Annotated in this window: 46 protein-coding genes; 18 read left to right on the forward strand and 28 right to left on the reverse strand. The window is 60.9% G+C overall.

Annotated elements, in window-relative coordinates:
• Positions 1 to 78 precede the first annotated feature (78 nt).
• A complete protein-coding gene (locus A7K61_RS15360) occupies positions 79 to 480 on the reverse strand; it encodes a nuclear transport factor 2 family protein (protein ID WP_069557870.1) in 402 nt (133 codons plus the stop codon).
• A complete protein-coding gene (locus A7K61_RS15365; protein WP_044270493.1) occupies positions 473 to 1,660 on the reverse strand; it encodes an MFS transporter in 1,188 nt (395 codons plus the stop codon). The genes A7K61_RS15360 and A7K61_RS15365 overlap by 8 nt, the downstream gene beginning before the upstream one ends.
• A 111-nt stretch (positions 1,661 to 1,771) precedes the next feature.
• Between A7K61_RS15365 and A7K61_RS15370 the strand changes: the two genes are divergently transcribed.
• Positions 1,772 to 2,629 (forward strand): LysR family transcriptional regulator, encoded by an 858-nt coding sequence (locus A7K61_RS15370; protein ID WP_069557871.1) that lies wholly within the window; start codon positions 1,772 to 1,774, stop codon positions 2,627 to 2,629.
• On the opposite strand, the gene A7K61_RS15375 is transcribed toward A7K61_RS15370, so the two are convergent.
• The 15 genes from A7K61_RS15375 to yaaA all read right to left on the reverse strand — a co-directional run bounded on the left by A7K61_RS15375 (position 2,626) and on the right by yaaA (position 22,739).
• Positions 2,626 to 3,438: an SDR family oxidoreductase gene (locus A7K61_RS15375; RefSeq protein WP_069557872.1), complete on the reverse strand. Its 813-nt coding sequence runs from the start codon at positions 3,436 to 3,438 to the stop codon at positions 2,626 to 2,628. The genes A7K61_RS15370 and A7K61_RS15375 overlap by 4 nt on opposite strands.
• A gap of 14 nt (positions 3,439 to 3,452) precedes the next feature.
• Complete coding sequence (locus A7K61_RS15380; protein WP_044270487.1) at positions 3,453 to 3,917, reverse strand: hypothetical protein; 465 nt, start codon at positions 3,915 to 3,917, stop codon at positions 3,453 to 3,455.
• A 711-nt stretch (positions 3,918 to 4,628) separates the two neighbouring features.
• Positions 4,629 to 6,080 (reverse strand): mannose-1-phosphate guanylyltransferase/mannose-6-phosphate isomerase, encoded by a 1,452-nt coding sequence (locus A7K61_RS15385; RefSeq protein ID WP_032893494.1) that lies wholly within the window; start codon positions 6,078 to 6,080, stop codon positions 4,629 to 4,631.
• A 152-nt stretch (positions 6,081 to 6,232) separates the two neighbouring features.
• Positions 6,233 to 6,889, reverse strand: coding sequence for an alginate O-acetyltransferase AlgF (locus tag A7K61_RS15390; protein WP_034134560.1), 657 nt, complete (start codon positions 6,887 to 6,889; stop codon positions 6,233 to 6,235).
• Between the two features lie 16 nt (positions 6,890 to 6,905).
• Entirely contained in the window at positions 6,906 to 8,078 is a 1,173-nt protein-coding gene (locus tag A7K61_RS15395) for an alginate O-acetyltransferase (protein ID WP_069557873.1), read from the reverse strand.
• 11 nt (positions 8,079 to 8,089) lie between these two features.
• Positions 8,090 to 9,622: an MBOAT family protein gene (locus A7K61_RS15400; RefSeq protein ID WP_032893491.1), complete on the reverse strand. Its 1,533-nt coding sequence runs from the start codon at positions 9,620 to 9,622 to the stop codon at positions 8,090 to 8,092.
• Positions 9,623 to 9,848: 226 nt separating this feature from the next.
• Entirely contained in the window at positions 9,849 to 10,958 is a 1,110-nt protein-coding gene (locus A7K61_RS15405) for a mannuronate-specific alginate lyase (protein WP_014717003.1), read from the reverse strand.
• Between the two features lie 8 nt (positions 10,959 to 10,966).
• Positions 10,967 to 12,415: an alginate O-acetyltransferase gene (locus A7K61_RS15410; RefSeq protein WP_044272117.1), complete on the reverse strand. Its 1,449-nt coding sequence runs from the start codon at positions 12,413 to 12,415 to the stop codon at positions 10,967 to 10,969.
• Between the two features lie 11 nt (positions 12,416 to 12,426).
• The gene (gene algG / locus A7K61_RS15415) at positions 12,427 to 13,995 is read right to left on the reverse strand and encodes a mannuronan 5-epimerase AlgG (protein ID WP_032893489.1); all 1,569 of its coding nucleotides are present in this window, start codon (positions 13,993 to 13,995) and stop codon (positions 12,427 to 12,429) included.
• Positions 13,995 to 15,485 (reverse strand): alginate export family protein, encoded by a 1,491-nt coding sequence (locus A7K61_RS15420; RefSeq protein WP_032893487.1) that lies wholly within the window; start codon positions 15,483 to 15,485, stop codon positions 13,995 to 13,997. Before A7K61_RS15420 ends, algG begins: the two co-directional genes overlap by 1 nt.
• Complete coding sequence (algK, locus tag A7K61_RS15425) at positions 15,482 to 16,906, reverse strand: alginate biosynthesis TPR repeat lipoprotein AlgK (protein WP_044271965.1); 1,425 nt, start codon at positions 16,904 to 16,906, stop codon at positions 15,482 to 15,484. The genes A7K61_RS15420 and algK overlap by 4 nt, the downstream gene beginning before the upstream one ends.
• 89 nt (positions 16,907 to 16,995) lie before the next feature.
• Positions 16,996 to 18,162, reverse strand: a complete 1,167-nt coding sequence (locus A7K61_RS15430; protein WP_003188739.1) for an alginate biosynthesis protein Alg44 — start codon at positions 18,160 to 18,162, stop codon at positions 16,996 to 16,998.
• A 37-nt stretch (positions 18,163 to 18,199) separates the two neighbouring features.
• Positions 18,200 to 19,681, reverse strand: a complete 1,482-nt coding sequence (alg8, locus tag A7K61_RS15435) for a mannuronan synthase (RefSeq protein ID WP_161794312.1) — start codon at positions 19,679 to 19,681, stop codon at positions 18,200 to 18,202.
• A gap of 83 nt (positions 19,682 to 19,764) precedes the next feature.
• Entirely contained in the window at positions 19,765 to 21,081 is a 1,317-nt protein-coding gene (locus A7K61_RS15440; protein WP_032893483.1) for a nucleotide sugar dehydrogenase, read from the reverse strand.
• Positions 21,082 to 21,959: 878 nt separating this feature from the next.
• Positions 21,960 to 22,739: a peroxide stress protein YaaA gene (yaaA, locus tag A7K61_RS15445; RefSeq protein WP_069557874.1), complete on the reverse strand. Its 780-nt coding sequence runs from the start codon at positions 22,737 to 22,739 to the stop codon at positions 21,960 to 21,962.
• A gap of 243 nt (positions 22,740 to 22,982) precedes the next feature.
• Between yaaA and A7K61_RS15450 the strand changes: the two genes are divergently transcribed.
• The 6 genes from A7K61_RS15450 (at position 22,983) to moaE (ending at position 31,213) form a co-directional block, all read left to right on the forward strand.
• Positions 22,983 to 24,107: a polysaccharide deacetylase family protein gene (locus A7K61_RS15450; protein WP_069557875.1), complete on the forward strand. Its 1,125-nt coding sequence runs from the start codon at positions 22,983 to 22,985 to the stop codon at positions 24,105 to 24,107.
• A gap of 340 nt (positions 24,108 to 24,447) precedes the next feature.
• A complete protein-coding gene (locus A7K61_RS15455) occupies positions 24,448 to 25,842 on the forward strand; it encodes a PhoH family protein (protein ID WP_003188745.1) in 1,395 nt (464 codons plus the stop codon).
• A 296-nt stretch (positions 25,843 to 26,138) separates the two neighbouring features.
• Positions 26,139 to 29,867 (forward strand): autotransporter domain-containing protein, encoded by a 3,729-nt coding sequence (locus A7K61_RS15460; RefSeq protein ID WP_069557876.1) that lies wholly within the window; start codon positions 26,139 to 26,141, stop codon positions 29,865 to 29,867.
• Between the two features lie 181 nt (positions 29,868 to 30,048).
• The gene (moaC, locus tag A7K61_RS15465) at positions 30,049 to 30,522 is read left to right on the forward strand and encodes a cyclic pyranopterin monophosphate synthase MoaC (RefSeq protein WP_032893473.1); all 474 of its coding nucleotides are present in this window, start codon (positions 30,049 to 30,051) and stop codon (positions 30,520 to 30,522) included.
• Positions 30,519 to 30,761, forward strand: a complete 243-nt coding sequence (gene moaD / locus A7K61_RS15470) for a molybdopterin converting factor subunit 1 (RefSeq protein ID WP_047712638.1) — start codon at positions 30,519 to 30,521, stop codon at positions 30,759 to 30,761. The genes moaC and moaD overlap by 4 nt, the downstream gene beginning before the upstream one ends.
• Before the next feature lie 2 nt (positions 30,762 to 30,763).
• A complete protein-coding gene (moaE, locus tag A7K61_RS15475) occupies positions 30,764 to 31,213 on the forward strand; it encodes a molybdopterin synthase catalytic subunit MoaE (RefSeq protein WP_069557877.1) in 450 nt (149 codons plus the stop codon).
• Between the two features lie 132 nt (positions 31,214 to 31,345).
• On the opposite strand, the gene rhlB is transcribed toward moaE, so the two are convergent.
• Together rhlB and A7K61_RS15485 are read right to left on the reverse strand one after the other, a co-directional pair.
• Entirely contained in the window at positions 31,346 to 32,812 is a 1,467-nt protein-coding gene (gene rhlB, locus A7K61_RS15480; RefSeq protein ID WP_047712640.1) for an ATP-dependent RNA helicase RhlB, read from the reverse strand.
• 95 nt (positions 32,813 to 32,907) lie between these two features.
• Positions 32,908 to 33,564 (reverse strand): alpha/beta hydrolase, encoded by a 657-nt coding sequence (locus A7K61_RS15485; RefSeq protein ID WP_069557878.1) that lies wholly within the window; start codon positions 33,562 to 33,564, stop codon positions 32,908 to 32,910.
• A 346-nt stretch (positions 33,565 to 33,910) separates the two neighbouring features.
• Between A7K61_RS15485 and A7K61_RS15490 the strand changes: the two genes are divergently transcribed.
• The 6 genes from A7K61_RS15490 (at position 33,911) to A7K61_RS15515 (ending at position 40,359) form a co-directional block, all read left to right on the forward strand.
• Positions 33,911 to 34,942: an amino acid ABC transporter substrate-binding protein gene (locus A7K61_RS15490; RefSeq protein WP_044271982.1), complete on the forward strand. Its 1,032-nt coding sequence runs from the start codon at positions 33,911 to 33,913 to the stop codon at positions 34,940 to 34,942.
• A 72-nt stretch (positions 34,943 to 35,014) separates the two neighbouring features.
• Positions 35,015 to 36,196: an amino acid ABC transporter permease gene (locus A7K61_RS15495; protein WP_047712642.1), complete on the forward strand. Its 1,182-nt coding sequence runs from the start codon at positions 35,015 to 35,017 to the stop codon at positions 36,194 to 36,196.
• 10 nt (positions 36,197 to 36,206) lie between these two features.
• Positions 36,207 to 37,304 (forward strand): amino acid ABC transporter permease, encoded by a 1,098-nt coding sequence (locus A7K61_RS15500; RefSeq protein ID WP_047712643.1) that lies wholly within the window; start codon positions 36,207 to 36,209, stop codon positions 37,302 to 37,304.
• A 10-nt stretch (positions 37,305 to 37,314) separates the two neighbouring features.
• On the forward strand, positions 37,315 to 38,079 hold the full coding sequence (locus A7K61_RS15505; protein ID WP_003188759.1) for an amino acid ABC transporter ATP-binding protein: 765 nt from the start codon (positions 37,315 to 37,317) through the stop codon (positions 38,077 to 38,079).
• Positions 38,080 to 38,444: 365 nt separating this feature from the next.
• The gene (locus tag A7K61_RS15510; protein WP_069557879.1) at positions 38,445 to 39,104 is read left to right on the forward strand and encodes a FadR/GntR family transcriptional regulator; all 660 of its coding nucleotides are present in this window, start codon (positions 38,445 to 38,447) and stop codon (positions 39,102 to 39,104) included.
• The gene (locus tag A7K61_RS15515; protein WP_069557880.1) at positions 39,094 to 40,359 is read left to right on the forward strand and encodes a CynX/NimT family MFS transporter; all 1,266 of its coding nucleotides are present in this window, start codon (positions 39,094 to 39,096) and stop codon (positions 40,357 to 40,359) included. The genes A7K61_RS15510 and A7K61_RS15515 overlap by 11 nt, the downstream gene beginning before the upstream one ends.
• Here the strand turns inward: A7K61_RS15515 and A7K61_RS15520 are convergent.
• The 9 genes from A7K61_RS15520 to A7K61_RS15560 form a co-directional block, all read right to left on the reverse strand.
• Positions 40,356 to 41,000, reverse strand: coding sequence for a DUF1120 domain-containing protein (locus tag A7K61_RS15520; RefSeq protein ID WP_069557881.1), 645 nt, complete (start codon positions 40,998 to 41,000; stop codon positions 40,356 to 40,358). The two genes, A7K61_RS15515 and A7K61_RS15520, sit on opposite strands and share 4 nt — an antisense overlap.
• Before the next feature lie 23 nt (positions 41,001 to 41,023).
• A complete protein-coding gene (locus A7K61_RS15525) occupies positions 41,024 to 42,163 on the reverse strand; it encodes a DUF1120 domain-containing protein (protein WP_069557882.1) in 1,140 nt (379 codons plus the stop codon).
• A gap of 11 nt (positions 42,164 to 42,174) precedes the next feature.
• Positions 42,175 to 44,610 carry a fimbria/pilus outer membrane usher protein gene (locus A7K61_RS15530; protein ID WP_171905478.1) on the reverse strand — a complete coding sequence of 812 codons (2,436 nt, stop codon included), beginning with the start codon at positions 44,608 to 44,610 and terminating at the stop codon, positions 42,175 to 42,177.
• Between the two features lie 120 nt (positions 44,611 to 44,730).
• Complete coding sequence (locus A7K61_RS15535; RefSeq protein ID WP_044271993.1) at positions 44,731 to 45,435, reverse strand: fimbria/pilus chaperone family protein; 705 nt, start codon at positions 45,433 to 45,435, stop codon at positions 44,731 to 44,733.
• Positions 45,436 to 45,468: 33 nt separating this feature from the next.
• Positions 45,469 to 46,152: a DUF1120 domain-containing protein gene (locus tag A7K61_RS15540; protein ID WP_069557884.1), complete on the reverse strand. Its 684-nt coding sequence runs from the start codon at positions 46,150 to 46,152 to the stop codon at positions 45,469 to 45,471.
• A 3-nt stretch (positions 46,153 to 46,155) separates the two neighbouring features.
• Entirely contained in the window at positions 46,156 to 46,776 is a 621-nt protein-coding gene (locus A7K61_RS15545) for a DUF1120 domain-containing protein (RefSeq protein ID WP_047712648.1), read from the reverse strand.
• A gap of 11 nt (positions 46,777 to 46,787) precedes the next feature.
• Positions 46,788 to 47,408, reverse strand: a complete 621-nt coding sequence (locus A7K61_RS15550) for a DUF1120 domain-containing protein (RefSeq protein ID WP_044271998.1) — start codon at positions 47,406 to 47,408, stop codon at positions 46,788 to 46,790.
• A 28-nt stretch (positions 47,409 to 47,436) separates the two neighbouring features.
• Entirely contained in the window at positions 47,437 to 48,066 is a 630-nt protein-coding gene (locus tag A7K61_RS15555; protein ID WP_069557885.1) for a DUF1120 domain-containing protein, read from the reverse strand.
• A 15-nt stretch (positions 48,067 to 48,081) separates the two neighbouring features.
• Positions 48,082 to 48,705: a DUF1120 domain-containing protein gene (locus tag A7K61_RS15560; RefSeq protein ID WP_032893448.1), complete on the reverse strand. Its 624-nt coding sequence runs from the start codon at positions 48,703 to 48,705 to the stop codon at positions 48,082 to 48,084.
• A gap of 384 nt (positions 48,706 to 49,089) precedes the next feature.
• On the opposite strand from A7K61_RS15560, the gene A7K61_RS15565 reads away from it, so the two are divergent.
• The 5 genes from A7K61_RS15565 (at position 49,090) to A7K61_RS15585 (ending at position 52,630) form a co-directional block, all read left to right on the forward strand.
• A complete protein-coding gene (locus A7K61_RS15565) occupies positions 49,090 to 49,908 on the forward strand; it encodes a response regulator (protein ID WP_044272002.1) in 819 nt (272 codons plus the stop codon).
• 198 nt (positions 49,909 to 50,106) lie between these two features.
• Complete coding sequence (locus A7K61_RS15570) at positions 50,107 to 50,742, forward strand: response regulator transcription factor (RefSeq protein ID WP_032893444.1); 636 nt, start codon at positions 50,107 to 50,109, stop codon at positions 50,740 to 50,742.
• Positions 50,743 to 50,832: 90 nt separating this feature from the next.
• Complete coding sequence (locus A7K61_RS15575) at positions 50,833 to 51,303, forward strand: nuclear transport factor 2 family protein (protein WP_003188784.1); 471 nt, start codon at positions 50,833 to 50,835, stop codon at positions 51,301 to 51,303.
• Between the two features lie 37 nt (positions 51,304 to 51,340).
• A complete protein-coding gene (locus A7K61_RS15580; RefSeq protein WP_032897605.1) occupies positions 51,341 to 51,613 on the forward strand; it encodes a GIY-YIG nuclease family protein in 273 nt (90 codons plus the stop codon).
• 75 nt (positions 51,614 to 51,688) lie between these two features.
• A complete protein-coding gene (locus A7K61_RS15585; RefSeq protein WP_032893443.1) occupies positions 51,689 to 52,630 on the forward strand; it encodes a glutathione S-transferase family protein in 942 nt (313 codons plus the stop codon).
• Positions 52,631 to 52,726: the final 96 nt, after the last annotated feature.

The following is a 52,726-nucleotide window of genomic DNA, read 5'->3' on the forward strand; positions in this document are numbered from 1 at the left end:
ACCGTCTGCTGCTACCTCACGAAGTTGTGTAGAAATCTATGCCCATCGCATGCAAGCCAGCTCCCACATTTGAACGCGTCAGGCTTTGATAAAGGTCTCGTGCAAGTGCCGCCACAACAGCGCGCCACTGGCCTGTTTCTCAAACACCACCGTGGCGCGGCGGTCGGTCTGGGTGCCACTGTCATCCACCTGATGCTCGCGATACGTCACCGTGGCGCCCCGTGCATGACGATCAATCCCGGTCATTTCACTCAAGGTGATTTTCAACCCCGGACGCATCCCGCCCAGGCGCGTAAACAACGCATTGACCCCGGCCCTGTTGACCCGCGTTCCGGTGGCGGGCGCGACCATGCTGAACTCGGGTGAGAAGCGCGCCAGCAGATTTTCCAGCGTGCCCTGAGGCGCAACCCCGGCAAACCATTGCTCGATCTCGACGTGGGTCTGGATCACTTCTTCAAAAAAATCGCTGTAGTCAATCATGCTTGGGCTCGCTGCAAGGGTGAAGCAGCATGCGTACTCTGGAAGCATCCAGGCGCAACACTGCGAAAAGCGGCAACAGGGTCAGAGCTGCCGCCATCGTGAAGGTTATGGCGAAGGAATCCAAGGCCGACAGGATTGCACTGAGCACGGCGGCGCCGACGCAGAAGCTTACTTGACGGTTCATGTTCCACAACGCACTGGCGTGGCCCATGCGCTCGGCCGCAATATCCAGAAAGGCCAGGGTTTGCGCGGTGCTGCTGCACAGGCTGCCGCCCAGGCCCATCAACATATAGGCGGCAATGATCAGGGCCGGCTCGTTGAGCAACAGGATGCCGCCACATTGCAGCGCCATGCCCGCCAGTAGCAAGGGTTTGGGGCCGCAGCGATTGAAGAGTTTCTTGCTCAGGTAGATTGCCACTGCCGAGGCCAGTGCCCAGGGCAGCATCAGCGCGCCGGTTTGGGTGGCGTCATAGCCCAGGCTGCGCACATAAAGGATGGCGATCAGGCTGGTGCCGATAAACACCCCGGGGATACACAGGTAGACCAGCATCGCCACGCGCAGCATCGGACTGGCAACCTGTTTGAAAATACTGCTCAGGTCCAAAGGCGGGCGCACTCGGGTGGGCGCGTCGGGTTTTATCCACAGCAAGGCCAGCAGCAGGGTGATCAGGGCCAGGGGCAGGTTGGCGTAGAAAATCCAGCGCCAGGACACACTGTCGACAATCACCCCACCCAACGCTGGCGATAACGCCGGCACCAGCAACGCCACCGACATCACCCGCGCCGTCAGCTGGCTGCGCTCGGCGGCGGGAAAGTGCCGGTACGCCATGGCCTGGCCCACGGGAATGAGCAAGCCGCCGCCGAGCCCTTGCACCGCGCGCCAGCCTATCAACGCCTCGATGGAACCGGCCTGGCCCACCATCACCGAGGCGCCGGCGAACAGCAGCAGGCTGGTGGCGATCAGCGTGCGTTCGCCCATGATCGCTGCCAGCCAGACACTCAAGGGAATGATCAGGGTCAGCCCGAGCATGTAAGCGTTGCTGATCCACGCCAGTTGCGTGACCGAGGCGTGCAGCTCGCGGGCAATGTCCGGGTAGGCGACGGTGGCGACAAACATGTTCACCAGGTCCAGGGCAAAACCTAATAAAAAGATCCAGGCGACTTTCGAGCGGTAGGTCATGAACGCGTTCCTGCGAGTGAAGCCGGCAGGGTAGGCCGCACGCAGGGTTTGGGATACGTCGGTTTGCCTGCTAGTTTGTCAAAAATATTTTGACAAAGGAGGGCGTCCGCCATGGTCAGCCTGGACCGATTTGACACCTTCAAGGCTGTGGTCGAGGCCGGTTCGCTCACTGCTGCCGCGGATCTGCTCGGCCAGACCCGCGCCGTGGTCAGCTTCAACCTCAAGCGCCTGGAAGCGGAACTCGGCGTCACCCTGCTGACGCGCAACACCCGCCAGTTGGCGCTCACCGATGCCGGCGAACGCTTCTACCTGCGCTGCACGCGCATGCTTGAAGAGGCGCGCCTGGCGGTAGAAGAAGCCCGCAGTGAGCATGCCCAACTCAAAGGCACCCTGCGCATCACCACCACTGTCGAATATGCCCTGGCCGTGGTCGCCCGGGCGGTAGAAGCGTTTCGCCGTTTGCACCCGGACCTGAACATCCACTTATCCACATCCTCCACCCACGCGGATCTGATCTCCGAGCGTTTTGACGTGGCGATACGGCTGGGGCGCTTGCTGGACTCCAATCATCGGGCGGTGCAGTTATCGACGTTCGAGGTGTTTGCCGTCGCGGCGCCGCAGTTTGCCGGGTTGCAGACCCTGGATGAGTTGGAACAGGTGCCCAGGCTGGGCCATGGCCGCTTGAGCGAATTGAGCGTGACCGACCCGGCGGGTCTTGAACACTCTTATCGAGCCGGCCCGTCAGCCTTGGTGGCCGACAGCGCGTCGGTCCTCCAGGCGTTTGCCGTGCGTGGCCACGGTGTGGCGGTTTTACCGCAATGGTTGGTGCAGGAGGATCTGGACGCGGGACGCTTGGTGCGCCTGTTGGCGGACCACCGTTTTGCCCCGCAAGGGGTTTACGCGATGTATCCGGACACGCGGCATTTGCCGCTGAAGGTGCGGGCGTTTATTGATTTCATGAAGCCTTAGAGTGTACCGCCCAAGCCAAAGCGCTTCTTCAACACCTTCTCCAACAACCCCTTGGGCAACAGCGCCGCCATCCACGGCAGCGCCCGGCTGCCGTTGCCCGAGCGCAGCAGGCGCGGTGGTTGTCCTTGCTGCACTGCCTTGAGCACGTCTGCGGCAAATTCACTGGCTGGAGTGGGTTTATCCTGGGACGCTTGGCTGCGTGCACGAATGCCCTCGCGCAATGGCCACCATGGCGACTGTTCGTGGATCAGCAATTCGGCCTGGGCGCCGGCATTCTTTGCAAAGCGGGTATTGATTGCCCCCGGCTGGACTTCCATCACGCGCACGCCAAACGGTGCCAGCTCCATGCGCAGGGCGTCGCTCAACGCATGCACAGCGGCTTTGGACGCGCAGTAGGCGCCGGCGAACGGCGTCACCAATACGCCGGAAACACTGCCGATATTCACCACCAGGCCCTTGCTGCGACGCAGGGCGGGGAACAGCGCCTGGGTTACGCCGACGATGGAAAACACATTGGTCTCGAATTGGCGCTGCATCGCCTCGGTGCCGCCGTCGAGCAATGGGCCCATGGCGCCATAGCCAGCGTTGTTGATCAGTACATCCAGCTCGCTCCATTGCTCCGACAAGCGTTGCAGGGCGGTGCTGTCGTTGACGTCCAGTTGTAGGGCATTAAAGCCTGCGGCAGTAAGCGCGGCGACGTCATCGGGTTTGCGGGCGCTGGCCCATACCTCGAAGCCTGCGGCTTTGAAGGCTTCGGCGAGGGCACGGCCGATGCCGCTGGAGCAACCGGTGATCAGTACGTTGGGCATGGGTCCATCCTTTGTCAGTCCGAGAAACTGCCTTGCAGGTGCTCGGCGCGAAATTCCAGGGTTTGTGGGCGATAGCCAGGGCGCAGCGGCGGGGTGGGCAGGCAATCCTCCCAGGTTGCACCCGCCTGCAACTCGCCGGGGCCGCGATAGCGCGGAGCGGCGTAGACATTGTCGGCCAGGTTGACCGTATCGCCCGGCGCATAGGCGGCCACGCGCCAGCGCAGTTCGGTGAGCGGTACGTCGTTGCCGTTGTTGAGGGTCAGTTTGAGCGGTCGGTCGGCGGGGCAGTCTTGCGGCGCGTAGGTGATGCGCAGCTCAAGGCGCGCCAGTTGCGACGCTTCGCGGTTGTCCAGCCATACCACCCACACTGCGACAAACCCCAGGCCGACGGCAGCGGCCAACGATACCGGCAGCGCCTTGGCGGGGTAGCGCAGCAGCAGGACCAGCCAGGTGATGATCAGGAGAACGCCGAAGAACATGGAGACCACCTCGAATAGGGAACCAGCATCCTAACTTAAGCTTAGGTGGGATTGGTTACCTTGAGCATTGTGTTGGCCGGGCGGACGCCATCGCCGGCAAGCCAGCTCCCACAGTCGACCGCATTCTAAAGTGGGGGCGCGGTCAACTGTGGGAGCTGGCTTGCCTGCGATGAGCATAGGTATCTACACAATTTTGTAGGTTGTAGCAGCCAACGGTAACCACGATGCGAAGCGAGCCGCTCTTGATCTTGATCTGCTTGTGATCTTGATCTCAAGCGCCCCGTTAAATCACACTGGCGAATTACGGGTACACCGAGCCTAAGCGAGGCGCCGAGTGGTGGGGCAAGAGCGTTTTGCTTACTTTTGCGCTGTTCAAAAGTGAGCCGCCGTCAGGGCGGAACCCAAAGTGGCCGTTACCGCAGGAATGGATATACACACAATCCAACGGTGTTGACTGCCAGGCCGCCTTCGCGAGCAAGCCCGCTCCCACAGTTTGATCGCGGGGCGTCAGGTAGATAAGCATCGGCTGTCCGGTCGCCACGGGAGCAAGCTCCCTCGCCACAGGTTCGGCGCACTACCCGAAGTTGTGTAGATACCTATGCTGCGATGACGCCTGTACAGGCACCACAAACCCCAAAGAAAAAGCCCCCACCCAACCCACTGCGGATAGGGGACGCAATGGGCTGGGCGAGGGCTTCTTGTACGACTGTTTTACTGCGCGATAGTTTTCACCGATACGCCACGTTCAACCGGTGTCGAGCGCCCGTAGATATCTTCGAAGCGCTCGATATCGTCTTCACCCAGGTAGCTGCCCGATTGCACCTCGATGATCTCCAACGGGATCTTGCCCGGGTTGCGCAGGCGGTGCACCGAGGCGATCGGGATGTAGGTGGACTGGTTTTCGCAGAGCAGGAACACGTTCTCGTCACAGGTGACTTCGGCGGTGCCGCTGACCACGATCCAGTGTTCGGCGCGGTGGTGGTGCATCTGCAGCGACAGGCACGCGCCCGGCTTGACCGAGATGTGCTTGACCTGGAAGCGCCCGCCCATGTCCACCGAGTCGTAGGAACCCCACGGGCGATAGACTTCGCAGTGGTTCTGGGTTTCGCTGCGGCCTTGCTCGTTGAGGGTGTTGACCATCTGCTTGACGCCCTGGACCTTGTCCTTGTGGGCAATCATCATCGCGTCCTTGGTTTCCACCACCACGATGTTATCCAGGCCGATCACCGACACCAGTTTGCCGTTGCCGTGCACCATGCAGTTGCGGCTGTCCTGGATCACCACGTCGCCTTTGCTCACGTTGCCGTTGGCGTCTTTATCGTTGACCGCCCACAGCGAAGCCCAGCAACCCACATCGCTCCAACCAGCAGCCAATGGCACCACGCAGGCGCGTTGGGTTTTTTCCATCACGGCGTAGTCGATGGAATTGTCCGGGCAGCAGGCGAAGGTGGCGTCGTCGAAGGTCACGGTGTCGGCGGTCTGCTCGCTGCGTTCCAGGGTCAGCACGCAGGTGTCGTAGATGTCCGGATCATGCTTTTTCAGCTCTTCGAGGAAGCGGCTGGCGCGGAACAGGAACATGCCGCTGTTCCAAAAGTAGCCGCCGCTTTTGACGAACTCGACCGCACGTTTTTCATCGGGCTTTTCCACGAACTGTTGCACGCGGCTCACGCCTTCAGGCAGCAGCGAATCGTTGGTGGACTTGATGTAGCCGTAGCCGGTTTCCGGGCGGGTGGCTGGCACGCCGAACAGCACCATCTCGCCACGCTCGGCGGCCACGGTAGCCAGGGCCAGTGCGCGTTGCAGGGCTTTCTGGTCGTCGATCACGTGGTCGGCGGGCAGTACCAGCATCAAATCGTCACGGCCTTCGTTGACCAGCATCATCGCGGTCAGGGCCACGGCCGGCGCAGTGTTGCGGCCAAAGGGTTCCATCAGGATGCGCTGGCAGTCGAGCTTACGCGCGCTCAGTTGCTCGTTGACGATGAAGCGGTGGTCTTTGTTGCAGACCACGATGGGGGCGTCCATGCCTTCGAACACCAGGCGCTCCAGGGTTTGCTGGAACAAGGTGTGCTCGCCGGTCAGAGCCAGGAACTGCTTGGGGAACTGTTTGCGCGAAAGCGGCCAAAGACGTGAGCCGCTACCACCGGAAAGGATTACTGGGATCATGGGTGTTTCTCCTTGAATCAGTTTGGGTCAGAGCCTGTGGGAGGGGGCTTGCTCCCGAAAGCGGGGTGTCAGTCGGCACATCTGCAACTGAACCACTGCATTCGCGAGCAAGCCCGCTCCCACAAGGGACGAGCGTCAATTTCAAAAGCTAATCAGCGGGTCGATACCGGGCGTTTCACCCACACTGGCGACAGGCTCGAACCAGAACCGGTGACATACAGCACCGCCGCTTCACCGCGTTCCAACGCAACCGGCTTCACATCGCCGACTTTCTTGTCACCGTCATACAACGCCAGGCTCACTTTCACCGGGTTGATCTCACGCTCGCCACGGCCCTTGGCAGCCACCGACTTGACCACATCGGTCTTGCCGTCGGCGGTTTTCAGGGTCAGGGCCTTGTCGCTGAGGTTCTGTACGCGCACCAGGGATTTCTGCTTGTTCTTGAACGGTGGCTCTTCGATCAACTGCGGCTGGCCGCTGCCGCTGTTGACCAGGGTGTAGTAGTGGTCGGCGGCCAGCTTGACCGGCAGGGTCTGGCTGCCGACCTTGGCGCTGTAGTCACCGCCGGGCATGAAGCTGAAGTCGCTGCTGGCCAGTGGCGCAACGTCGCTGAGGTTGGTGCTGCCGACGGTGGCGCTGACTTCCTGGTTGCTGGCGTTGTAGATACGCACAAAGCTGGAGCCTTTTGGCGCAGTCGGGCCGTACAGGGCGGCGTCACCGCCAGCGAAGGCCGACAGGGATACGAAGCTCAGGCCCGCAGCGATTGCCAGGGTTTTAGCGAGACGACGAGGAGTTGTAGTGAAAGTCATGTGAGTTACCTCTCTTTCAGTTTTGCGCCCGGTCGGGCGTCTCGGATTTAGATGTGTTGATTGCCATGTTCTGTTGGCGCGAACCGGCTTGTTTAAGCTGCGCAACCCAGGCCGGGTCGGCATCACCGATTTCGTTGTTAACGGGCAGATAGCGTTCAGGAAACTCCCAGATCAGCACTTGCGGCGGGCTGTTCTTGAAGTCATCACTTTTGAGGTAGCTGAGCATCGGCAGGATCGGGCCGTGGCCGTCTTCGGCGTAGCTGACCACGTCGCTGTGCAAGGCTTGCTTGAGCGCACCGACGAAGTTCCAGTTGGGGTTGGCGCTGTAGCTGGTGCCCACCAGTGCCACCGGGGTTTCGCTGTCGCTGAACAGCGCGTCATCACCTTTCTGTTCGGCCAGGTGGGTGACGCGTTTTTCCAGCGGCTCTTTAGGCGGCATCAGGTTTTCGAACAGCGGGTCCAGGGGCAGGAACAAACGCAAGTCGCCTTTATGCGGCTCGGTTTTCTCGGCCTCGGTGACAAAACGCTGCGGCTCGCCGCTCAGTGGGGTCTTGTCGGCAATCGCCTTGGCCAATTGCTTGGCGGCGACTTCGGCACCGTCTGGGGTCCAGTGGGTGTCGGTGCGCAGGAACACTTGCTTGCCACTCAGCTTGGCCTGTTGCAGCGGGCCGAGCAGGTCCGGGGCCGGAATGTTGTCCGCCGCCACTCGAGCATGGAAATCCTGGTACAGATTGGCGTGCACGCTGGCCGGTTTCACTTCACCCAGATGCTCCGGATACAGGCGCACCTTGGCCGGCACGATCGCCATCACCAGTTGGATACCCTGGGCCTTGAGCTTCTGGCGCACGCCTTCGACCAGCGCGTAGTTGCCTTGCAGGTTCTGGTCTTCGTTGACGGCGGGGTTGAACTCCTCGTCGCTGTACAACCAGTGATCACGGCCCAGCACCACGCCAGGGCGGCCTTCATTGAACAGCTTGTAGTCCAGTGCCGCCCACAGGTTGGTGCCCAGGCGCTTGATCGGGAACTCGTCGTCGTAGTGGGTCTCGACGGCTTTGGTCCAGCGACCGTTGAGCACGGTGGCATCGGCGTTGGTGCTGAAGCCAAAGAAACTGCGCAGCGACCAGGCGCCAAGTGCCAGCAACAGCACCAGGAACAGGCTGATGTAGAGGACGCGTAATGAACGGGTCATGGTCGGCTCCCTCAGAATTGGAAGTAAAGGAACGGCGAGAAACTCTGCGCCGACAGTTTGAGAATCGACGCCACGAACAGCAGCAGTACCGCGCCGCGCATGGCGTAGCGTGGCCAGTCAGCGGTCCAGTAGGCCGGTTGCACGGCAGCGTCACGGCCCACGCTGAAACCGGGCTCGTGGATGCTGCCAGGGTTGTCGCCGGGTACGGCCTTGATCAGGCTTGGGTCGGCTGGCTTGGTCTTGTCGGCAGGGCGGTTGGTGTAGAAGTCGCGCAGGCCGAAGAACGCCAGCGTTGCGTAGGCCACCACCAGGGTTGCTACTTGCAGGCCGGTGAGGTTGGCGCGGTTGAGTTCCGACAGTGACCACTCGCCAAAGCTGAACATCGCACCGTACATACGCCCGGCAACGTGCAGGTTTTCGGCGCGGAAGATCACCCAGCCCATCACCACCAGCAGGAAGGTGAAGGCCCAGCGCAATACATTGAAACTGCGCGGCGCGGTGTTCAGGCCGATGGCTTTTTCAATCGCCAGCCACATGCCGTGCCAGGCGCCCCACACGATGTAGGTGATGTTCGCGCCGTGCCACAGGCCACCGAGCAGCATGGTCAGGAACAGGTTGCGATAGGTGGTCAGCGTGCCTTTGCGGTTGCCGCCCAGGGTGATGTACAGGTAGTCACGCAGCCAGGTGGACAGGCTGATGTGCCAGCGCCGCCAGAACTCGGTGATCGACTGGCTGATGTAGGGCTGCTTGAAGTTTTCCATGAAGCGGAAACCCATCATCAAGCCCAGGCCGATGGCCATGTCGCTGTAGCCGGAGAAGTCGAAGTACAGCTGCGCGGTGTAGGCCAGCGCGCCGAGCCAGGCATCGCCCGTGGTGGGGTTTTGCAGGGCGAAGCAATGGTCGGCCACCACCGCGAGGGTGTCGGCAATAAAGACCTTCTTGATGAAACCCTGCATGAACCGCGTGCAGCCTTCGGAAAATTTATCCAGGGTGTGGGTGCGGTTGTTGAACTGGTCGGCCAGGTCGCGAAAGCGCAGCACGGGCCCGGCGATCAGGTGCGGGAAGATCGCCACGAACGCCGCAAAGTCGATGAGGTTGCGGGTTGCCGGGGTGTCACCACGGTACACGTCGATGATGTAGCTGATGGACTCGAAGATGTAGAACGAGATCCCGATCGGCAACAGCACGTGGGTGAGGATGAACGGCTCCAGGCCGGCCGACTTCATCATCACGTTGATGCTGTCGACACCGAAGTTGGCGTACTTGAAGTAGCCGAGGATGCACAGGTCGACCGCCACGCCGAGCAACAGCCAGCGCTGCGCCGGCTTGGTGCGTACACCGGCGGCACCCACCTTTAGGCCGATCCAGTAGTTCCACAGCGTGACGGCCGCGAACAGCGCCAGGAAGTCCACTCGCCACCAGGCGTAGAACACGTAGCTGGCAATCAGCAGCAGCAGATTGCGATAGCGTTGCCCGCTCAAATAGTACAAGCCGAGGAAGATCGGCAAGAACAGAAACAGGAACACATTGGACGAGAAAACCATCCCGATCTCTCCATGTTTAACCAACAGTCAAGGGCCAGAGCCCCCCCAAACCCCCCCACGATTTCGGGGGAGGCTGTATTGCATTTCTACTGACGAAACCGGTTCAAACTGTGGGAGCGGGCTTGCTCGCGAAAGCGGCAGTTCAGTTACAGATGTGCCGACTGACACACCGCTTTCGCGAGCAAGCCCGCTCCCACATGGGGAACCCATTTCTTCAATTAATTTGTCAGGAACCTTTGTTGCCTTTTTCATGCGCCGGGTCGTAGACCTTGGTCAGGTCACCCCCCAGACGGAAGGTCTTGAACGGTTGCATGCCATGCTTGCGTTCGATCACATCCGGCGCGCAGGTGTAGAGGGTGCAGAAGGGCTCAAGCCAGGCAAATTTCATGTCTTCCTTGAGGTCCTTCATGTCCTGCTCTTTGCCGTTCTTCTGTTCGAAGATGTCCGGGTCTTTCACCCCGGCCAGCACCTTGTCACCCAGGCGCTTGAGCGCGCTATTGTTTTCCTGGCGCAGGTCCACGCCGTTGACCAAGGCAAAACTGGCGATCATCGACAGCGGCGGCAGCGCGTAGTTGTGGTACGACAGGGCGCGTTGCTGACGCTTCAATTCGTTTGGCAGGAAGCCCTGGTCATCGACCTGGTTCACGCCGACCTTGTATTCCTTCACCGCCCAATCAAACAGGTCGCGACGGTTGGTGGCGATGGACGTTGCCATCACCGACCAGGCGGCCCAGTAGGAGTGGTTGTTGGTTTTTTCCAGGGGCAGGTTGTCCCAGTCGCTCACCACCTGGTCGGCCAGCTTGTTGAACCAGGCTTCGATCTGCTGGGCTTCCTGCGGGTGCTTGGCCAGTGGCTGCGACTCGGAGAACTTCAGGCGCACATAGGCCGAGGCCATACTGCCCAATGCCCATTTGCGCATCGACTTGCCGGTGTGGTTGAAGTCCTTGGACATCAACGCATCGGCCTTGGCCCATGACACCAGCCAGTTCAGGGTGCATTCGAGCTGCTGTGGGCGGCCGTCACGCATGAACTGCATCACGCGCTTGCTGGTGTCTTTTTCCAGCTTGGTGATGTCGGCGGTGCTGTCGCGAAAGGCTTTTTCCGACTGCACATTCAGGGTCGAACGGGCCTTGTCGGAGCCTTCGTATTTGCTGCGAAACTGCAACGGCCCGGTGTAGGGCGTTGGCATGCTGTCGCAATCATTCTTGAAGTCGCCGGTCTTGAATGCTTCGATCGGTGCGAAATAGCCCTGGGGCGGACGCAGTGGCGCCGCCGCATTGACGGAACCTGCGAACATGGCCAGGCCCAGCAGGCCAGGGAGCAATAACTTTTGCATAGGTAACCTCACTTCCCGAGTTGGGCGGTCTGCTGACCACCGCTTGGAAATACGTTGCGTGTGCAAATTTTCGCTTCAACCTTCTGCGCTGCAGCGCCCGCTTCGGGGCCCTGCACTTCCACGGCCAGCAAGTTCTGCGAGGCCCAGTCTTCATCGGTGCGCAGTTCAAAGGCGAAACGCCCGTCTGTATCGGATGTTTCGGGTTTCTCGATCTTGATGTCCTCGTGGCGCCCGTTCATGTACCAGAGGGTGGCTTGCAAGGTTTTCACCGACGGATCGGCGAAGCGGATATCGACCTGGTGGTTGGCGTTGCGCAGGTCTTTGTTGGCGCTGTTGACCATCAGTTCGTTTTTGCCGGGTTTGAGCGTGGCGCTGGCCGACATTTGCGCGGTCTTGCCTTCGCAGCCGTTATCCAGCAGCGCCATCATCTGGCGGTAGATGGTTTCCTGGTCGAGGCGGTACAGCGGCGAGAATTCCCAGATCAGGATCTTCGGTGGGCTCTTCTGGAATTCATCGCTGCCCAGGTACTGCAGCATCGAACCTTCCAGGCCACCGCCGGGGAAGGCGACGTTGAGGATGTCGGCGCCGATTTCTTCTTCCAGGAAGCCGGCGAAGTTGTAGTTCTTGCCACTGTGGCTGGTGCCCACCAGGGTGATCTGCGGGTTGCCCGAATCGCCGAACAGGTCGCCGTCACCGGCTTCGCCCTTGGGCTCGGTGGTGAACTGGTCCATGTACTGGATCGCATAGCTGGTGCCACACAGTTGCCCGGCCATGTTGTGCAGAGTGCCGGTCTTGCCCATGCGGCCCGAGCGCTTGGTCTCGAATTCACGCTTGGGAATCTCGGCATATTCCGGCATCTGCTTGACCTTGGCCGCGACAATTTTCGCGGTGCGCTGGGCGCCGTATGGGGTCCAGTGCTGGTCGCCACGGAAGTAGAAATCGTGGGCTGGCAATTCATCCGGCAGTTGTTCGTTGGTCAGCGGCGACAGGTCTGGCACCACGTAGCCCATCTTGGCGAAGCGGCCGAGCATGGTCTTGTAGTTGGTCAGGGCCTTGTCGAAATCGTACTTGGCCTTTTCCTCGGGGTTGAGCTTGTTGCGGTTCACCAGGCCACGGGTTGGCTGGTACACAACGACCAGTTCCACGCCCTTGCTCTTGAACGCATCGTGCAACTGTTGCATGCGCTTGTAGCCGGCCGGGGTGGTGTCGAATTCGGTGCGCAGGTCTTCCTGGGTACGGAACAGCCAGTCGCCCTGGGCTTGTACCAGGGTGGTGAAGTTCTGCTGGTAGCGCGTGGTGTAGTTCTTCGCGTCATGGGCGGCCGGGCACAGGCTGCAGCAGGGTTCGGCGGTGAAGGTCGGGGCTTTGACCTCATCGGCGCGTACGCCCTGGCTGGCCGCCAGCAGGCCGAGGGTCAGACCCGAGAGGCTCAGCAGTTTGATCATGTGTGGGTGCATAAGGGTCATCCTCAGTCCTGCAATTCGGTCTGGCGTTCGACGGGGTCGATCAGCACGGCTTTCTGCTGGCGCACCAGCAGGTCGAGAATTTCTTCCTGGCGGTCACCCAGGATGCCGGAGAAGCTGATGCCGCTGGATTTGGTCGGCGCCAGCATCGACACGCGATACAGTTCGATACTCAACGGCGAGTCGATGGACAGCGGCCCGCTGCCGTTACCCGCCAGTTCCCCGCCAACCACGATCAGCGACACCTTGGCATCGAACGGGTCGAGGGCGATGTCGCGGTCGGTGTCGGTCAAGTCTTTGATGTGGCCGTACACGCCGGTCAGCCCGTTGGCCATCGAGGTGTTTTCGTAGAGCTTGATGTTCACGCTGTTACGCACGCGGATCCCGTGGCGACGGTTGCTGATCACCTTGTTGCCCCACAGCAGGTTGTCACCGCTCTCATAGAGGGTGATGCCGTCGGTGTGGTTGCGGTAGATCTCGTTGTCGGCGATCAGGTTGTTCACGCTGTTACGGTCGATCACCAGGCCCGAGAGCTTGTTGTCATAGCTGCGGTTGTTGAAGATGAAGCTGTCGTTCACTTCCCGGGAAATGATGATGCCGTGCTTCTTCTTGGTGCCGTACACGGTGTTGTCCGCGATGATCAGGCCGTGGGAACGGTCGTGGGGGTCAATGCCGTAGACGATGTTGTCTTTGTAGGTATTGCCCTTGATCACAAAGCCTGTGGTCTCGTAGCAGTAGAAGCCGTACCACATGTCCGAGAACTCGGAATCGATGATCCAACCGGTCGGCTCAGGGCGCTTGAGCACCTTGGCCATGTTCGGCGTGTACTGGGAAATACTCACCCCGTACGACTTACTGTTGGCGTAGCCGAAGCTGGCCATCTTGGTCTTGGAGATATAGGTCTCGGTGCCGCCCCAGGCCAGCAGGAACGGGCGGAACTCCTTGGCCGACTTGAACAGCGCCGGGCCGTTGGCTTTTTCATCCCAGCCGGTGACCTTGGTATCGCGCACGAACAGCTGGCCGTCGTTGATCAAAAACGAACCGGCTTGCTGGGACAGGCGCAGCTCCTGGGTGTTTTTGTCGATATCGAGGATGCCTTTACGGCCTACCACGATCGGCAACTTGGCCAGGAACACGCCCGGCGACGTTTCGCTGAAGTACTGCTTTGGCACCTTTCCCAGCAGGTCCTTGAGGTTCATGTAGCCGTCGTCGACGAAGATCGCCTGGGGAATGCCATGCTGGCGCACCACCCATTCGGCCATCTTGTTGTCGCCGCCGATAAAGTCCTTGAGCGCGTCTTCCTGCATCATGCGGCGGATGCTGATTTTGCCCGCCTTGGTCTTGACGATTTTCTTTTCCATCGCCTGCGCGGTGTAGCCCGACAGGTCGGGCAGCGCCGGCTTGGCCATTTCCAGCGGCGCGGTAGGCGGGCTGGAAATGGTGTAGGTCTTGGCCTGTTGCAGTTCCTTGGCGATGGTCGGCGCCTTGGCCGCCGTATCGGCGAACGCTGTGGCGCTGGCCATCAGCATTGCCGCGACGAGTAGGCTTTGAGCATTCATGGCGCAGGCTCCCATCAGAATTTCCAGACCACGTCGACAAACGCGCGGTGCATGTAGGAGTCGACCTGGCTGCCATAGGCATCGCCGGGCTTGAACACGCCGGCACGCAAACGCACCAGGGCTGAAGGCTCGTCGATCGACTGGCTCAGCGCCGCAGGCAGCAAGCCTTTCTTGAAGTACTTGGTGACCACCAGGTCCATCTCTTGGCCGAGGTCTTTCTTGCCGTCTTCAAGGGGCAGGGAGGTGCTGGAGAGAATTGCACCGGTGACGTCATCGGTGTTGTTCTGCACCGCGTCGATACCGTTGCTGCCCACCGGCTTGTTGCCATCCACGCGCCAGAACTTGTGGTACACCAGGCTGGCGTCGTAGTCCTCGCGCAGCTGCCAGGAACCGAACAGGCTCATGGACTGCATGTTGTTCATCTCGCCGCGAAAGGCTTCACCGAAGCGATGCACACGGGACTGGGTGCCGGTCCAGTTCGAACGGTTGCTCTGCAGGCCGTTCTGCTCGTACTCGGCACTGGCGCGCGAATAGGCCGCTCCGACTTGCCACTGCGGGTCCAGGCGCAGGCGCACGCCGATGTCGGTGGCCCAGCCGCTCAGGTCATCGCTGCGCTTGGCGCTGGTGGGGCGCGTGCCGTCGGCGTTCAAGGCGTTGACCTTGTCGCGGTCGCCGCGCATGCCAGTGATGCTCGCCCAGTAGTTGACGGTGTTGGTGTTGCGCCAGTTGTAGGCGTCGCTGTTGGCTTCGATGCCCAGCCAGGTCAGGTCGCCGTTTTCGCGCTTGTCCAACGGGTCGCTGGCCACACCCGGTTCGGCGTAGTCGAGCTTGCCGTCGTCGTGGGTGTGGTGGCCGCGCACGCCGATCCACTGGCCCGGCGTCCACTGGTAGGCGGCGTCGGCGTAGAAGTGCTGGCGGTCTTTGTCGACCGGCGACAGTTCCTTGAGGTCGGTGCGGTATTCGCTGAAACGTTCGGCGGCGCCGACATTGGCTTTGAGCAAGGTGGTGTCGAAGGTCCAGTTCAACGCTTCGATGTTGGTGTCGCGCCATTGGCCGTCGTCATTGCGCAGGCGCTGGCGGCCGAACTTGAGGATCTCGCCGGGGTAGGGCGTGAAGCCGCTGTAGCCGACCCAGAACTCACGCAGGGCCAGGTAGTTTTTCTTGGCCTTGCGGTCGTCGTTGCTCGACTGCTGCTCGGTGGTGTCATCGGCCGACTGTTGCAGGGTGTCGGTCTCGATGATGTCGCTGGACACCACTGCCTGGCCCATGGCGTAGGCGCTCCACGCGCCGCTTTCGCCGTAGATCCAGGGGCGCAGGTCGAGGCCGATGCCGTTGACGTCGCCGCCTTTCTGGGTGCCGAGGTCGCGGTCATCTTCAGACTGCGCGGTGGCTTTGACTTCCAGGCCGAAGTTCTTGGCTTCGGTGAGCGCGGCCAGGGTCGGGCACGACCACAGCAGGGCGAAGGACAGGCCGATGCCGGCCTTGACGAATGGGTTGAGCTTCATAGGGATTCCTCGCCGTCTTCTTCTTGCAGGGCGTGCAGTTGCAGCGTGCTTTGGGCCAGGGTGCCGCGGGCGGCCAATTCCTGTTGCACCAGGCGTTGGCCTTCGGCGCGTTGCGCAGGGGTCAGCGGCGCTTCGAGCTGGGTGGCCAGGTCATTGGCCTCTGGCGTGTCCTGGGCCTTGGCCAACTGGCTGAAGACATAGGCGTTCAATGGGTCAGGCTTGGTGCCCTTGCCTTGGGAAAACAGTTGGGCGATGGCGAAGTCGGCACTGTTCTGGCCGTTGCGCGCTGCGGTCAGCAGGTGGTCCAGGGCTTTTTGCGGGTAAACCTTGCCCAGGTAGCCACGGCGGTAGATCTGGCCGAGGTAGTAATCGGCGGCCACTTCACGGCCCACGGCTTTCTCGAAATGCGCCTCGGCGGCCTTGGCATCGGCGGGCACCCACTTGCCTTCGTAGTAGAGCTTGCCCAGCAACAATTCGGCGCGTGGCTGGTCGGCGGCGCGGCCGTTGTCCAAGTACTTCATCATCTGGTCGACATCGCCCAATTCAGGGAAGTCGTAGAGCAGTTGCGCCAGGCTGACCCAGGACGCCGGGTAGCCGGGGGCGATTTTTTCAAGCAACGCCTGGGCGGTTTTTTCGTCCGGGGTGCCAAGGGTGGCATCGCCGAGTACGCGGGCGACGCTGTCGACGCGCTGGGCGGTGACGGTGCCACGGCTTACGCCTGCTTCCATCTGCTTGAGCAGTTCGGCCTGTTGTTCCGGCTGCTGTTTTTTCTGATAGACCGTGGCCAGTTCGACGTAGCAGATATCGGTGGTGTTCAGCGCGGCTTTGCAGATGCGCTCCACGTCATCCAGATGCTGGTCGTAGGTACCCTGGGTGCGATACAGCAGCACCTGGGCCAGGCCGGCTTCCGGGTAACCGGCTGCCTGCCATTGGCTGATCTGCTGTTGGGCATTCACGTTGGGGAAGCTGTGGGGGTATTGCAGGTACAGCATTGCCAGCGGGATCAAGGTATTGCCTTCGCCATTGGCAAAGGCTTTTTTCAGCAGGCTTTCGGCTTCATGGTGTTCGGCCTCGGTGGCGCCGGGCTTGGCCGCCAACAGGCGACCCAGGCGTGCCTGGGCACGCGGCGACGTATCTGCCGCCGCACGGTAGGTGGCTTCGGCCTGCTTGATTTGCGCTGGGTCGCGGGTGCCGACCTGAATATCGGCCAGGCCCACCTGGGCCTCGCTGTAGCCCAGTTCCGCCAGTTGCTGGTAATTCTGCTGCGCGGTGACGGTGTCGCCGCGCTTGAGGGCTTCGTTGGCCAGGCGCTGGTCGGGCAGGCCGGCGCAACCGGTCAACGAGATTGCCAGTGCCAATGTGCACACAGAACCAATGTGGGAGCGGGCTTGCTCGCGAAGAGGCCCTGTCAGTTGATGCATGTGTTGGCTGACACACTGCTTTCGCGAGCAAGCCCGCTCCCACAGGGATTGTGGTGTTTTTGAGAGAGTCATCACAGGCATGTCCTCGCTTACAGACCGTGGGCCATGGCTTTGTCGATCAGCCAGTTCAGCGATGGGCCACGGTCGCTGGTGACTTCTACCGGGCGGCCGGCGTAGGTGCTGTCCAGCGGTGCGTCAGGCTTGATCTGCACGCGGATGTCAGAAGACAGGTCGGCGCTGTTCAGGCTGGTGCTGCTGACGATGGTGCCGGTGCGCATCTGTTCTTCGTCGGCGACCTGGAAGTTCACCTGCGTACCTGGGCGCACGTCACCGAACTGGCGATAGCTGAAGCGCGCTTCCACATTGGCCTGGCTGCCGCGTGGCACCAGTTGGAAGATCACATCACCCTTGCTGGCGTACTGGCCGTCGGCGACCAGTTGCTGGGCCACCACGCAATCGCAAGGCGAGGTCAGGGTGCCGGTCATTTGTTTGCCGAACAGCTCTTCAACCTTGGCCGGTTGCAACTGGTCTTCGTCCAAGTGGCCCTTGAGTACGTCGAGCATGCTGGTGCTGAAGGTCGCCAGCGGCGCGCCTTTGGCTGCTACCGAATCACCTTTGAGCAGGCTTTGCACGGTGCCGTCACGGGGCATGGTCACGTTCATGCCCGGTACGCTGACGAGGCCGGCCTGGGCGTGGCTGACGAAGTACATGCCGTAGAGCGACTTGACTACAAAACCGAAGGCCGCCAGGCCGACCAAAAAGATCGCCAGGCTGAAGGTCACGGCGCGCAGGCGACCGAACGCGGTCATGCCGCTGCCGCCGTCCTTGACCTTGCGTGCCTTGGTGAAGTTGTCGCGTTGCAGGGTCGCGAGCACGTCGCCCATGGTCACGATGTCGCCGGACAGGTGCGAGGTGATCAGGTGGCGCAGGGTGGAAATATCCTGGGCATCGAGGTTCTGGAACTGGCAACCGGTGCGGCCGGTCTGGCGGTCGTAGGAGCGAATCTGCAGCTCCACGTCCATGGCCAGGCCGAGGTTATCGATCACGAACTGCAGGCGGCCCTTGTGCACTTGGCCGATGGTGAGCGGCTGGGTGGCGGTGAAGGCCAGGCCGCCGGCGGACAGGTCGATAACCTTCGCCTCAGTCGGCGTGCGGTCGCTGTTGAAGAAGCGCAGCTTGGCCGGGATTTTCACCCGGGCGTGTTGGCGCTGAGCTTCGGATTCGTGGACAACGTTGGCGTTTACTTGGCTATTCATCGGGTGTAATTCCTAGGTTAATTCAGGCTTGGCTGGGTCAGACCATCATCAGCAACACGGCAACGAAGATGCTGCCGGCGGAGAAGGTCATGGTCCGAGACGACCAGGTGTTGAACCAACGTTGAAAGCTGGCCAAATCGCGGGTCAGTTTGGTGTCCTGGCGGGTCCAGGACTGTTGATCAAGGCGGAAGAACACGTAGATCTTCACCAACGCGCCCATGATCTGGTTGTAATAGAGAATCAGCGGGTAGGCCGGGCCGATCTTGTGGCCAGAGCACGACAACAGCAGGGTGAGGATCAGGCGGGTAATGCCGATCCACAGCAGGTAGGCGAGGATGAACGCGCCGCCGTACTTGAAGGTGGCGATCATGGCCACGGTCAGGCCGAGCAGGGAGGTCCACATCGACACGCGCTGGTCGAACAACACCACGCTGGTGAACAGGCCGAGGCGACGCACGCCCAGGCCGAGCGCGCGGGAGTTCTGGCGCAGGTTGTTGCCGTACCAGCGGAACATCAGCTTGCGGCTGGCCTTGATGAAGCTCTTTTCCGGCGGGTGTTCCACGGTGTTGATCGCGGCATCCGGCACGTAGAAGGTGTCGTAGCCCAGGCGCATCAGGCTGAACCAGCTGGACTTGTCATCCCCGGTGAGGAACTTGAAGCGGCCCAGGCGCCAGTGTTGCAACGAGTCGCTTTCCACGTCGGCGATAAAGCCCGGGTCGGTCACTACGCTGGCACGGAACACCGACATGCGCCCGGTCATGGTCAGCACGCGCTTGGACAGGGCCATGGAGCACATGTTGATGTGGCGTTGGGCGAAGCGCAGTTTGTGCCATTCGCTCATGATGTAGCCGCCGCGCACTTCGCAGAATTCGTTGGTGGTCAGGCCGCCGACATTGCCGAACAGCTGGAACCACGGCACGGTCTTGCGCACCACGCCTTCGGCCAACACGGTGTCGCCATCAATCACGGCAACCACGGCGCGGTCGTCCGGCAGGTGACGCGAGATGGCGCGAAAACCGAAGGCCAGGCCGTCACGCTTGCCGGTACCGGCGATACGCACGAAGTCGAGCTTGACGTGAGCCGGCGGGTTCATCTTTTCCCAGAGGCTTTTGACCAGCAGCTCATCGGACATTTCCACCAGCGAGCACACCACGGTGGTGGGGAAGCCGCAGTCGATGGCTTCGCGAATCACCGAGCTGTAGACTTGGGCGGTGGTCAGCGCGTCGATACGAAAACTGGTGACCATCAGGAACACATGGGACGGGTCGGCGGCTTTGCCCAGCTTGCGCACTTTGCGGCGCAGGTGCGGGTACACCACGTACAGGAACAGCATGCCGCGAAAGAAATGCGTCGCGCCCATCGAGTAGCGCCAGATACCCACGGCACCAATCAGGAAAATAAAATTCTTCGATTGCGAATCGAAGGTGCTCGCCGGCAACAGCAGGGCGAGACCCATCAGCAGGCTGAGAAAGAACAGCCAGCCGGCCGATTGCAGAAATACATGTTTTAACTTGGACATAAGCGTCATCCGCAAGGTGAGGAGGCTTCAGGCTGCAAGCGCTGGGGATAAAGCCACTTGCAGCCTGAAACTTGCCGTTGCTGTTACCAGCAAATACCTTCGGTACGGCCGCTCACGCTGGTGGCCTTGGACATGAAGCCCACCAGGTCGACCACTTGTTTGCCTTCCGGAGCGTTATGCGCCAGGGCACGGAACTTCTCGTCACGGTTACCGAGGATGATCACGTCGGAGTTGTTGATCACATCATCGAAATCCGAGTTGAGCAGGGACGACACGTGGGGGATCTTGCCTTCGATGTAGTCCTTGTTCGCGCCGTGTACACGGGCGTATTCGACGTTGCTGTCGTAGATGCTCAGGTCGTAGCCCTTGCCGATCAGCATTTCTGCCAGCTCTACCAGGGGGCTTTCGCGCAGGTCGTCGGTGCCGGCCTTGAAGCTCAGGCCCAGTAGCGCAACTTTGCGTTTTTCGTGGCTGGAGACGATGTCGAAGGCGTTCTGTACCTGGGACTCGTTGCTGCGCATCAGCGAGTTGAGCAGCGGCGCTTCCACGTCCAGGGAGCCGGCGCGGTAGGTGAGGGCGCGCACGTCTTTTGGCAGGCACGAGCCACCGAAGGCGAAGCCTGGGCGCATGTAGTACTGGGACAGGTTGAGGGTCTTGTCCTGGCAGACCACTTCCATCACTTCGCGACCGTCGACGCCGACAGCCTTGGCAATGTTGCCGATCTCGTTGGCGAAGGTGACTTTGGTGGCGTGCCACACGTTGCAGGTGTACTTGATCATTTCGGCGACGGCGATGTCCTTGCGGATGATCGGCGCATCGAGTTCTTCGTACAGCGACTGCAGGACATCGCCGGAGGCAGTGTCGAACTCACCGATGACGGTCATCGGCGGCAGGTCGTAGTCAGCGATGGCGGTGGATTCACGCAGGAACTCCGGGTTGACCGCAACGCCGAAATCAACGCCGGCTTTCTTGCCGGAGCAGTCTTCGAGGATCGGGATCACCACGTTGGCCACGGTGCCTGGCAGTACGGTGCTGCGCACCACGATGGTGTGGCGGGTGGTCTTGTCACGCAGTACAAAACCGATTTCGCGGCATACCGACTCGATGTAGTTGAGTTCCAGGTCGCCGTTTTTCTTGCTCGGCGTGCCCACGCAGATCATCGACAGGTCGGTGTCGCGGATGGCTTCGGCGAAGTTGGTGGTACCGCGCAGTCGACCGGTTGCGATGCCTTGGCTCAACAGTTCGCCCAGACCTGGTTCAACGATGGGGGATTTACCCGCATTGATCAGGTCGATCTTTTCCTTGGAGATGTCTACGCCGACCACTTCATGGCCACGGGCAGACAGGCAACCGGCACACACGGCGCCAACGTAACCCAAACCAAATATGCTGATGCGCATCGCAATTACCTCTATGTTTAAATCATGCCATTAGATGGCCGGAGTTCATGTTTGCAAGCGTCACTGATGCCGCGAAAGTTAGGCGAATAGACGCCGACTTACCGCGTGCAGGCATGTTAAATAGCGAGTGACTAACTATTGCACTCAAGTTGTGCGCAACGTGGCCTTGTTATTGGGGCTTGCCCTGAAATGCAGCCGGTTTTCCGTGGCGGAAGGGTCCGGCGCCAGTGCCGCTGGGCTTTGATACAGGCAAGAAGCCTTTTGATATCAATGCCTTGGGTGTTGACACTGGCTCATTTAGGTCAGCGCTGCCTTGGCCTTTAGGGGGTTGGCAATGAGTCCTTATCGCCGCCCTCAACTCAATCAGTTGATGATATGACCCTCGAGCCAAAGTGCTTTATGACAACTTGGCTACTTCCATTGGTCGGTATGTAAGTCATCTCTTACGTAAACAGAGAATTTCGTTACCGGTGGTATGAGCGGTGCTTCAGGACGAAGTTCCGGGCCGCTCATCCCCTTTCCGGAAATTTTTTGAAATATTAGAAAAGATGGCACTGGTACTATATTGATAGCACTTGCTATTTAGGCCAGTAGTTATGGGGAGTTGGTGCGAGAGGATAGTTTTGTGCCACTACCGTTAAAAAAAAGTGGTGCCACTACGAAAAAAACCGACGAGTGTCGAGTGAAGAAATTGTTATGGATGTGTCTGGATATTTTTTGACGCCAAATAAATGACGATCCCGGGGCTGAAATGCAGACAAAAATGTGGGAGCTGGCTTGCCTGCGATAGCGGTGTATCAGCAACAGGTGAGTCGGATGACCCACCGCTATCGCAGGCAAGCCAGCTCCCACAGTTGATGTGGGTGGCTGTACAGGCCTTATTCCGGTGCGTGATCGCGCAAAAACACCAGGTTGTCCGGCTTGGACTGCTCCGCATTGAAGCGGTAACCCTGCACATCGAACTGCTTGAGCTGTGCTGGGTCGTTGATGCGTTCTTCAATCACAAACCGGCTCATCATGCCTCGGGCCTTTTTGGCGTAGAAGCTGATGATCTTGTACTGACCGTTCTTCAGGTCCTTGAACTCGGTATTGATGATCCGCGCCTTCAACGCCGTGCGCTTGACCGCCGAAAAATACTCATTGGACGCCAGGTTGAGCAGCACATCGTCGCCTTGCTCGGCCAGTGCTTCATTCAACCACTCGCTGATGCGCGTACCCCAAAAAGCATAGAGGTCCTTGCCACGGGCATTGGCCAGCTTGGTGCCCATCTCCAGGCGGTACGGCATCATCAAATCCAATGGGCGCAGCAAGCCGTAGAGCCCCGAGAGCATGCGCAGGTGGTCCTGGGCGTAGCTGAAATCGGCATCGCTGAACGTCTCGGCATTCAGGCCGGTATACACATCGCCCTTGAACGCCAGCAGCGCCTGCTTGGCGTTGTCCGCAGTGAAGGCCGGCGTCCAGCTGCCGAAGCGCGCGGCGTTGAGGCCACCGATCTTGTCGGAGACGTGCATCAACTCACTGATTTGCGCCGGGCTCAGTTCGCGCAGTTGCTCGATCAGTTCCTGGGAGTGGTCCAGGTACTGCGGCTGGGTGAAGCGCGCAGTGACCGGCTTGGACTCGAAGTCGAGGGTTTTGGCGGGGGAAATCACCATCAGCATGAAGTTGGCTCCTGGAATCGTGGGGGGATTCTAGGGGGTTGGAGCGTTCGACTCCACCTATCAAGCCGATAGGCCCCGGTTTTTGTGTAGGAGCGAGCTTGCTCGCGAAAGTCGTCAACGATAACGCTGGCGGGCTGAATAAACGCGGTGCCCAGACGTTTTTCGCGAGCAAGCTCGCTCCTACACAATAAAGGCGGATCAGTCCGCTATGATGGGCGGTAACTCTGGAAAGGAAGACCCCGTGTGCGATTAGCGCTTTTATTGTCCGCTTGCCTGCTGTGCCTGAATGCCCAGGCCGCGCCGGTGGATGTCGCCAGCCTGGACCGTGGTACCTGGCCGGAAAAACTCGTCAGCCCGGCGCTGTTCGATGTGGCTTCGCGTGCGGAGATCCTGATGTTTGCCCACGGCCTGCTCGCCAGCGAAGCCCTGGACGACGCCGCGCTCAAGCAGCGCTTGGGGTTGAAGATCATCAACCTGGCTGCCATCGACGACCTGCGTCGCCAGCTCTGGCAACGGCTGTTGGAGAACTACACATTCGCCCAGCAGAGCTGCGAAGAAGACGCCTCGTTCTGCTACCTGGTGGAAAACATGGACGACCTGCGTGAGCAGGCCGGCAAGTTCGAGGTCGGTGACAACTCTTTCTATATAGGCTGGGCCGCCCCCAGCCGGCACTTCCACGCACGCTATCTGGACGAGTTGTTGCGCAAGGCCGCGCTGTTTCCGCAGATCAGCAGTGAAGTGGCGCGCTTTGGCGATCATGAGCGCAACGGTGATGAACTCAATGACCGGATGTTTTTGCTGACCTTCGACGGTGGCCCTGCACCGGTCAGCGGCAATACCGACTGGCTCACCGATTACCTGCGCAAGCAAAAGATGAACGCGACGTTCTTTGTCCTTGGCAGCAGCTTGCAAGCCCGCGTGGAGCGCAGTTCCGCCGCCGATGTGCAGGCGCTGTACCAAGGGCAGTGCGTGGGGCTTCAGGGCTGGCAGTACCGCTCCCACAGCCATTGGGTCGACTGGCAAAGCTCCATCACCCGCAGTGCCGGGCTGGTACAGAACCTGATGCCGGAAAATTATGTGCCCTTGTTCCGCCCACCGTATGGGCAACGCCGTGCGGACAGCCAGGGCTTCTTTCAGCAACAGGGCTTGCAAGTGGCGTTATGGGATATCGATTCCCAGGACGAGCCGGGCAAGCTCAAGGCCGATGAGTCGGCGCAACGGGTGCTGACGCTGATGCTGCTGTGGCGCAAAGGCGTGATCGTGTTTCACGACACCCAGGACAAGGCGCGGGTGGCATTGCCGATGATGTTGCAGGCGACGGCGCAGAGTGGCTTGGGTTGGCAGGAGTGCCGCGAGGCATTTCGATGAAGTGCCCGACTTTGCTGGGGATGGGGTGTTTTTGGGGCGATTTGCTGCGACATTTCGATGCAGGCGGACTTCCGACTTTAACGGGGTACATGGCACTCGGCTAGTGCTATTCGTCATCCTGAAAAATAAACTTCAAAAAAGCGTCAAAGTGCTTTTTCCTGTCATGGGTTTTGCGGTATTACGAAGTCAGATCGCCGAAACCTGCAGCACAGGTGGCGTCTTCCAAGACTCCTCCTGTGGGCACTGCACTTGACCTTGTTCAAGGTGCAATCGGTGGTCGAATCGAGGCGCAGCACCGCCCAGGTATTGCGTCGAATGGCTCCCACAAAGGTGACCGAGTATGGATGATCATGGACGTAACCCTTCTTCCGACCAGCCAATCCTTTATGTGCTTGATACCAACGTATTGATCCACGATCCAAACGCACTGCTGAACTTCGAAGAACACCACGTCGCCATCCCGATGATCGTGCTTGAGGAGCTCGACAAACTCAAAAGCGGCCACCACAGCGTTGCCGCCGAATGCCGCCAGGCCATCCGCCTGATCGACAAGACCCTGGGTGAAGCCTCGCCCGAGGACGTCGAGGTCGGTGTACCGATCCAGCGTGGCAAGGGCGGGCCCAAGGGCTTGCTGTCGATCCTGATGAGCAAGCGCAGCGAGCCCAACAGCCTGCTGCCGGAAAACCTGAACGACAACAAAATCATCAACCAATTGATCGACCTGCATGCGCGCGACAAGGACCTGCGCGTGGTGCTGGTGACCAAAGACATCAATATGCGCCTCAAGGCACGAGCGTGTGGGATCGCTGCCGAGGACTACAGTACCGACCAGTTGGTCGACGACGTGTCGATGCTTTCGCGTGGTTATCACATGATGACCGGTTCGTTCTGGGACCGTGTGAGCAAGGTCGAAACCCGTCAGGACCACGGCCGCACCTGGCACCAGGTACAGCTGATCGACAACCTGCCGGCCGTGCATATCAATGAGTTCATCGTCGATGAACAGGGCTTCGTGGGCTGGATCAAAGAGATCCAGGTCGACAAGCTGCTGATCCTCGACCTGCATCAGGAACCCCTGTTGCACCAGGAAGCCTGGGGCCTGAAACCGCGTGATATCTACCAGAGCCTGGCGCTCTACGCGCTGCTCGACCCGGACATCCACCTGGTCAACCTGACCGGCGCCGCAGGTTCAGGCAAAACCATCCTGGCCCTGGCCGCCGCCATCGAACAGACCATGGTCACCAAACGCTATCGCCGCATCATCGCCACCCGCAGCGTGCAGGGCCTGGACCAGGAAATCGGCTTTCTGCCCGGTACCGAGGCGGAAAAAATGGAGCCGTGGCTGGGGGCGATTACCGACAACCTCGAAGCCTTGCACATGGATGACGAAAACACCCATGGCAGCGTCGACTACATCCTCAGCAAAGTGCCGTTGCAGTTCAAATCCCTCAACTACATCCGAGGTCGCAGCTTCCAGCAAAGCCTGATTCTGATCGATGAATGCCAGAACCTTACACCGCACCAGATGAAAACCATCATCACCCGTGCGGGCGCCGGTTCCAAAGTGGTGTGCCTGGGTAACCTGGCGCAGATCGACACCCCTTACCTGTCCGCGACCAGCTCCGGGCTGACCTACCTGACGGAACGCTTCAAAGACTTCCCGAACGGCGTGCACATTGCGCTGCAAGGGGTACCGCGTTCGATTCTGGCTGAATACGCCGAGTCCCATCTGTAACTGCATTGAACCTGCTATGAAAAACCCCGGATTTTTCACGAAGTCCGGGGTTTTTGTTTTGTGCGACATTTGCCTGCGTTAACGCGTCCTGGGTGCTTGTGGTCTCTGTAATTATTTTGTTACATTTTTTCTTGCGGTAAAAACTATAAGAACACTGCAAGACCCCGTCGGAACACCACCTCCTTGATTCGACGAACGTTTAGAAAACCTGTCCAGGGTTTTCACCGTGACCCTGCCTATTACAAAAGCCCGAAACACCGCTCATTGATGACGCACATATCCAAAGGGAAAGGAAAATGGACGTAGCAGGTAATGGCTTCATTGTGTCGCAACGCAATCGCACCCCCCGTTTCAAGACCACACCCCTCACACCCATAGCACTCGGCCTGGCCTTATGGCTGGGCCACGGTTCCGTGGCCAGGGCAGACGACAACCCTTACACCCCGCAGGTATTGGAATCGGCGTTCAGGACAGCCGTCGCCTCATTCGGCCCTGAGACTGCCGTGTACAAAAACCTCAGGTTTGCCTACGCGGATATTGTCGATCTTGCGGCCAAGGACTTCGCGGCCCAGTCCGGCAAGTTCGATTCGGCCCTCAAGCAAAACTATGAGCTGCAACCCGAGAACCTGACCATTGGCGCCATGCTCGGCGACACCCGTCGGCCGCTGGACTACGCTTCGCGCCTGGATTACTACCGCAGCCGGTTGTTCAGCAACAGCGGCCGTTACACCACCAATATTCTGGACTTCTCCAAGGCCATTATCGCCAACCTGCCGGCCGCCAAGCCTTACACCTACGTCGAGCCGGGCGTGAGCAGCAACCTCAGCGGGCAATTGAACGCAGGCCAGTCTTGGGCTGGCGCAACCCGTGACTGGAGTGCCAACGCGCAAACCTGGAAGACCCCGGAAGCTCAGGTCAATTCCGGCCTGGACCGCACCAACGCGTATTACGCCTATGCCTTGGGCATCACCGGCAAGGGGGTGAATGTCGGCGTACTCGACTCGGGCATCCTCACCGAACACTCCGAGTTCCAGGGCAAAAATGCCCAGGGCCAGGACCGGGTGCAGGCGGTGACCTCCACGGGCGAGTACTACGCCACCCATCCGCGCTACCGCCTTGAAGTACCCAGCGGCGAGTTCAAGCAGGGGGAGCCTTTCAGTATCCCAGGGGAATACGACCCGGCGTTCAACGACGGGCATGGCACGGAAATGTCCGGGGTGCTGGCTGCCAACCGCAACGGCACCGGTATGCACGGCATTGCTTTCGACGCCAACCTGTTTGTCGCCAACACCGGCGGCAGCGACAACGACCGCTACCAAGGCTCCAACGACCTCGACTACAACGCATTTATGGCCAGCTACAACGCCCTGGCGGCGAAGAACGTGGCGATCGTCAACCAGAGTTGGGGGCAGAGCTCGCGCGATGACGTGGAGAACCACTTCGGCAACGTCGGCGACAGCGCCGCGCAAAACCTGCAGGACATGACCGCCGCCTATCGCCCATTCTGGGACAAGGCCCACGCCGGGCACAAAACCTGGATGGACGCCATGGCCGATGCGGCCCGGCAAAACACGTTCATCCAGATCATCTCGGCGGGCAACGACAGCCACGGTGCCAACCCGGACACCAACGCGAACCTGCCGTTTTTCAAGCCGGATATCGAAGGCAAGTTTCTCTCGATCACGGGCTATGATGAGACAAGTGCCCAGGTCTACAACCGCTGCGGTACCTCAAAATGGTGGTGTGTGATGGGCGTGTCGGGCATTCCATCTGCCGGCCCCGAGGGCGAAATCATCCCGAATGCCAACGGCACCTCGGCTGCCGCGCCGAGCGTTTCCGGGGCTCTGGCGTTGGTGATGCAGCGCTTCCCCTATATGACGCCCAGCCAAGCGCGGGACGTGTTGCTGACCACCTCCAGCCTGCAAGCGCCGGATGGCCCGGACACGCCGGTTGGCACGCTGACCGGTGGCCGCACCTACGACAACCTGCAACCGGTGCACGATGCGCCGCCGGGTACGCCGCAAGTGCCAGGTGTGGTCAGTGGTTGGGGCTTGCCCAACCTGCAAAAAGCCATGCAAGGGCCGGGGCAGTTCCTCGGTGCGGTGGCAGTGGCTTTACCCAGCGGTACCCGCGATATCTGGGCTAACCCGATTTCCGATGAAGCCATTCGCGCCCGTCGCGTAGAGGACGCTGCCGAACAGGCGACCTGGGCCGCCACTAAAGCGCAAAAAGGCTGGCTCAATGGCCTGCCCGCCAATGCCTCGGCCGATGATCAGTTCGAATACGACATCGGTCATGCCCGGGAGCAGGCAACACTCACCCGCGGCCAGGACGCGCTCACGGGCAGTACCTACGTCGGTAGCCTGGTCAAGTCCGGGGATGGCGAGCTGGTGCTGGAAGGCCAGAACACTTATTCGGGCAGCACTTGGGTACGCGGTGGCAAATTGTCGGTGGACGGCGCGTTGACCTCTGCCGTGACGGTAGATGGCAGCGCCGTGGGCATGCGCAATGCCGGTAACGGCGTGATGACCACACTGGGCGGCACCCTGGCCGGCAACGGCACGGTGGGCGCCTTGACCGTCAACAACGGCGGGCGAGTGGCCCCGGGGCATTCGATTGGCACGCTGCGCACCGGCGATGTCATGTTCAATCCGGGTTCGGTGTATGCCGTCGAAGTCGGCGCCAATGGTCAGAGCGACCAGCTCCAGAGCAATGGCGTGGCGACTCTCAACGGTGGTGTGGTGAACGTGTCCCTGGAGAACAGCCCCAATCTGTTGACCGCCACCGAGGCGCGCAGCTTGCTGGGCCAGCAGTTCACTATCCTCAGCGCCAGCCAAGGTATCCAGGGGCAGTTTGCGGCGTTCGCCCCCAACTACCTGTTCATTGGCACTGCGCTGAACTATCAACCGAACCAGTTGACCCTGGCGATAGCCCGCAACCAGACCACCTTCGCCAGCGTCGCGCAAACCCGCAATGAGCGGTCGGTGGCGACGGTAGCCGAGACATTGGGCGCTGGCAGCCCGGTCTACGAAAGCCTGCTGGCGTCGGATTCCGCCGCTCAGGCGCGGGAAGGGTTCAGGCAACTGTCGGGGCAACTGCACTCGGATGTGGCGGCGGCGCAAATGGCCGACAGCCGCTACCTGCGTGAAGCGGTCAACGCTCGCCTGCAACAGACTCAGGCACTGGACTCCAACGCGCAGATCGACAGCCGTGACAACGGCGGCTGGGTACAGCTACTCGGTGGACGCAACAACGTCAGTGGTGACAACAACGCCAGCGGTTACTCCTCGTCCACCAGCGGCGTACTGCTGGGCCTGGACACCGAGGTGAACGACGGCTGGCGCGTGGGCGCGGCGACCGGTTATACCCAAAGCCACCTCAACGGCCAGTCGGCGTCGGCGGACAGCGACAACTATCACCTGTCGGTCTATGGTGGCAAACGCTTCGAGGCGATTGCCCTGCGCCTGGGCGGTGCCAGCACCTGGCACCGCCTGGACACTTCGCGACGGGTGGCCTATGCCAATCAGTCGGACCATGCCAAGGCCGACTACAACGCGCGTACCGACCAAGTGTTTGCCGAGATCGGTTACACCCAATGGACCGTGTTTGAACCCTTCGCCAACCTCACGTACCTGAACTATCAAAGCGACTCGTTCAAGGAAAAAGGCGGTGCCGCAGCCTTGCATGCCAGCCAGCAAAGCCAGGACGCGACACTCTCCACCCTGGGCGTGCGTGGCCATACCCAGCTGCCGCTCACGTCCACCTCGGCGGTGACCCTGCGCGGTGAGCTGGGTTGGGAGCACCAGTTTGGTGATACCGATCGTGAAGCTTCTCTGAAGTTTGCCGGCAGTGACACGGCCTTCGCCGTCAACAGCGTGCCTGTGGCCAGGGATGGCGCGGTGATCAAGGCCAGTGCGCAAATGGCGCTGACCAAGGACACCCTGGTGTCGTTGAACTACAGCGGCTTGCTTTCCAACCGCGGTAACAACAACGGGATCAATGCCGGGTTTACCTTCCTGTTCTAACCTTGAATGTAGGAGCGAGCTTGCTCGCGAAAAACTCACAGGCGCCGCGTTTACTCAGGGTGCACGCGTTATCGTTGACGTTTTTCGCGAGCAAGCTCGCTCCTACAGGGTGGGATAAACAGCCCTGCGCAAATTTTGACCCACAGGTTTACAATCCCAGCTCCTGATCAGGAGTATCCCTGTGCTGACTCATCTCGATTCCCAAGGTCGCGCCCATATGGTCGACGTCACCGACAAAGCCGTGACGTTCCGCGAGGCGGTGGCCGAAGCGCGGGTGCGCATGTTGCCCGACACCCTGCAAATGATTGTCGACGGCGCCCACCCCAAGGGCGACGTGTTTGCCGTGGCCCGCATTGCCGGGATCCAGGCAGCGAAAAAAACCAGTGACTTGATCCCCCTGTGCCACCCGTTGATGCTCACCGGCGTCAAGGTGGAACTGCGTGCCGACGGCGCGGACGCTGTGCATATCCTCGCGCGCTGCAAACTCTCCGGCCAGACCGGCGTGGAGATGGAAGCCCTGACCGCCGCCAGCGTCGCGGCGCTGACAATCTACGACATGTGCAAGGCGGTGGATCGCGGCATGACCATTGAGAGTATTCGCCTGCTGGAAAAGCTGGGCGGTAAGAGTGGGCATTTCAAGGCGGATGAACAATGAGTATCAACGTGCTGTTTTTTGCGCGCTACGCCGAAGTGGTGGGCTTTGATTCGCTGGAAATGGAAGGTGAATTCGCCACCGTTGATGCCGTGCGCCTCGCGCTGGCTTCTGACCCGGAATTCGCCGTGCTCAACGAAGCGAGCCTGATGTGTGCGCGCAACGAAGAGCTGTGTAGCCTCGACGAGCCGGTGCAAGCCGGCGATGAAGTCGCCTTCTTTCCCCCCGTGACCGGAGGCTGAGCATGGCCATTCGTGTGCAGGTCGAAGCCTTTGATCCCGGTGCCGAAGTCAACGCCATGCACGCGGCCAACGTGGGCGTGGGCGCGGTGGTGAGCTTTGTCGGCTATGTACGCGACTTCAATGACGGGCGCGACGTGTCAGGGATGTTCCTGGAACACTACCCCGGCATGACCGAAAAGGCCCTGGGCAAGATCGCCGTGGAAGCCGAACAGCGCTGGCCATTGCTCAAGCTGGAAGTGTTGCATCGTATTGGCGCGCTGGAACCGGGTGAGCCGATTGTGTTTGTCGGCGCGGCCAGTGCGCACCGGCAAGCGGCGTTTGAGGCGTGTGCGTTTGTGATGGATTACCTGAAGACGCGGGCGCCGTTTTGGAAAAAGGAAAACACCAGCGAGGGGCCGCGTTGGGTAGAAGGGCGCAGCAGTGACCACGCCGCAGCGGATCGTTGGAAATAGGACCTGAGGCTATTGGAGGTCCACATGTGGGAGCGGGCTTGCTCGCGAAAGCAATCTGTCAGTTAAAGATGTACTGACTGGTTCACTGCTTTCGCGAGCAAGCCCGCTCCCACATTTTTACCGCATTTCAAATTAAGGGCGTTTGCGTTCTACAGCCCGCAACAAATGCGTCGGCGGTGTCTCACAGCTGATCTTGCGCCCCAGCAACGCCTCGATGGACGGCAACTGGTACGAGTCATCCTCGCCCGCAAAGCTGATCGACACACCCGCAGCCCCAGCACGCCCGGTACGGCCGATGCGGTGTACGTAGTCGTCCGGCACTTCCGGCAGGGTGAAGTTGATCACGTGGCTGATGCCGTCGATGTGAATACCACGACCGGCTACGTCGGTGGCTACCAGCACGCGGATCTTGCCTTCACGGAAGCCTTCCAGGGTCTTGATGCGCTTGTGCTGCGGCACGTCGCCCGACAGTTGCGCGGCGTTGACGCCGTCGCGCACCAGGCGTTCTTCGATGCGGCGCACTTCGTCCTTGCGGTTGGCGAACACCATCACGCGCTCCCAGCCGTTATCGTTGACCAGGTTGTAGAGCAGCTTGTACTTGTCGGCACCGGCGACGGCGTAGATATGCTGCTCGACGTTCTCGCTGGCGACGTTGAGTGCTTCGATCTCGACGATGGACGGGTCAGTGGTCCACTGCTTGGCGAGGTTCATCACGTCTTCGGTGAAGGTCGCGGAGAACAGCAGGGTCTGGCGCTCGGTTTTCGGCGGGGTCTGGCGAATGATCTGGCGTACTTGTGGGATAAAGCCCATGTCGAGCATGCGGTCGGCTTCGTCCAGCACCATCACTTCGACCATGTCCAGGTGCACGTCGCCGCGCTGGTTAAAGTCGAGCAGGCGGCCCGGGGTGGCGACGAGGATGTCGCAATGGCGGGCTTCAAGGTGCTTGAGCTGCTTGTCGAAGTCCATGCCGCCCACGAACGTCATGACGTTGAGGCCGGTGTACTTGGTCAGGTCGGCGGCGTCCTTGGCGATCTGCACCACCAGCTCACGGGTCGGGGCGATGATCAGCGCACGCGGTTCACCCATGTAACGCTCTTTGGGCGGCGGCGTTTGCAGCAGTTGGGTGATGATCGAGATCAGGAACGCGGCGGTCTTGCCGGTGCCGGTCTGGGCGCGGCCGATGGCGTCTTTGCCCGCGAGGGTGAAGCCCAGCACTTGCGCCTGGATCGGCGTGCAGTACGGGAAACCCAGGTCCTGGATGGCGTGCATCAGTTCCGGGGCCAGTTTGAAATCGTGGAAGCGGGTCTTGCCTTCCTGAGGTTCGACGACGAAGTCTTCGAGTTTCCAGGGGGTCACGGGCGGCTTGGGCGCACGTTCGCGACGGGGCTTGGCCACAGGCGTCGGGGCGGGCTCGGCAGGCTTTACCTGTTCCGGCGGCGTCACCCTGGTTGTGTTCGGTGAGGCGGCGGGTGCGTTCCGGCCGGGCTGTTGACCGTCATTGCGGTTGCCGGGCTTGGGGGCAGGTGCACTGGGAACAGGCGCGAGCGGCTCAGCCTCGCTTTTGCCGAACATCTTCTTGAGTGCTTTGAGCACGGTCATCTCATTAATTGATTAAGGAATGTACGCCGGCCAGTGTAATGCAAGAATCGGGCGCGGCGTAGTGCGTCTGTCATACGGCTACATAAACACGGGGTTCAGCGCAGGCGTTCAGTCAGCCAGGTGCCGATATCGTGTATCTCTTGGGGTAACACTTCGTGGCCCATTGGGTATTCCTGCCATGTCACGGTGACACCACGGCCCTTCAAATGCTCGTAGGCGCTGCGGCCCATGGCGTTTTGCACCACTTCGTCGTACTGACCATGCAGGCACAGTGTGGGGATGCGTTGCTGGCTGGCGGATAATTGCAGGTCATTATCGAAGGTGGGCGCATAGGTGGAGAGGGCGATCACACCGCCCAAGGGCCCCTCCCATTTCTTGAACGCGGTGTGGAAAACCACGGCGCCGCCTTGAGAAAAACCGGCGAGGAAAATTCGCGAAGTGTCTATTCCGGTTCTCTGTTGTGTCTCGATCAGGTCCGTAACCATTTTTGCCGACGTTTCCAGTTCTTCCAGACTGATCGAACGGGCCGGGCTCATGGCCTTGATGTCGTACCAGCTCGGCATCTCGTAGCCGCCATTAATCGTCACGGGGCAGGTGGGGGCCTGGGGCAAAACAAAGCGGGTGCTCAGCAAGGTTTCCTGCAGCGCTTCGGCCACCGGCAAGAAGTCGTAGCGATCGGCGCCCAGGCCATGCAGCCAGATAACGCAGGCGTCTGCGGGCTTGGCAGGCTGAAGAATCAAGGGTTCGGTCATGTTTGCTCCATAGATGTGCGGGTGCTCCGATTAGGTGCGTCGGAGCGGTGCGCGACAGGTTGATCTGTTAAGAGAATGTCGCAAGGCTGAATCTTTTGCCATTCAAGCGCAGTTGCAGCCACTCGGCCAAGACTCTGGTACGCGCCTTGCTATGTGTATCTCGATGTCAGAACTCTCCTAGGACGGTAACACTATCAGTGACTGCCGCTCGTGGGAAAGCAACTGGAATTACCGCAAAAACCTCATGCTGCTTGGCCCCAAAAAAAACCAATACGGGTCGATATCGCCTCATAAGGGTGCGCTGAGGTTGGAGCTCCGACACAACAAGAGCAATTGGAGGTTTGTAATGAAGGTATTGAAATCCACCCTGGCCATCGTCACTGCGGCGGCTGTACTGGGTGTCAGTGGTTTTGCCCAGGCGGGCGCCACCCTGGACGCCGTGCAGAAAAAAGGCTTCGTGCAGTGCGGTGTGAGTGACGGCCTGCCGGGTTTCTCGGTGCCGGATGCCAGCGGCAAGATCCTTGGGATCGACGCTGACTATTGCCGCGCTGTGGCGGCTGCCGTGTTTGGCGATGCCACCAAGGTCAAGTTCAGCCAGTTGAACGCCAAGGAGCGTTTCACCGCGCTTCAGTCAGGCGAAGTCGACATCTTGTCGCGCAACACCACCATGACCAGCTCCCGCGACGCGGGCATGGGCCTGAAATTCCCGGGCTTCATTACCTACTACGACGGCATCGGCTTTCTGGTGAACAACAAGCTGGGCGTCAAGAGCGCCAAGGAACTGGACGGTGCAACCATCTGCATCCAGGCCGGTACCACGACTGAGCTGAACGTTTCCGACTACTTCCGCGCCAACAACCTCAAATACACCCCGATCACCTTCGACACCTCCGATGAAAGCGCCAAGTCGCTGGAATCCGGGCGTTGCGACGTTCTGACGTCCGACAAATCCCAGCTGTTCGCCCAGCGCAGCAAGCTGGCTTCGCCGAAAGACTACGTGGTGCTGCCGGAAACCATTTCCAAGGAGCCCCTGGGCCCGGTCGTGCGTAATGGCGACGACGAGTGGCTGGCCATCGTGCGCTGGGTGGGCTACGCCATGCTCAACGCGGAAGAGGCCGGTGTGACCTCCAAAAACGTCGAAGCTGAAGCCAAGTCCACCAAGAACCCGGACGTTGCGCGTCTGCTCGGTGCCGACGGCGAATACGGCAAAGACCTGAAAGTGAAGAAGGACTGGGTAGTACAGATCGTCAAGCAAGTGGGTAACTACGGCGAGATGTTCGAGCGCAACCTGGGCAAGAGCACGCCATTGGAAATCGACCGTGGCCTGAACGCCCTGTGGAACAACGGCGGCATTCAATACGCACCCCCTGTGCGCTGATCGCTGATGGTTCTGTCACCCGGTAGGCCAACTGCCGGGTGATGTTCTGTTCCATTATTTTCGGGGCACTTCATGCAAAATCAAATCGGCGCACCCAAGCAGAAGCTCAGCTTCAGCGACCCCAAAGTGCGTGCGTGGCTGTTCCAGATCATCACGATCGTGGCGGTGGTCTCGCTGGGCTGGTACTTGTTCCATAACACCCAGACCAACCTGCAACACCGGGGCATCACCTCGGGTTTCGACTTTCTTGAGCGCAGTGCCGGCTTTGGCATCGCGCAGCATTTGATCGACTACACCGAATCGGACAGCTATGCCCGGGTGTTTGTCATCGGCCTGCTCAACACCTTGCTGGTGACCGTCATCGGTGTGGTGCTGGCAACGCTGCTCGGCTTCATCATCGGCGTGGCGCGCTTGTCGCCCAACTGGATGATCAACAAGCTGGCGACGGTGTACGTGGAGGTGTTTCGCAACATTCCGCCGCTGCTGCAAATCCTGTTCTGGTACTTCGCGGTGTTCCTGACCATGCCAGGGCCGCGCAACAGCCATAACTTCGGTGACACCTTCTTTGTCAGCAGCCGTGGCCTGAACATGCCGGCAGCGCTGGCGTCCGACGGGTTCTGGCCGTTTGTGGCCAGCCTGGCGGTCGCCACCGTTGCCATCGTGCTGATGACCCGCTGGGCCAACAAGCGCTTTGAAGCGACCGGGGTTCCTTTCCATAAATTCTGGGCGGGCCTGGCGCTGCTGGTGGTGATCCCGACGCTGTGCGTGTTGCTCTTCGGCACGCCGCTGCATTGGGAAATGCCCAGGCTTGCTGGCTTCAACTTCGTCGGCGGCTGGGTGCTGATCCCGGAACTGCTGGCGTTGACCTTGGCGCTGACGGTGTACACGGCAGCGTTCATTGCCGAGATCGTGCGCTCGGGCATCAAGTCCGTCAGCCATGGCCAGACCGAAGCGGCACGTTCACTGGGCCTGCGCCCAGGGCCGACGCTGCGTAAGGTCATCATCCCGCAAGCGTTGCGCGTGATCATTCCGCCGCTGACCAGCCAATACCTGAACCTGGCGAAAAACTCGTCGTTGGCCGCCGGTATCGGTTATCCGGAAATGGTTTCGCTGTTTGCCGGCACGGTGCTCAACCAGACCGGCCAGGCCATTGAAGTCATTGCCATCACCATGAGCGTGTACCTGGCGATCAGCATCAGCATTTCCCTGCTGATGAACTGGTACAACAAGCGCATTGCGCTGATCGAGCGGTGAGGACACACCCATGACTACGCATACGTTCAAACCTGACATGCCACCGCCGAGCAAAGTCTTCGGGCCGGTGGCCTGGATGCGCGCCAACTTGTTCTCGAGCTGGCTCAATACACTGCTGACCTTGCTGGCGATCTACCTGGTGTACCTGGTGGTGCCGCCGATCCTGCACTGGGCCATCCTCGATGCCAACTGGGTGGGCACCACCCGCGCCGACTGCACCAAGGAGGGCGCCTGCTGGGTGTTTATCCAACAGCGCTTCGGGCAGTTCATGTATGGCTACTACCCCGTCGACCTGCGCTGGCGCGTGGACATGACGGTATGGCTGGCCATCGTCGGCGTGGCGCCGTTGTTCATCGCGCGTTTCCCGCGCAAGGCGATTTACGGCCTGGGCTTTCTGGTGCTGTACCCGATCATCGCCTACTGCTTGCTGCACGGCGGCGTGTTCGGCCTGAGTAATGTGGCGACCAGCCAATGGGGCGGCCTGATGCTGACCCTGGTGATCGCCACCGTGGGCATCGCCGGTGCCTTGCCGCTGGGCATTGTGCTGGCGCTGGGACGGCGTTCGAACATGCCGGCCATTCGGGTGGTCTGCGTGACCTTCATCGAGTTCTGGCGCGGCGTGCCGTTGATCACTGTGCTGTTCATGTCGTCGGTGATGCTGCCGCTGTTCCTGCCCGAGGGCATGAACTTCGACAAGCTGCTGCGGGCGCTGATCGGGGTGATCCTGTTCCAATCGGCCTATGTGGCCGAAGTGGTGCGCGGTGGTCTGCAGGCGATTCCCAAGGGGCAATACGAAGCCGCTGCGGCGATGGGCCTGGGCTACTGGCGCAGCATGGGCCTGGTGATTTTGCCGCAGGCCTTGAAGTTGGTGATCCCTGGGATCGTCAACACCTTTATCGCCCTGTTCAAGGACACCAGCCTTGTGATCATTATCGGCCTGTTCGACCTGCTCAACAGCGTCAAGCAAGCCGCCGCCGACCCCAAATGGTTGGGCATGGCCACTGAAGGCTACGTGTTCGCCGCTTTGGTGTTCTGGATTTTCTGTTTTGGTATGTCGCGCTATTCCATGCATCTGGAACGCAAGCTCGACACTGGCCACAAGCGTTAGGAGTTTTTTGATGAGCGAAGCAATCAAACAGCCTGTGAGCCCTGAAGGCATTATCCAGATGCAGGGCGTCAACAAGTGGTACGGCCAGTTCCACGTGTTGAAAGACATCAACCTCAACGTCAAGCAGGGCGAGCGTATCGTGCTGTGCGGCCCGTCGGGTTCGGGCAAGTCCACCACCATCCGCTGCCTCAACCGCCTGGAAGAGCACCAGCAAGGCCGCATCGTGGTCGATGGCGTGGAGCTGACCAACGACCTCAAGCAGATCGAAGCGATCCGCCGTGAAGTCGGCATGGTGTTCCAGCACTTCAACCTGTTCCCGCATTTGACCATCCTGCAAAACTGCACGCTGGCGCCGATGTGGGTGCGCAAGATGCCCAAGCGCAAGGCCGAGGAAATCGCCATGCATTACCTGGAGCGCGTGCGCATTCCGGAGCAGGCGCACAAGTTTCCGGGGCAGCTTTCAGGTGGTCAGCAACAGCGCGTGGCGATCGCCCGCGCGCTGTGCATGAAGCCCAAAATCATGTTGTTCGATGAGCCGACATCGGCGCTGGACCCGGAAATGGTGAAAGAGGTACTGGACACCATGATCGGCCTGGCCGAAGACGGCATGACCATGTTGTGCGTGACCCACGAAATGGGCTTTGCCCGCACCGTGGCCAACCGCGTGATCTTCATGGACAAGGGCGAAATCGTGGAACAGGCGGCGCCGAATGACTTTTTTGATAATCCGCAGAATGAGCGGACTCGGTTGTTCTTGAGCCAGATACTGCATTGATGGAGCGTTAAAAAATAAACCCGGCCTCGTAGCCTAATGCCGTTCAGTCAAGGATTTTTGTAGGAGCGAGCTTGCTCGCGAGAAACTCACAGGCGCCGCGTTCAATCAGGAAACACGCGTTCTCGTTGACGTTTTTCGCGAGCAAGCTCGCTCCTACACGGCATGGTTCAGGAGGCTTGGGCCGCCATAAGGTTTTCTACTTTTCCATAAGACACCTGCGTCCAATAATTACCCTCTGAGGGTAATTTTCAATCGAAAATACTGCTCCTTTTCCTGCCTAAGAACCCTAGTGCGTTGCCTTTGTAGGCAACTCCGAATAGCCTGTAGGAAAATTCATCCTATGATTGGACGAAAGCGCAAATCCAATGACAGACATCGCCCCGCTGATCAAACGCTCGCTGGTTGACCAGGCCCTGGAGCAACTGCGCCTGCGCATCTCCCAGGGCGCATGGGCGATCGGCGAGCGCCTGCCCACCGAGCCCGAGTTGTCCGCCGAGCTGGGGATCAGCCGGAACACCGTGCGTGAAGCCATGCGGGTATTGGCCTTCTCGGGCTTGATCGACATTCGCCAGGGCGATGGCAGTTACCTGCGCTCGATGACCGACCCGCTGGGCACGATGCGGGCGCTGTCTCATTGCACGTTGGAGCAGGCGCAGGAGACGCGCCAGATTCTGGAAGTGGAGGCCATCGGCCTGGCGGCATTGCGTCGTACCGAAGCGGACCTTGAGGCATTGCGCAAGGCGCTCGCTCTGAGCGCCGAGCGGTATCACGGTGATCTGGAGGCCTATATCTGCGCCGATCTTGTGTTCCACCAGCACTTGGTAGACGCGGCGCACAACCCGGCCTTGAGCGAGCTGTACCACTACTTCTCGGCCATTGCCGGCGCGCAGCTGCGCCAGACCCTGAACCGCTCACCGCGACGCCAGGCGGTGTTCGACCTGCATGGAGCGCTGCTCGATGCGGTGGAACAACAAGACCCGGACCGCGCCAAATCCCTCTGCCGGCAGTTGATCAATGAACCCTGAAGCCCCACGCAAGACCGAACTCGAAGAACTGTTGATCGATGCCGAAGCCGACGACGACAGCGTGCAGCAGGCGCCGCCGAGCGTGGTTCGGCCATGGCTGCTGTTGCTGGGCCTGGTGTTGGTGGCCTTGAACCTTCGCCCGGCCTTGTCGAGCCTGTCGCCGTTGCTGGCAGAGGTTTCGAACAGCTTGGGACTGTCCGCCGCCAAGGCCGGTTTGCTGACCACCTTGCCGGTGCTGTGCCTGGGCCTGTTCGCGCCCACTGCGCCGATACTGGCACGGCGTTTCGGCGCCGAGCGCGTGGTGCTCGGTATCCTGCTGACCCTGGCCGCCGGGATCATCCTGCGCAGCTCATTCGGTGAGGTGGGGCTGTTCCTCGGTAGCCTGGTTGCCGGGGCGAGCATTGGCATCATCGGCGTGTTGCTGCCGGGTATCGTCAAGCGTGATTTTGCCAGGCAGGCCGGGGCCATGACCGGTGTCTACACCATGGCGTTGTGCTTGGGCGCCGCCATGGCGGCCGGTGCCTCGGTGCCGCTGAGCCACGCCTTTGGCGACAGTTGGAAGATCGGCCTGGGCTTCTGGATCCTGCCGGCTCTGGTGGCGGCCCTGGTATGGTTACCCCAGATTGGGCAGAAGCACGGCGCCCATCGTGTGGCCTATCGTGTGAAGGGTTTGCTGCGCGATCCCCTGGCCTGGCAGGTCACCCTGTACATGGGCCTGCAATCGTCCCTGGCCTACATCGTGTTCGGCTGGTTGCCGTCGATCCTGATCGGCCGTGGCCTGAGCGCGACCGAAGCCGGGTTGGCGCTGTCGGGCTCGATCATCGTGCAACTGCTCAGCTCCCTGGCCGCACCGTGGCTGGCGACGCGCGGCAAGGACCAGCGCCTGGCGATTGTGGTGGTGATGCTGCTGACCCTCGGCGGGCTGTTCGGTTGCCTGTATGCACCGCTGGAGGGCCTGTGGGGTTGGGCGATTTTGCTCGGCCTGGGACAGGGCGGTACCTTCAGCCTGGCACTGACCTTGATCGTGTTGCGCTCGCGCGATTCCCATGTGGCGGCCAACCTGTCGAGCATGGCCCAGGGCATCGGTTACACCCTGGCGTCGATGGGCCCGTTCGCGGTCGGCCTGGTGCATGACTGGACCGGCGGCTGGACCGCCATTGGCTGGATCTTCGCCGTGATCGGCCTGGGTGCCATCGTGGCCGGCCTGGGCGCCGGGCGTGCGCGCTATGTGCAGGTCACCAGCGAGAAGGTCTAGAGATACACCACTTCCAGCGTGGCCGAGCCATCGAGCGCAGTTTCCACGCTCAGGTCCAGGTTCTGGCGGGCATTGATCACGGTCTGCACCGTGACATTGCCCCCCAGGGTACCGATGGCCGTGGGCCCGCTGACGCTGCCTTCCACGTCGGTAAAGCCCAGGTAGCTTCGCGAGCCAATATCGATGGGGTTGAGATTGGAGGTGCGCCAAGCCAGGCCACCGGTGGTGGACTCGGTGCCATAGACCTGCGCGGTGTTGCTGGCCTGGGTTTGCCGCGGGTCGAAGGTCATGGAGTAAACCCCCAGGCGGTTGCCGCTGCTATCAAACCCCAGCCCGTAGTAAATCTCGCTGTTGACCATGGCCGAGCCGTCGCGGTTGTCGCGCATGCGAAGGGCGTAGCGGACGGGGCCATTGCAGGCGATGCCGACATGCAGCGTCTTCAAGGGCAGGCGCGTGGCGGTCTCCAGGTTCAGGTCTTGCTGGGCAACCTTGCCGTAGTCGATCAGGCCGCCGCTGGAAAGCTGCGGCATGCAGGCGGCGGGGACGATCAGGCCGTGGACGCTCAGGTCTACCGTCGAGGCGGCCAGCACCGAGGGCGCGCAGGCCAGTGACAACAGGCTGGAAAGGATGCGGGTTTTCATGGGAGGGACTCCTTACAGGGGGCTCAGGGGTAGACGATCTCGAGCGTGCCGGAACCGTTGATGTGCACCACGTCACGCAAGTCCAGGGTTTGCATCGGCGCCAGGTAAGTCTTGATACGCATCGTGCCGGTCAGGGTCTGCAGGGCGACTGGCCCTGTGGTAACGCCGGTTTTGTCGGTAAAGCCCATGATGCTGTTGGCCGCCATGGGGATTTGCCTCGCGGTGGAACTGCTCCATGCCACGCCATTGCTGGTGGAGTCGGTGCGGTACAAGGTGGGGAAGGCATCGGCGCTGAATTCGGCCGGGTCGATGGTGAGATAAAAGCGCCCGATCTTGTTGCGGCTGGCATCCAGGTCCAGCCCGTAGGCCGTTTCATCGGTGCCGCCCGTGGCCGAACCGTCGCGGTTGTCCTTCATGCGCAGGGCGAAGCGGATGGGCGCGTCGCAGGTCACGTTCAGGCGCAAGGTGCGGGTGGGCAGCGGTGTTTCAGTGCTGGCGTTGAGGTCTTTGGCGTACAGGGTGCCGTAGTCCACCACGCCTTGGTCGGACAAGCTCGGCAGGCAGGCGATAGGTGCGAAGTGCGCGCGCAGTGTCAGTTCCCGGTAGCGCCCGTGGCGCGGGCCATACAGCATGCCGGCGACTTCCCAGGTGGTCGCATCGCGTACTTGGGTGGCGGCAGGGTCGGCCCAGGCGCGCAGGGTCAATTGCAGCGCCAGGGTTTTTCCGTTGAGCACCACGCCCCGTTCCACCGGTGCGATGCCGTGGTCGGGTCGCCATTGCATGACGCTGCCGGTGGCTACGGGCGCCTGCCCCACGGCGGGCAGCACACCCAGCTCCACCGCGCGGCCGTCGAGCAGCGCATTCCCGACTTCAATGGCGTAGCTGCCGTGCTCGGTAAACTGCCAGCGCTGTGGGTTGGCAGCTTGCGCCCGGTAGAACAGGCTGAGGTCTTCGGCCTGGGGGCAACTGACGGTCACACTCAGTCGACGCTCGCCGAGCAGGCGTTGCGGTGCGCTGTCGTTCTGGGCCAGGCGGCTCATCAGGCCCAAATCCAGCAAGGGTTCACTGACGTTCAGTTGGCATTCTTCAAAAGCCTGGGCTGTGCCGGCGACGCCGACCAACAGCCCCAGGCACAGTTGACGCAAACAGCTTGCAAGGGACATGGCGGGAATCCTCAAGGTGCGTGACAGCGTGCGGGGGCGGTTTCGAAGTACACCGAGGGGTCGGCTTTTTCCGGCAGCGAATAACGCAATTGGCAACGACTGCCCTGGGGCGTAGTTATCCACAGCGTCGATTGGCCCAGCACATTGGGTAGAAACACCTGGCTGCCTTCCTGCACCAGGGTGATGAACTCGCCGTCGGCACTGCTGACCGAGGCACCCGCCGGCAGCGGCGCGCCCTGGTCGGTGCTGACGGTGAGCAGCAGGCGGCGGGTCAGGCCGACGCCGAACTCGACGCGGTCCACGGCGCCACGGCCGGCCGAAATCATGGCCAGGCCGTTGTTGATATCGGCGTTGCGCGGCAATGAACGCGTTTGCACTTCCACCGGGCTGCGCCCGTAGGCGGCGACCTGCGGCACCACGGCCTGGCCTTGCCAGTCGGTCCACACCGGGCCGCTGGGCGTGCTGAGCTTGATGCCGCTCATGTCGCCGACCGACACCAGCGCGAAGGTGTCGCGCACCGGGTAGGGGGAAAAGGTCATACCGTCGCCATGCAGCACCACACCGCCGCGCGCACCGCCTTGATAGCTGGAACGCTCGGCGTCGGAGCGGCTGTAGCTGAGGTCTAGCTGGCTGTAGCGTGGCAGCGCGGAGATGCCCAGGGTGGTTTCCACTTGATGGTCGCTGCTGTCGTGTTCGGCGCTGACGCGGTAGCTGAGTTGGTGGTCGATCTGTTCAGTGATGCCCAGGCCGGTGCGGTTTTCGCCGCCGGAATTGCGCACCCAGCTGCGCAGCCGACGGCTCTCGCCCAGCGGTACGCTGATATTCAGGTACACCGCGTTGTCCTGCTGCTGGTCGCCGCCCATTTGCCACTCGGCGCTGGCCGACAACGACACCGCACCGATGCTCGTGCCCCAGGAGGCCAGCGCCCGGCTGCTGCTGTCGCCGGCAAAATTGGCCGAGCGCGAAACCCCGGCGCTGAACGCACCCAGACGTGGATGGGACCAGCCCAGGTTGAGGCTTTGCTGGTCGCGGTAGCGCGAATCCCGGTTGTTGTCGTCGCGCGCGTAAGTGCTTTCTTCAAGCTCGCGATAGCCGATGCTGCGCCAGGAATTGGCGGCGCTGATCGACCACTGCTCACCCAGGCGCTGGGACCACGACAGATCGGTCTGTACCCCGGAGACTTTGTCTTGCGCCTGGCTGTTGGACACTTGCGTGGACAGCTGGATCTGGCTGTCCAGCCACGGCAGCCAGCCCAGGCTGGCGCCCACCGAGCGGTATTCACTGGCCGCCAGCACGCCCGTGCCGAGGGTCAATTGCGGGTGCAGGGCGCCGGTCCAGCCGCCACTGACTACCCACGGATCCTCGCCTTTGGCATCGCCCACATTACGCACTCGGCCCGCCGCCACGGAGTAACCCGGGGCTGGCAACCCAAGCCCGAGCATGGCCGCTGGCACGGTGAAGCGTCGTTCACCGCCGACGCTCTCCTTGACCGTGACTTCAACGTCCGAGCGCGTGTTCAAGCGACGCACATCGGTGAGGGTAAAGGGCCCGGCGGGCACCACGGTGGAATGAATCAACGCGCCGTTCTGGCGAACCTCTACCTGGGCCGGGCTGTTGGCGATGCCCTGGATCAGCGCGCCCTGGCCCTGTTCTTGAAGGGCGTGCTCGGTGAGCACCTGCACGCCGGTGATCTGCGCGCCGGACAGCACCGGGTTGTACAGGTTGATTTGCCCGGCTTGCAGCACCGCCTGGTGGCTGGCGAAGGTGCGTTGGGCATAGGCTTGCAAATGGGTGCTGCGTGACAGGCCATCCTGCCAGGTCTGCACCTGGCGGCTGCGCACGATCCAGTCGCCGGCATTGAATCCCACCTCGGTATTGGCCGAGCCAAACCGGCTGGCGTCATCGCCGAAGCGGTTGTAGAAGCCGCTGAGGTCGTAGTTGAGCAGGCCGGCAAACCCGCCGGTTTCGTAGCCGGAGATATCCTGCTGCACGGGGCGCAGGGCGTCGGTGGGCACCACCAGCGACACCGTCAGTGTCGCCGGGTCTGGTTCCACCAGGGTTTGCGGGTAGCGCGCAAGAAAATCATAGCAGCCCTCGATTTCACCGGGCGGCATCAGATTGGCGGCGTCCACCAAGGCGCGGTCAAAGCACAGATTGCCTTGCTGATCGAAGTTCACCGCCAGCCGGCCACGGCGCTGGCCGTTGACGCGCAGGTTGACGGTGTGTTGCCCGGCCGCGTAACGCGGTGCGGAGAGCAACAGGCTGGCCAGCTGTGGGTCGATACCACGTTGTTGCAAGGTCTGGGCATCGAAGCCGGACGGGCTGGAATCTTCGGCGCACACCTTGGCCGGTATGAGCGCACACAGCAGCAACGCCAGCACCAGGGCAGGGCTGGCAGAGGGAGCGGGCACGGCTTCGCCGTCACGGTAACTCAATACTGTTTTCACGCAAGGTACTCGAATAGTGAACGCGCAGCCCTTGTGGGCCGGGCGTTCTGGTGACGATCAACAAGCCGTCACTTCGTTACTCAGGCGGCGCAGGGGGGGGACGCCGCCTGGGGTGTTCCGTCAGAAGCTGATTGGTGCGTCGTAAGCCTTGACCGCAAACCCGTACACCGTGGCCGGCTGCAGCCTGACTGTCTTGGCCTGGCTGCTGCTGGCCGGCACGCTCAAGGCTTCGCCGGGCAGCACATACGTACGCGGCAGCAGGGCCTTGCCGTCGCCTGGCAGCAGTAACAACTCCTGCGCGAGACGCACCACATAGGGCGTGTCGTTGCGCACCTGCAACTGGCCGTCGCGCAGTGTCCAGGTCAAGTCGGTCCAGGGCGTACGGTTGGGCGCCAGGCCCTTGGGGTGCACGATCACCGGCAGGTTCTGGCGCACGGTCACGCCCACGCGGGCATGCCCGGCGGCTGTGGCGGCGCGGCCTTGGGGCATGCCTTCGAACACCGCGCGTTTAAGCCGCTGGGTCAGTAACGGTTGCTGGTTTTGCAGAATGAAACGCACCAGCTGGGATTTGGACGCTTCGACGCGTGACAGCGGCGGTGTCACCACCAGCAGCGGTTCGGTGTCTTCCGGAATGTCCTGCAAGGTCACATGCAATAGGGCGAGTTGGCTGTCGGTGTTGGTCACCGACACGGCCGCTTCGCCTTCGGCCTCGTGCACGATCACCACGGAGGTGTCCGGGACCATGCCGTCGGCTTTAACCTGGTCGCCGAGCATCAAGAGCAAGGCAATCAGGCCGACAGCGGTGTTTGAGAATGTCGTCGTCATGACGGGTTTCCATTAGCCAATAAAGAGGGGCGGTCAGAGGTAGCGCAGGTCCAAGACGATGGCGCCGTCGAGCGGGACTTCCTGGTCCAGGGTCAGGTACTGGGAAAAGTTGATGGCGGTGCTCACCTGAACCTGGACGGTCAGTTGGCCGATGAAGTCCGGTTGACGGTCGCCGACTGGCGCAAAGGCCATGTAGGTGCGGGGGTAGGCATTGGGCTCCTGGGACCAGGTTTCACCGTTGTCGCTGGACGCCATTACCTGCATGGACTGCGCATCGCCCACCGCGTTGCGATAGGCCAGCGCCACAGAACCCAGGCGCTCTTCGGGGACGTGGATATTCCTGCCCAGCCCGTAGAAATAATCTGGGGCCGACGAGGAGTCGGCGCGCTCGTCAATGCCCACCAACGCAAACAGCATGGGCCTGGCGCACTGCACACGCAGGTCGAGCGTCTGGATGGGCAGCACGGTGAACTCGTCGGCGTTGAGGCTGTGGGCAGGAATCTTGCCGTGATCGACGGTGCCGTCATTGGTCAGCTCGATATGGCAGGCGTCCGGGGTGACCCGGCCGGTAACCGTAAGGTCGACAGCCGACGCTGCTTGGGCATCGGTCATCGCGGCCAGGCCAAGCACCATGACCACATTTCGCCCCCATGCCATCAGCATGGGCAACGCCAGACGCCGCCCATGCCTGCCACTATTCAAGGACGGGGCGGCCATGGGTCAGAGGTACTTCACTTCAAGGGTGGCGGAGCCGTCGATGGTGACTTCGTTGCTGAGGTCCATCCCGGCAGTGCCCATGATGAAGGTGTGTACTTGCAGATCGACCAGCAGGTCTTTGACAGGTAACGGCTGGCTGTCGTCATCCATTGCGGCGACCGACATGTATAGGCCCGAATCCCAGAACTTTTCTTTAAACCAGGTATTACCTTGGTCGTACGATGCAATGGGTTGCACCACTACACCATCCTCTGCCAGTGGATTGGCCAGCGTGAGGTTGTATCCCCCGAGCTTCTGGGTGTCATTGATAAAGCCCAGGCCGTAATTCGAACCGATACTTGAGGAGGCACGGTTATCGATCGAGTGCAGGGCGAACTTGATTGGCGCGTCGCAATTGACGGCTAGGATCAGGGTATGGTTGCCAATGACTGTCGGGTTGTCCGGTTTCAGATCCTTGGCGGAGATCTTGCCATGGTCGATCACTCCCCCACCGGACAGGCTCGGTGTGCAGGCGCTGGGCACGATCAGGCCTTTGACAGTCAGGTCCACGCTGGAGGCGGCGAAGGTGTTGGCCGAGTGAAGCAGCAGCACGCTGGCGGCCAGGGTGGTCAATCGGGTTTTCATCGGGAGGCTCCTTAGAGGTAATTGACTTGCACAGTGGCGTGGCCGTCGATGGGCACTTCGTCGGTCAGCGTCAGGTTGCTGGCGGGGGCGATGTGGGTAATCAGGCGTATTTCGGCGTCCAACGCCTGGATCGCAATCGGCGCCAGGCCGTCGCTGTCGGCGACGGCCGTCAACAAGGTGTGGCTGAGCATCACCGAGGGGATCCAGGTCACGCCGCCATCCCGGGAGGTGATGGTGCGTACCGGGATGCCATCGGCCACCGGGCTATACAGGCCAAGCCCGGCATCGCCGACTTTTTCATCACTGGGCGTCATCCCCAGGCCGTGCCAGCTGAAGTGGCTGGCGGCAGTGCCCGCACGGTTGTCGATGGTGTTCAGGGTGAAAATGGTCGGCCCTTCGCAACGCACACTCAGCAGCAGGGTTTCCCTGGGCAGGTCGGTGTAGGTGTCGGCATTGAGGTCTTTGACCGACACCTTGCCGAAGTCGACGGTGCCGCCGCCGGAGACCACGGGCGCGCAGGCGCTGGGGGTGATGACCCCTTTGACCGTCAAGTCCTGGCTACTGGCGGCCCATACCGGGCCGGCGCCGATCAGCAACAATGTCGCGGTGAGGGTAGTGAGGGGGCTAACCATGGGTCACGTCCTGTGGGTGGGTTGGCGATTACAGGTATTTCACTTCAAGGGTGGCGGAGCCGTTGATCGGCACTTCTGTGCTCAGGTCCATGCCGGCAGTGGGAGCGATCACGGTTTGCACCATCAGGTCTGCCGTGACCTGCTGGACCGGGGAGGGTGCCCAACTGCCGGAGGAGCGATCGCCAAACGAAGCGTGGGAGGTAATCGGCCAGGCGTCACCTGGGTAACTTTCATGCCAGGTGAGACCGTTATCGACAGATTCAATTGTGGAGATCACCGCGCCGTCAGCCATAGCATTACTTAGCGCCAGTAGGTATTCGCCCAATTTCTTGTCGCCAACCAAACCCAAGCCATAGCTGTTTCGTGAGTCAAACGCGTTACCGATATTATCGATGCCCTTTAGAGCCAACAGGGTTGGCGCATCACAGGTAATCGCCAGTTGCAGGGTGTGGTTGTCCAGCATTGTCCAGTGGTCGGGCTTCAAATCCTTGGCTGCGACTTTGCCGTGGTCGACGAGGCCGCCGCTGGAAAGGCTGGGCGCACAGGCGCTGGGCGTGATCAGGCCCTTGACGGTCAGGTCTACGCTGCTGGCGGCGCACACGGCGTTGGACAGGGCGAGCAGCAGGGCACCGCCCAGCAGGGGCATGCAGGTTTTCATGTGGGAGGCGTCCATTTACAGGTACTTGACTTCAAAGGTCGCGGAACCGTCGATCGCGACTTCGTCGGTCAATGTCAGGTCTTTTGCGGGATTAATCGTCGCTTCGAGCGTGACATCCATGACCGCGTCCTTGATAGGGTGAGGCGCCCAACCGCTGTCGCCCCGACTACCCAGCGCCACCAGTACGTGGGGGCCAATGACTTCGTCAGACAGCAGCGTCACCCAGAACCCGTCAGCGTTGTACATGGCCAACAGGGTGGAGGGGGTTTCGGCCACCGGGTTGGTGAACGCCAGCAGATACCGCCCCAGCTTCTGGTTTTCGTTGGTCATGCCCAGGCCAAAGTAAAACCTGTTAACCGCAGAGCCGGCTCGATTGTCGATGGGCTGGATGGCAAACAGCGTTGCTGCATCGCAGTTCACGCTCAGTGGCACGGTCTTGCGTTCAAGCAAGGTACCGGTGTCGATATTCAGGTCTTTTGCCGCGATTTTTCCGAAGTCGATATCACCTGGCAGGCTTGGTGTACAAGCGCTGGGCGTGATCAACCCTTTGACACTCAGGTCGACGCTGCTGGCGGCAAACACCGAGGATGTCATGGTGAGCAGCAGGGCACTGCTCAACAGGGATACAGGGGTTTTCATTTCCAATTGTTCCATTGCAGTCTGGCAGATAGAGACGCGTACAGGTCAGCGCTCGGCCCTGTGTGGGCGAGTGGTTGGCGTGGTGGCGTTCTCACTGTTTTTTTGCGTTGCCGGGAAGTGGCAAACCGTCCCTCTTTTGGGGTGGGCACAATTTAGCGAGGGGGCTTTGAGGGGGAAATACAACTAATACGACATTGGCGGGTTGGGCTGTAAACGCGGTGCGGGACGGTAGATTTTCGCGGCGTTTTTCGTAGTTGTTGTATCGGCGTAAGGCCATTCAAAAGGTTATAGGTTGAAAGCCGATAACAATCAAAAGGGTGCGCCTGGCATTGCTGTATCAGTGCCCTGGATGGCTGCCGAATTAATCACCACGAAGAGGTACTGATGGGTTCGCCAGGAGGTTCAACCGCAGGAGCGAGCCGGACAGTCAAACCGCCTTTTTCTCCCCCGCCTCATTGGCAGTACTTGAATGTTCTGGTCGTGGAGGATCATTCAGCCTATCGCCTGTTGCTGGGTTGGTTGTTGCAAAAACTGGGGCTCGGACACGCGTTGGCCACCGATGGCTTTATGGGATTGGACGCCTTTACCAACCGGCCCTTCGACCTGGTGATCAGTGATTGCCGGATGCCCTTCATGGACGGTTACAGCATGGCCCGTGCGATTCGCCAGCATGAGCGCGAGCACGGGTTGAAGCGGGTGCCCATCATTGCCTTGACCGCCAACCTGCAAAACGACAGCCCCCAACGTTGCTGCAAGGCCGGCATGGATGCCTGGCTGCTCAAACCCCTGACCCTTGAACAACTGCACGCCGTGCTGGTGCGCTGGTTACCGGGCGGGGAAGGCCGTTCTGTCGAGCCATACGCTGCTGCTGCGGTGGCGAACTGGCCCACCCGAGCCACGCTTGTGACCACGTTTGGCAGCGACCTGGTCGTCGACCAAATGCTGGAAACCCTGTTGATGGAGGCCTGGGAAGACCAGCGGGTGTTACGTCATGCCCGTGTGACGTTGAACGCGCCATTGACCGCCGAGCGTCTGCATCGGCTGGTGGGCAGCCTGGTATTTCTGGGCGGCACGGGGTTGGAATCCAGTGCCGTGAGCTTGATCGAGCAGGTCCAGGCCGAGGGTGTCGCTACGCATAAGGCGCAACTGGAAGTGTTTGAAGCACGGCTGTGCGCTTATCTGGAGTATCTGTCTGAGTTGTGAAGAATGCTGTTGCAGAGCGTTATACCTGGTCGTTGGTCTAAGTTTGGCTGTAGGTATTTTCCTATTGTGTTGTAGTCCAAAAAACAGCCACTACTGAACATTGGGTTCGGCCGCAAGCGCCTCTTTGTTAGCAGTTGTTGATGATCGCAGGCAGAGGTATTTTGCGCGGATTCAAGTTGCCATCATTCGTGGGTGCCTATGCTTCGAGTAATTATTGCTGACGATCACCCTATTGTCCGGGTCGGACAGAAAGTTGTGATCGAGGCGAATGGCAAGTGCAAAGTGGTCGGTGAGGCCGACGGTCCCGATCAGTTACTCGACGTGCTCAGTCGCACGCCGTGCGACGTACTGGTCACGGACTTCGCCATGCCAGGCGGCCAGCAGGCCGATGGCTACTGCTTGTTGGGCCTGTTGCAGCGCCAGTATCCGCAGTTGCCGGTGGTACTGGTCACCATGTTCGCCAACGTCGCCACGTTACGCGCAGCCTTTGCCCACGGCGCCAGGGCAGTGGTCGCCAAAAGTGCTTCGGCCAAGGAGTTGCCCTTGGCGATCAAGGCGGTGTGTGCTGGCCAGACCTTCGCCAGCGAATGCCTGCGGGTGCAACTGGTGGAAGCCGGCACTGGCGATCAATCCCAGGAGCCGCAGTTGTCCGGCAAGGAACGCGAAGTGGTGCGCATGCTGGCCAGCGGCATGACCGTCAGCCAGATTGCAGCCCAGGTCAACCGCAGCATCTCCACCATCAGCAAGCAAAAAAGCACGGCGATGCAGCGCCTGAGTATTTCCACCGACGTTGACTTGTTCGCTTATGCCCGCAGTACCGGGATAGCGCCGTAGCGCGCTTATTTGCGTGGCGAATGACAGTAGCCATGACGGCCTGGGCGGCTTATCGTGCGCCTACTCTTTTGACGCCTGCGGAGCCTGCCCATGAGTGATGCCCATAATGCCCTGATCAGCCAGTTCTACAGCGCCTTCCAGCGTCTGGATGCCGAGGCCATGGTCGCCTGCTACAGCGATGACGTGGTGTTCAGCGACCCGGCCTTTGGTGAACTGCGAGGCCGTGACGCAGGGGACATGTGGCGCATGCTCACCACCCGTGCCAAGGACTTTTCGTTGACCTTCGACCAGGTGCGCAGCGACGAGCGCACCGGCAGTGCGCATTGGGTGGCCACCTACCTGTTCAGCGCAACCGGCAATACGGTGGTCAACGATATCCAGGCGCGTTTTGTGTTGCGCGACGGCAAGATCTGCGAGCACCACGACCACTTCGACCTGTGGCGCTGGTCGCGCCAGGCGTTGGGCACCAAGGGCCTGCTGTTGGGCTGGACGCCGCTGGTACGCAACGCCGTACGCGCCCAGGCGAACAAAGGCCTGAAGGCATTCCAGGCCAGTCGTTGATAAACTGCGCGCCCCTTTTGCCTTGCCGAACCTGTCCGTGAGTACGCCTGAACCCAAGCCTTGGTATGTCTACCTGGTGCGCGCCGCCAATGGCGCGCTGTATTGCGGCATCAGCAACGACCCGGTGCGCCGGTTCGCTTCGCACCAAAGCGGCAAGGGCGCGCGGTTTTTTCTGTCCAGCCCCGCAGTGGCGCTGGTGTACACCGAGCAATGCGCGAGCAAGGGTGAGGCGCTGCGCCAGGAGCGCCTGATCAAAAAGTTGAAGAAGAGCGCCAAGGAATGCCTGGCCGCAAATGGCTCATCACTCTGACTGATAGGTTCCCATCACGCATTCAGGACCGTTTGCGCGGTAATCTGCGTGCTCATTCGCCAAGCGGAAATCCGTATGTCTGAGCTCATCCTGCACCATTACCCGACCTCACCCTTTGCGGAAAAAGCGCGGCTGTTGCTGGGCTTTAAAGGCCTGTCCTGGCATTCCGTACACATCTCGCCGGTGATGCCCAAGCCCGACTTGACGGCCTTGACCGGCGGCTACCGCAAAACTCCGGTGCTGCAGGTGGGAGCGGATATCTATTGCGACACCGCCCTGATCGCTCGCCGCCTGGAGCAGGAAAAGTCCTCGCCGGCCCTGTTTCCGCTGGGCCAGGAAATGATCACCCAGACCTTCGCCACCTGGGCCGACAGCGTGGTGTTCGCCCATGCCGTCAGCCTGGTATTCCAGCCCGAATCGGTGGCGGTGCGCTTTGGTAAGTTACCGCCCGAGGCCATCAAGGCCTTTATCGCTGACCGCGCCGCGCTGTTCAGTGGCGGCACGGCGAGCAAGCTCCCGGCTGAACTGGCCAAGCACCAATGGCCGGCGATCATGGCGCGGTTGGAGCAACAGTTGCAGCGCGAGTCCGGCGACTTTCTGTTCGGCGCGCCGTCGATTGCCGACTTTGCCTTGGCCCACTCGCTTTGGTTCCTCAAGGCCACGCCGGTCACCGCGCCGCTGGTGGATGCTTACCCGGCCGTGCTGGCCTGGCTGGGGCGCGTGCTGGGTTTTGGTCATGGAACTGCCAGTCAGATGACCGCGGAGCAGGCTTTGGATATCGCCCGCAATGCTACACCGGCACCTTTGCCGGATGAGGTGTTCGAGGATTTGAACGGCTTTAAGGTGGGTCAGGAGGTGACCATTGCGGCTATCGACTATGGCGTTGATCCGGTGGCTGGCGAGTTGCTGTTCGCTGGGCGTGAAGAGCTGATCCTGCGTCGCACGGATGAGCGTGGTGGTACGGTGCATGTGCATTTCCCGCGCTGGGGGTTTCGTATCCAGGGCATAGGTGCCTGAAGGGTGAACTAATCACTCCTGTAGGCACTACGTGGCCAGTGGGGGAGCTGGCTTGCCTGCGATGGCGGCCTGACAGCCGACACCTATCTACCTGAT

It is taken from the genome of Pseudomonas sp. AP42 (assembly GCF_001728935.1).
Lineage (GTDB): Bacteria > Pseudomonadota > Gammaproteobacteria > Pseudomonadales > Pseudomonadaceae > Aquipseudomonas > Aquipseudomonas lactis.

What these genes read in the sequence shown, in the direction of transcription:
- A7K61_RS15535 (WP_044271993.1), bottom strand. Translation starts at nt 45,435, where the DNA reads ATGACGACGACATTCTCAAACACCGCTGTCGGCCTGATTGCCTTGCTC.
- A7K61_RS15570 (WP_032893444.1), top strand. Translation starts at nt 50,107, where the DNA reads ATGCTTCGAGTAATTATTGCTGACGATCACCCTATTGTCCGGGTCGGA.
- A7K61_RS15560 (WP_032893448.1), bottom strand. Translation starts at nt 48,705, where the DNA reads ATGAAAACCCCTGTATCCCTGTTGAGCAGTGCCCTGCTGCTCACCATG.
- algK (WP_044271965.1), bottom strand. Translation starts at nt 16,906, where the DNA reads ATGCATCAACTGACAGGGCCTCTTCGCGAGCAAGCCCGCTCCCACATT.
- A7K61_RS15405 (WP_014717003.1), bottom strand. Translation starts at nt 10,958, where the DNA reads ATGCAAAAGTTATTGCTCCCTGGCCTGCTGGGCCTGGCCATGTTCGCA.
- A7K61_RS15380 (WP_044270487.1), bottom strand. Translation starts at nt 3,917, where the DNA reads ATGTTCTTCGGCGTTCTCCTGATCATCACCTGGCTGGTCCTGCTGCTG.
- A7K61_RS15505 (WP_003188759.1), top strand. Translation starts at nt 37,315, where the DNA reads ATGAGCGAAGCAATCAAACAGCCTGTGAGCCCTGAAGGCATTATCCAG.
- A7K61_RS15430 (WP_003188739.1), bottom strand. Translation starts at nt 18,162, where the DNA reads ATGAATAGCCAAGTAAACGCCAACGTTGTCCACGAATCCGAAGCTCAG.
- A7K61_RS15395 (WP_069557873.1), bottom strand. Translation starts at nt 8,078, where the DNA reads ATGACCCGTTCATTACGCGTCCTCTACATCAGCCTGTTCCTGGTGCTG.
- A7K61_RS15500 (WP_047712643.1), top strand. Translation starts at nt 36,207, where the DNA reads ATGACTACGCATACGTTCAAACCTGACATGCCACCGCCGAGCAAAGTC.
- moaD (WP_047712638.1), top strand. Translation starts at nt 30,519, where the DNA reads ATGAGTATCAACGTGCTGTTTTTTGCGCGCTACGCCGAAGTGGTGGGC.
- A7K61_RS15370 (WP_069557871.1), top strand. Translation starts at nt 1,772, where the DNA reads ATGGTCAGCCTGGACCGATTTGACACCTTCAAGGCTGTGGTCGAGGCC.
- A7K61_RS15575 (WP_003188784.1), top strand. Translation starts at nt 50,833, where the DNA reads ATGAGTGATGCCCATAATGCCCTGATCAGCCAGTTCTACAGCGCCTTC.
- A7K61_RS15520 (WP_069557881.1), bottom strand. Translation starts at nt 41,000, where the DNA reads ATGAAAACCCGCATCCTTTCCAGCCTGTTGTCACTGGCCTGCGCGCCC.
- A7K61_RS15555 (WP_069557885.1), bottom strand. Translation starts at nt 48,066, where the DNA reads ATGAAAACCTGCATGCCCCTGCTGGGCGGTGCCCTGCTGCTCGCCCTG.
- A7K61_RS15545 (WP_047712648.1), bottom strand. Translation starts at nt 46,776, where the DNA reads ATGAAAACCCGATTGACCACCCTGGCCGCCAGCGTGCTGCTGCTTCAC.
- A7K61_RS15365 (WP_044270493.1), bottom strand. Translation starts at nt 1,660, where the DNA reads ATGACCTACCGCTCGAAAGTCGCCTGGATCTTTTTATTAGGTTTTGCC.
- A7K61_RS15525 (WP_069557882.1), bottom strand. Translation starts at nt 42,163, where the DNA reads ATGTCCCTTGCAAGCTGTTTGCGTCAACTGTGCCTGGGGCTGTTGGTC.
- A7K61_RS15565 (WP_044272002.1), top strand. Translation starts at nt 49,090, where the DNA reads ATGGGTTCGCCAGGAGGTTCAACCGCAGGAGCGAGCCGGACAGTCAAA.
- A7K61_RS15420 (WP_032893487.1), bottom strand. Translation starts at nt 15,485, where the DNA reads ATGAAGCTCAACCCATTCGTCAAGGCCGGCATCGGCCTGTCCTTCGCC.
- A7K61_RS15485 (WP_069557878.1), bottom strand. Translation starts at nt 33,564, where the DNA reads ATGACCGAACCCTTGATTCTTCAGCCTGCCAAGCCCGCAGACGCCTGC.
- A7K61_RS15490 (WP_044271982.1), top strand. Translation starts at nt 33,911, where the DNA reads ATGAAGGTATTGAAATCCACCCTGGCCATCGTCACTGCGGCGGCTGTA.
- A7K61_RS15460 (WP_069557876.1), top strand. Translation starts at nt 26,139, where the DNA reads ATGGACGTAGCAGGTAATGGCTTCATTGTGTCGCAACGCAATCGCACC.
- A7K61_RS15375 (WP_069557872.1), bottom strand. Translation starts at nt 3,438, where the DNA reads ATGCCCAACGTACTGATCACCGGTTGCTCCAGCGGCATCGGCCGTGCC.
- A7K61_RS15540 (WP_069557884.1), bottom strand. Translation starts at nt 46,152, where the DNA reads ATGGCCGCCCCGTCCTTGAATAGTGGCAGGCATGGGCGGCGTCTGGCG.
- A7K61_RS15495 (WP_047712642.1), top strand. Translation starts at nt 35,015, where the DNA reads ATGCAAAATCAAATCGGCGCACCCAAGCAGAAGCTCAGCTTCAGCGAC.
- A7K61_RS15455 (WP_003188745.1), top strand. Translation starts at nt 24,448, where the DNA reads ATGGATGATCATGGACGTAACCCTTCTTCCGACCAGCCAATCCTTTAT.
- A7K61_RS15385 (WP_032893494.1), bottom strand. Translation starts at nt 6,080, where the DNA reads ATGATCCCAGTAATCCTTTCCGGTGGTAGCGGCTCACGTCTTTGGCCG.
- yaaA (WP_069557874.1), bottom strand. Translation starts at nt 22,739, where the DNA reads ATGCTGATGGTGATTTCCCCCGCCAAAACCCTCGACTTCGAGTCCAAG.
- moaE (WP_069557877.1), top strand. Translation starts at nt 30,764, where the DNA reads ATGGCCATTCGTGTGCAGGTCGAAGCCTTTGATCCCGGTGCCGAAGTC.
- A7K61_RS15440 (WP_032893483.1), bottom strand. Translation starts at nt 21,081, where the DNA reads ATGCGCATCAGCATATTTGGTTTGGGTTACGTTGGCGCCGTGTGTGCC.
- A7K61_RS15410 (WP_044272117.1), bottom strand. Translation starts at nt 12,415, where the DNA reads ATGCACCCACACATGATCAAACTGCTGAGCCTCTCGGGTCTGACCCTC.
- rhlB (WP_047712640.1), bottom strand. Translation starts at nt 32,812, where the DNA reads ATGACCGTGCTCAAAGCACTCAAGAAGATGTTCGGCAAAAGCGAGGCT.
- A7K61_RS15360 (WP_069557870.1), bottom strand. Translation starts at nt 480, where the DNA reads ATGATTGACTACAGCGATTTTTTTGAAGAAGTGATCCAGACCCACGTC.
- alg8 (WP_161794312.1), bottom strand. Translation starts at nt 19,681, where the DNA reads ATGTCCAAGTTAAAACATGTATTTCTGCAATCGGCCGGCTGGCTGTTC.
- A7K61_RS15515 (WP_069557880.1), top strand. Translation starts at nt 39,094, where the DNA reads ATGAACCCTGAAGCCCCACGCAAGACCGAACTCGAAGAACTGTTGATC.
- A7K61_RS15550 (WP_044271998.1), bottom strand. Translation starts at nt 47,408, where the DNA reads ATGGTTAGCCCCCTCACTACCCTCACCGCGACATTGTTGCTGATCGGC.
- A7K61_RS15585 (WP_032893443.1), top strand. Translation starts at nt 51,689, where the DNA reads ATGTCTGAGCTCATCCTGCACCATTACCCGACCTCACCCTTTGCGGAA.
- A7K61_RS15390 (WP_034134560.1), bottom strand. Translation starts at nt 6,889, where the DNA reads ATGACTTTCACTACAACTCCTCGTCGTCTCGCTAAAACCCTGGCAATC.
- A7K61_RS15510 (WP_069557879.1), top strand. Translation starts at nt 38,445, where the DNA reads ATGACAGACATCGCCCCGCTGATCAAACGCTCGCTGGTTGACCAGGCC.
- algG (WP_032893489.1), bottom strand. Translation starts at nt 13,995, where the DNA reads ATGGGAGCCTGCGCCATGAATGCTCAAAGCCTACTCGTCGCGGCAATG.
- A7K61_RS15400 (WP_032893491.1), bottom strand. Translation starts at nt 9,622, where the DNA reads ATGGTTTTCTCGTCCAATGTGTTCCTGTTTCTGTTCTTGCCGATCTTC.